Genomic DNA, 57,671 nt, shown 5'->3' on the forward strand with positions numbered 1-57,671 from the left:
CTGGAAATCCTAGAAAAGATACAATAGTTTTTATGTTTACTATCATTATACGTGGCGGATTTATGGCAATAATAAAGTGTATCAATATATGTTAGCAACCCGTAGATGCTTATAACCATGAGTTTGAACGACATTATTAGTTTACAGGGCAGATAAATAGTGATACAATTAGCTAAAAATAAACAGATAAATGTAATCTGTCACAAATTATGGTATTAAGGAGATTTCTATTGTATGAACGATCAGAAAGGAAAAAGTACTAATTCAATAGATGAATTTGACATATCAAATTCAAGACCCAAGTTCCCTAAACGTGCTATCGTAACTGCTGGAATGCCATATGGAAATAAAGAACTTCACCTGGGACATATCGGTGGGGTTTTTATACATGCCGACACCTATGCACGTTTTCTTAAAGACCGCATCGGGAAAGAAAATGTAATCTTTGTGTCGGGTACTGATTGCTATGGCTCTCCTATATTGGAATATTATCGTAAATTGGTTGATAGCGGGTCTTTTGATGGTACTATAGATGAATTTGTTACGTATAATCATAAAAAACAAAAGGAAGTACTTGATTCATATCAAATCGACATAAGTATTTTTGCAGCTTCGGCATTGGGACGTGCGGCCGAAATTCATCAAAAAGTTTCTTCTGATTTTATTAATAAGCTGTATTCAAACGGACATCTTAAAAAGATTACTACATCCCAGTTCTATGATACAGAGCTTGATGTTTTTCTTAATGGCCGTCAGGTTGTGGGACAATGTCCGATTGCCGGATGTTCATCAGAAAGAGGCTATGCAGATGAATGTTCACTGGGACATCAGTATATGCCTATAGATTTAATTAATCCTAAGAGTACTCTTTCGGGCAAAAAACCTGAAATGAGAGATGTAACCAACTGGTACTTTGAGCTTGACGAATTCCACGATTTTCTTACCCAGTGGGTAAGCCAATTGGAACTGGACAAAAGCTCCAGAAAATTTGTAATCAAAAGCATAGGAGAGTTTTTGGAACCACCTGCCATATATGTAAAGAGAGACCAAATGGACATAGTGGATTCTATCAAGGAGAAACTTCCTGAATACGAATTGAGCGACGAAAAGAACAAGTCATCAGTGCTTCTGGTTTTTAAAAATCTTGCACAGAGAGAAGCAGCGTGTCTGGTACTTGCTGAAAACGGTATTCGTTTCCGTACCGGAAAAACCCTAGTACCTTTCAGATTGACAGGTAATGTTTCGTGGGGAGTTCCTTCGCCTGTATTAGAGGATATGAAGGATTTAACCATATGGGTTTGGCCGGAATCTCTTTGGGCTCCTATATCGTTTACAATGACATATCTGGAGCAACAGAAGGAAGACTCAAATGCATGGAAGAATTGGTGGTGCTCTAAAGAGGCGCAGGTATATCAGTTTATAGGTGAAGATAATATCTATTTCTACGGGCCTGTAGAAATGGCTATGTTTATGGGAAGTCAGGGCAAAGAGGTGTCGGCTAATCCGCCGGAAGGTGAGCTGCAGCTGCCCAAACTGATATGTAATAACCATGTATTGTTTTTAAATAAAAAAGCCAGCAGCAGTAGTGAAATTAAGCCCCCAAAGGCTGATGAGCTACTTAATTACTATACATTTGAGCAATTAAGGGCTCATTTCCTTAGTCTTGGATTAGGAATAAAAAGTGTGGGTTTCCAGCCTAAACCCTTAAATCCTAATGCCAATGAAAAGGACAGCGACCCTGTACTAAAAGAAGGAAACCTGCTGGCAAATGTATTTAACAGGGCAGTAAGGTCGTGTTTCTATACCGCTCAGAAGTATTATGACGGTAAAGTGCCTGTTGCTGAAGTAAGCAGTGAGATTCTTGAGGAATCAAAAAACACCATAATTGAATATGAAAGATTAATGTACAAAACAGATTTTCATTTGGTTATGAGCCTCATGGACAGCTACATCAGAAATATTAATAAATATTGGTCAAAGTATATTAAGCAGTCAGAGCAGGATAATGATGATGAACTCAGAACAAAGGTATTGGCTGATTCTTTGCATATGGTAAGAACAGCAACTGTTCTTATGCATCCTATTGCACCTAAGGGAACAGAGATGATACTTGAGTATCTCAACCTTGGAGAAGAATTCTGGAATTGGGATCGTATATTTGATACCCTTTATGATTTTATGGAGGATCCCGAAAATCATAAACTCAAGTTCCTGGAACCAAGAGTAGATTTTTTTGAAAAGCATCCAAGCCAGATACAAGAAAAAAATTAACTTAAAAGAATAATTTTTTATGGAACCTGTCAGAATAAAAACTGAAATGAAATATAATTTTTGGGAGGCAAAGATAATGTCAAAAAAACAACAGCCTGATCAAAGAAAGGCAAGAGTTAAGACAAGTGCCGGACAGGTTCCAAATCCCGGTCAAAAGGCCAACACAGAAGTTACTACACCAAAGTAAAATTTAAATTACAAAAAGGCAAAACCAGCTAACCGCTGGTTTTGCCTTTTTTATTTCCCACAATATAGCTGAAATATTTACCACAAACTTTTTTATGTTTGAATCCATATTGAAACATAAAAAAGTTTATTTTAAAGAATACTGTAAATAAGCTTGATAATAGTAATAATTATGATACAATATTCCTGTATTTTTGACAATATTATTCAAAATTCGTCATAAAACTACTCTGTTTTTCAAAACATTGGTAATAACTTATGGCGACATGATTTCAGGAGGGGAAATAATGAGTTTTTTTGAAAGGCAATTCAAACTAAAGGAGAGCAGAACTAACGTTGCAACTGAAGCAATGGCTGGATTCACTACCTTTTTTACAATGGCCTATGTCATTTTCGTAAACCCTACTATTTTAGGGCAGACAGGTATTCCTAAAGGTGGAGTTTATGTTGCAACAATACTTGCAGCAGTTGTAGGAACACTTATCATGGGATTATTCGCCAATGTTCCATATGCACAGGCCCCGGGTATGGGATTGAACGCATTTTTTACTTTTACGGTTGTATTCGGACTGGGGTACACTTGGCAGCAAGCCATGGCAATGGTGTTTATCTGCGGTGTTATAAATATAATTATTACGGTAACTCAGGTAAGAAAGATGATTATTAAGGCGATACCTGAATCCCTTCAGTTAGCCATCGGAGGTGGTATTGGATTATTTATCGCTTATATAGGTTTCAAAAGTGCAGGATTTTTAAAATTTACATCTGAAGGTAAGGCTTGGGACCCCCTGAAAATCTTAGGAACTGATCCCAAATCTGCTACGGTTGTAGCAGACGGAGCAAACGTAGTTCCGGCTTTTGTTAATTTTACAAACCCTGTAGCACAGGTAGCGCTGATTGGACTTGTAATAACAGCTGTTTTAATGATTCTTAAATTGAAAAGTGCCATACTTATAGGTATAATTGCATCTACATTAATCGGTATTCCGTTACATGTAACAGATATTTCAATGTCCTCGTCATACAAGGTAGCTGACGTTGCCCAAACAGCATTTAAAATGGACTTTGTAGGTCTGTTCAGCGATCCGGGGAAATTGGCTCTTGTTTTGGTAACAATTCTTGCATTCAGTTTATCGGATACATTTGATACAATAGGAACTTTCATCGGGACAGGCCGTAAGAGCGGTATATTCGATGACAAGGATGAAGCAGAGCTGTTTGCGGGAAAAGGCTTTAAGTCTAAAATGGACAAGGCACTTTTTGCAGATGCTATTGCTACTTCCATTGGTGCGGTATTCGGTACATCAAACACAACAACATATGTTGAGAGTGCAGCCGGTATAGGCGCTGGAGGAAGAACCGGTCTTACATCCGTATTTACCGCCATACTTTTTGCTTTGTGTCTGCTGTTTGCACCTATTGCAGGAGTAATTCCGGCAGCTGCCACTGCACCTGCTTTGATAATAGTAGGTGTACTGATGATGGGAAGCTTTGCAAAAATTAAATGGGATGATTTTGATGAAGCATTGCCGGCATTCTTTACAGCCGCAATAATGCCGTTTGCATACAGTATATCAAGTGGTATCGCTTCCGGATTTATTATGTATGTGATTGTAAAGATATTCAAAGGAAAAGCAAAGTCCGTACACCCTGTCATGTACATTGTAACGGGACTCTTTGTACTAAATTATATAATAACTGCGTTGCTTAAACTTTAATTATATATATTCCCCCACTTTTACTTCCTTTGCATGAACGGTCATATAATAAGACTGTTCATACAAGGGTAGTTTTTTTGTAAGCTCTATTATAAAATATAAAAAGTTGAATACATATATTGAAAATGGAAAGGAATCATGCATATGCCGTTAATTGATATGCCATTGGCAGAATTGAAAAAGTATAATGGAATTAATCCGTGCCCACCGGATTTTGATGAATACTGGGCTAAGGCAAAAGAAGAACTTGAAGTCGTTGATCCAAAGGTTGAACTTGTTCCGTCTCACTTTCAGGTACCTTTTGCAGAATGCTTTGACCTGTACTTTACAGGGGTAAGGGGTGCAAGGGTGCATGCTAAATATTTACGTCCCAGAGGTGGGAATAAACCTCATCCTGCCATACTGCAATTCCATGGTTACACAGGCAACAGTGGTGACTGGAATGACAAACTTAATTTTGTTGCTATGGGGTACTCTGTTGCGGCACTTGATGTCCGTGGTCAGGGAGGCTACTCAGAGGATTCTGGATGCGTAAAGGGTGACACTGTCCACGGGCATATAATGAGGGGACTGGATGATAAGCCTGAAAATATGCTTTTCAGACACGTATTTCTGGATACTGCTCAACTGGCTAAAGTTGTAATGTCAATGCCGGAGGTTGATGAGAACAGAGTAGGGGCTATGGGATTTTCTCAGGGAGGAGCTTTGACGCTTGCATGTGCATCATTAGAACCTCGTATAAAGAAGCTTGCACCAGTCTATCCGTTCCTGTGTGACTACAAAAGGGTTTGGGAAATGGATCTGGCAAAGGATGCCTACAACGATATCAGGGATTATTTCCGATTCTTTGACCCACTTCATGAGAGGGAAGATGAAGTGTTCGAGAAGCTGGGGTATATAGATTTACAATACCTTGTCAAACATATAAAAGGGGAGGTCTTGATGGGTGTGGGACTGATGGATAATATATGTCCGCCTTCAACACAGTTCTCCGCTTATAATAAAATAACTTCCAAAAAACAAATGCTGATTTATCCTGATTACGGACATGAAAATATTCCTACAGTTTTGGATAAAATCTATCAGTTTTTGCTGGAACTTTAAAATAGAGGCACCCGGCCTGTGTAAGTGTGAAATATCAGCCGGGTGCCTTATCTATTATCTTATGCCATACTGAAAAAGTAATCGTCTATTTTAAGCCTTAAATCATGATTGATTTTATCAACTATGTCATAATCAATTGCATCTATGTATATGTTTTCAAGGTCATCGTTAAGATCTTTAGCTTTGGAAAGATAGTGCGTACCTTCGCGGATTATCCCTTTGTAGCCGGAGGCGATATCCTCAAGCTGTGTCTTAAACTCCTCATCAGTTCCTGGTTTAATGGCATAGGAGTACACATCAATGATTCTATCGGTATCCTTGGAAGGAAAATACTCATGAGGAGCAGTACTGTCAAATACAGCTGCGGACAATTCTCTGATAATAACCATATCAAGACTGTCAGGATCAAAGCCACAGTGATATATCTCTACATCAAATCCTCTGTCCTGAGCGGATTGGGCAATTTTTTTCAGCATCGTGGATTTTCCCGAGCCGGGTCTGCCCTTAATAAAATATCTGTTTGACATATCGGAGGTAAGATCCATAACGAAATCTACAGACCCTTTAGGGGTAGCACCTCCGAAGAATCTGTTCTTAACACTGGCCTGTTTGTCTTGAAAGTTATTACCGATTATTGTATTGATAGTCTCTTGAGTAATTTCATTCATTTTGTTAAAGTCAATATTTGAAATGTATATCTTTTCCCACTCATCGTGAACATTTAGGGCCTGTGAGAAGAGCTTATAGGCACTTTCATAACACATGGCTATTTGTTTATTAATTTTAAGAATCTCGTCTTTTAGAGGAATTAACTTTTTGCTGTCCCAAGCAGTTCCAAGGTTTATGTACTCTTCAATTGCCCCCGGGGCTCTAGGTTCTACCACGTGAGGAAATGTTCCGTCTACAACGCCTATTCCCAAGGAAGGAAGAATAATACCATCTACAGAGCTATTGTCGCAAGGGGAATGAATGTACTCTACGTCAAAACCTCTGTTGTACCACTCCTTGCCGAGCCTTTTCATAAGGGTAGATTTCCCGGTAGCAGGACCTCCTTTAAGAATAAAAAGTCTGTCCAGATAATTAATATTATCGTCCAAGTAATTTACAAATCCCTTCGATGAGTTTGCGCAGGCATAATAGTTAATAATTTTTGCACACAAAAAGCACTCCACCTTTCAATAACTTGGGTATTATATTTCAGAATATGCTAATACTAGCAATATTGCTAAACCTATTAACTAAAAATAACCACTTTAGCCAGGTGTGTCATGCAATATGTACAGTTGAAACACTTCGTTTTAGAAACCAGTAAATTACATTGTATGTAATTAAAAACATATATATATTAGCTGCAGGCCTTGAATTTACTGACGCAAAAACCAAAAAATATATAATTATACTTATGTATGAATATATATACATGAAGTATTTAAATTTAAAAGTTGCATATTTCCATGAAAAAATAAAAATGTGACAAAAACATATGTTGAAATTTATACTACTGTATGTTAAGATTGTTAGTGAAAAAATTATCAAATAATTTGCTTACCTGAAATACTGAATAGTACCGTGTTAATCACAAATACTACTCATTGATAGCAGTATATTTTTTATAAATTGAAGGGAGAATTATAATGACTACAAACAAGAAATTAGAAGCTTGGGTTAAAGAAATTGCCGACATGTGTCAACCAGACCAGATTTACTGGTGTGATGGTTCTCAGGAAGAAAACGATCGTCTTTTAAAAGAGATGGTGGATTCTGGATTGGCTAAACCTTTAAATCCTGAAAAACGTCCTGGATGTTACTCTTTCAACAGTGATCCTTCTGACGTTGCCCGTGTTGAGAACAGAACATATATTGCTTCAAAGTCAAAAGAAGAAGCTGGACCAACTAACAACTGGATTAATCCTGATGAATTGAAAGATACTATGAAGGAACTTTACAAAGGTTGCATGAAGGGAAGAACAATGTATGTAATTCCTTTCTCAATGGGACCTATAGGTTCACCAATATCAAAAATCGGTGTTGAACTTACTGACAGCCCATACGTTGTTGTTAACATGAGAATAATGACTCGTATAGGAACAAAAGTATTGGAAACACTCGGTAACGGAGAATTCGTACCTTGCTTGCACTCAGTAGGAGCTCCTTTAGCAGAAGGCGAAAAAGATACAAAATGGCCTTGCGCTCCAATCGAAAAGAAATACATCAGCCATTTCCCAGAAGAAAAGACTATCTGGTCCTTCGGTTCAGGATACGGCGGAAACGCTTTGCTTGGTAAGAAGTGTTTCGCTCTTCGTATAGCATCAGTTATTGCACGTGAAGAAGGCTGGCTGGCTGAGCATATGCTTATCCTCAAGCTTACTGATCCTAAGGGTAATGTTAAATATATCTGCGGTGCTTTCCCAAGTGCTTGCGGTAAGACTAACCTGGCTATGCTTGTTCCTACAATTCCAGGATGGAAAGTTGAAACAATCGGTGATGATATAGCTTGGATGAAGTTCGGAAAAGACGGAAGATTGTATGCTATCAATCCTGAAGCAGGCTTCTTCGGTGTTGCTCCTGGTACATCAATGGATTCAAATCCAAATGCTATGCACAGCATTGAAAAGAACACTATCTTCACTAACGTTGGTGTAACTGACGATGGAGATATTTGGTGGGAAGGTATGGGAGTAGATGCTCCTGCTCACTTAATTGATTGGCACGGAAAAGATTGGGCTCCAGGTTCAGAAACTCCAGCAGCTCATCCAAATGCTCGTTTCACAGCACCTGCAAATCAGTGCCCTGTTGTAGCTTCTGAGTGGGAAGATCCTGCAGGAGTGCCAATATCAGCTATATTGATAGGTGGACGTCGTCCAAGTACTATTCCATTGGTACACGAAAGCTTTAACTGGAACCATGGTGTATTCCTTGGTTCAATCATGGGTTCAGAAATCACTGCAGCAGCTATCTCCGACAAAATCGGACAGGTTCGTCGTGACCCATTCGCAATGCTTCCATTCATCGGCTACAATGTAAATGACTATTTACAACACTGGTTGGATGTTGGTGCAGCTAGCACAGAAGATAAGCTTCCAAAGATATTCTATGTTAACTGGTTCCGTAAAGATGAGAACGGAAAATGGTTGTGGCCAGGATATGGTGAAAACAGCCGTGTTCTCAAGTGGATTTGTGAAAGAGTATCAGGCGAAGGTAAGGCTGTTAAGACTGAAATCGGCTACATGCCTACTGAAGACGCTATCGATGTTGAAGGTCTGAACGTTTCAGCTGAAGACATGAAAGAACTTCTCAAGGTTAAGAAGGACGAATGGCTCAACGAAGTTGAGTCAATCAAAGCTCACTATGAGACTTATGACATAAATAAGGTTCCTGCTGAATTGAAGAAGCAGCTTGCTGATCTTGAAGCTAGATTGAAGGCTTAATTTATAAATTATTTATTTAATAAATAGATAAAAACCCGGAGGCGTAGGCCACCGGGTTTTTGTTTAGGACTAATTTAAATATTAAAATTTATTTTCTATTCATATTGACAATAAAATACTTCGGGGATAGAATAATAATATACTTCGTTGAAAGAAGTATATAGGAGACTTTTATGACAAGTAAAAAAGAATTGGGACTTGAGACAATAATTTTTGAATATATTGACGGACTGAAGTTTTTGTTTTTTCCCGATAAGTGGAGTAGCGTTTTTTTGGATTACTCGAAAAATGAGATACTTGCCCTGCTGCTTCTATATAGAAACAAAAAAGCTAACATGACTGAAATCGCTGAATATATAAGTGCACCACTCAATACTGCCACAGGTGTAATAGCCAGGCTTGAAAAAAAGCTCATGGTAGAGAGACTGCGGGACAAGGAGGACAGAAGAGTTGTCAATATCGTTCTTACAAAAGAGGCAGAGGATTTTATAGAGCAGGAAAAAAGAACGATATCTCACTATTTTGAAGAGGTAGTTAAAACACTGTCTGATGATGAAAAAAAAGCAGCATTGAGTATTTTCAGAAAGGTAGCTTCGGTATTGAAGAACGACAAATCACCTGCCGGGCATAATGATAAGACAGAAAAAAGAGTTAAACGAATAATAATTGAATAGTCAAAGCTTTTTATAAAGTTACTTGCGGAATCCTTATTGTTAAGGTGAACTGCAAGACTATTTTTTAAATAAATACTTCGCAATAAGAATAATTCATAATAAGAAATATAGGAGGTATGAATATGGGTAGAATAATTATTTTTACAGGCAAGGGAGGGGTTGGAAAAACAAGCACTGCAGCAGCACATGCGGTAAAGGCTGCGGGAGCCGGAAAGAAAACCCTTCTTGTGAGTACTGACATGGCACACAACCTCAGTGACATATTTATGACGGAAGTGAGAGAAGACCCGGTTGAAATCATGGAAAACCTCGATTGCTTGGAAATCGACTCAAATTATGAAATGAATAGGCACTATGAGCATATTTCGGCTACGTTTAAAAATATGATGACATTTAAGAGTGAGAAAGATACTGAGACTTTTGAGGATATTGTAGTATTTCCGGGCATCGAAGAGTTGTTTTCACTGCTTCGTATCAAGGAAGTGTATGACACCGGGGATTATGACTTGATTATAGTGGATTGTGCTCCAACCGGAGAAACCCTGTCACTTTTAAAATTCCCGGAACTGTTTTCGTGGTATATGGAAAAGCTGTTCCCGATAGGCAAGGTGGCAATGAAGGTTTTAAGACCTATTTCAAAGGCAGCATTCAAGCTTGATATGCCTGATTCGAAGGCCATGAATGATATTGAAAAGCTTTACGTAAAATTAGGAGAGTTACAGGGACTGCTGAAGGACCGGGATGTATGTAGTATCAGGCTCGTTACAATTCCTGAAAAAATGGTAGTAGAGGAAACAAAGAGAAATTATATGTACATGAACTTGTACAACTTTAATGTTGACGGCTTGTACGTTAACCGTATAATTCCTGAGGATATAGATAACAAATTCTTTGATAGATGGAAGCTAATTCAAGAAAATTATCTCAATGAGCTTGAGGCTGCTTTTTACAATATCCCAACCTATAAAATTAAATGGTATGAGGTAGACATAAATGGGATAGAGGGACTTAATAGGATAGTGAAGGATTCCCTGCAAGACAAAAACATATTTGAGGTCAGCAGGAAGGTAGAGAGCGAGACCTTTGAAAAAACCGACAAAGGCTATAGGTTAAAGGTTTATGTACCTTTTACAAGCAAACAGGATTTTGAACTTCTTGAATCAGGAACAGATATTATAATTAAAATCGGAAATTTTAAACGAAATATACCGATTCCCAATGTAATGAGGAAATATTCTGTGGGGGCAGCCAAGTTTGAATCGGAAGTTCTTTGTATAGATTTTGCCAGAAAGGAGTGATTTGTGTGAATAAAGAATTTATAAAAAACATGATAAAGTCTGAAATACTAAGGTATGAAGCTTTTAAAGAAATTCTCCCTAAAGATGTAAGAACCAAATTGGAAGGTTTTGAAAAGGAAGCTGTAAGTGTGATGAAGGATATTGCGATTGAAATAGTTACGGAGAACAGTAATAAGGATGAAGGAGCGGAAAGGAAAGAGGTCAGGAAGGTGTCTGTTGATTTTTCATAATTTTAATGGAGGTATAACAATATGAGGATTATTTTATATACCGGCAAGGGTGGAGTGGGTAAAACCAGCATAGCTGCTGCTACAGCATGTAAAATAGCTGAGGATGGTAAACGTGTTTTGATAATAAGTACCGATCAGGCCCATAGTCTTGGGGATTCTTTTGCTGCAAAGCTGTCCAATGACCCGGTTATGCTGGCAGAAAACCTTTTTGCCATGGAAATTGATTCTATTCTTGAAAATGAGAAAATGTGGGGTAATATAAAAGGATATATTGAAAGGCTTATGACCCTGAAGGCTGATAATAATATCGAAACTGAGGAGTTGCTGGTATTTCCGGGATTTGACGAACTCCTTTCTCTTATAAGAATCAAAGAAATTTACGATGAGGGTAAATATGATGTTTTAATTGTAGACTGCGCTCCTACTGGAGAGACAATGTCACTTCTGAAGTTTCCGGATTTGTTTAAGTGGTGGATGGAAAAATTGTTTCCCATTAAAAGAAAGGGAGCAAAGCTTGTAAAGCCTGTTATTGAGGCAACTATAAAGATTCCTGTTCCCGGTGATGAGACTTTCGATGAAATTGAAAGGCTGTATTTAAAAATCGATGAGCTGCATCAGCTTATGCTGGACAAAGAAAAGGTAAGCATCCGTATAGTAACGACACCGGAAAAGATTGTTATAAAGGAGGCGAAGAGAAGCTTTTCATATTTGCACCTTTTTGATTATAACGTTGATGGAATTATAATAAATAAGATATTTTCGAAGGAATCCCTGTCGGGATATTTTGAGAAGTGGGATGAAATTCAAACTAGTAGTATTCATGATATCCTTGAGAGCTTTAATGGAATTCCGGTATTCAAACTTGAGCTTATGGACAGCGAGCTTAGAGGATACGATGCCTTGAAGAAAGTGGGTGGATTATTGTATCAAAATACTGACCCGGAACAGGTACTTTTCAAAGATAAAATATTTGATGTGGTGAAAGAAGCCCAAGGATATACTTTTATAATTAGTATGCCCTTTATTGATAAAAATGAGCTGAAACTGCTTCAAAAGGGTGATGAAATTACCATCTCAATAAAGAATGAAAAAAGAAGCTTTATTTTACCTGTAAAACTGCAATCCAAGGAAATTACAGGAGCAAAGTATAATGAGGGGAAATTGAATATTCATTTTGCATAATTATTTTCCGTATGCTATATTTGGATGGGGGTGAATACATTTGATTAAAAAAATTCTTTGCATTTTAGGCGATTATTATCATGACCATGACATAGCACTTGAAGCACTTAAAAAAGCAGTCGATATGTTGAATAAATCAGGCTCTCACACATTTGAGCTTATTGATACTGATGTAGACGGCCTTGAGGAAGCACTATCGCAGAAATTTGACCTTGTTATATTGGGCAAGGAGAACAGAATTAATCCCACTGATGAAGTAGTAAACAATTGGATGACTTTTAACATTGAAAAGAAGATTGTGGATTATGTAAACAACGGTGGAAGCTGGATGGCATGGCACGCAGGTTTAGTGTTTTATGATGAAACAGGAGAATACACAAAAATGATGGGCGGGTATTTTTTGAGCCATCCAAATGAACACAAGGTTGTAAAGTATCTCCCTAAAGAAAATAGCAGCGGAATCAGACTGAATGAATCCTTTGAGGCCATAGATGAACATTATTTTATAAAATATAATCTTGACAGCAGCCTTGTATTCCTAGATAGCGAATCCCCATATGGTAAATCTGAAGCGGGTTGGGCTCGTGAATTCGGGGATGGGAGGATTTGTTGTTTTGCTCCTACCCATAGGGAAGAGGGACTTACAAATAAAGTAATGCTTGAGACTTTGGTTGATTGTATCTCTTGGTGCTGCAGACTGTGAACATAGTTTCTTTAAGTGCGACTAAATACGGGGGTGTAGTATTTGTTAAGCAATAATTTTATTTTAAATGGCAAAACAGCTAAATCTTTATATGAACGTTTTGCTAAAGATGCGCCGGTTTACGACTATCACTGTCATCTTTCCGCAAAAGAGATTTATGAAGATGAGACTTTTACGGATATATCATCAATCTGGTTGGGATATGATCATTATAAATGGAGAACAATGCGTTTTGCCGGAGTGCCTGAGGAATATATAACGGGAAATGGTGACGGACGTACCAAATTTAAAATGTGGGCAAAAACCTGTGAAAGGCTTATAGGAAGTCCCCTTTACCATTGGGCTAATATGGAGTTGGAGACTTACTTCGGAGTAAGTGAAGTTCTAAAGGAAAGCAATGCAGATAAAATATACGATCACTGCAATGCAAAAATAAAGGAGGATAAGCTTTCTCCTGTGAAAATGATAAGGTCTTCCAATGTAAAGCTCATTTGCACTACGGACGACCCGGTTGACTCCCTTGATTATCATTTACTGCTGGGAAAGAAAACTGACAAAGGATTTGCGGTTTTACCTACTTTCAGACCGGATAATGCACTAAAAATACTAAATGACAACTTCGTTGAATACATAAAAAGACTCGAGACTTCTTCAAATATAAAGATTATAGCTTATAAGGATTTATTAGCTGCTCTGAAAAACAGAATTGAATTTTTCAGACGGGCTGGCTGTGTTCTGTCAGATCACTCACTTGAAAGTCTTGTTTATTTGCCTACGGACTTTGATGAAGCTGGCAACATATTCGAAAAGAAACTTACTGGAGTGCCTGTATCCGTTGAGGAGGCAGAAAAATATAAGCTGTATACTCTTTGCGTTTTAGCAGAAGCATATAAGGAAGCCGGATGGGCAATGCAGCTGCATATTGGAGCTATCAGAAGTATCAATGATACCATGCTGAAAAAGGCTGGAGTTGATTCAGGGTTTGATATCATGAACGATTTCCAGATTGCTGAACCTTTGGCAAAGCTCCTCAATGACATGGATAAAAAGAATTCACTGCCTAAGACAATATTATATACACTAAATGCCAAGGATAATCTGGTTTTGTCATCCCTTCCACACTGCTTTACGGAGGATGGTGTTCCCGGAAAGGTTCAGTTCGGGGCAGCATGGTGGTTCAATGACCACAAGGAAGGCATAACGGCCCACCTTAAAGCTGTTGCAGACCAGGGCATGTTGGCATACTTTGTAGGAATGCTTACTGACTCCAGAAGCTTTCTGTCTTATGTAAGACACGATTACTTCAGAAGGATTCTGTGTTCATTTGTAGGTGACCTTGTTGACAAGAGAGAATTTGCTGATGATGATGCAATACTGGGAGAAATTGTTGAAGGAATATGCTATAAGAATATAGTACGGTATCTGGGTATATAAGGTTAGTTTAAAAAGTTAGAGGGTTATTTTATCCAAGATTGAGATAAAATAACCCTCTTTATATGTTGAAAGTTATATGCCTAAGATAAAACCTCAGCCAGCTTCTCTGCCTCTGTAATAGGCTCCATACAGGAAAAGTTCCGGCATACATAGGCTGCAGTCTTGCCATTCTGTGCCTTATAGTCTCCAACATAAGGAGCGATTTCAGTAAGCTCCGGTGATATATTTGAGATGGCTACAGCAAAGGGTAAATATTTGCGATTAATAGTATCTACCAATTCCTTGCCGTTTGCTCCTGCTATAACTACCTCAGAGGATACATCAGAAACAGAATACATGTAACTGCAAAGCATGTAACTGTGCCCGGTGGGGGCTACTTCAACCTGATTACTGAAGAAATCCATTATGGCTTTTGCTCTGTTTTCATATTCATGATGACCGGTTATTCTTGCTAATCGCAGCAGATTCATTGCTGCAACAGAGTTTCCGGAAGGAATTGCACCATCATAGCTTTCTCTTGGCCGCGATATAAGTTGTTCAGAATCGTGGCCGTATAAAAATAGTCCTGCAGAATTATTTTCTCCAAAGAGATTTAACATTGCATCTGTCAGTTTTAAGGCTCTTTTTAGATAAATGGTTGTAAACGTAGCCTCGTATAGTTCAAGCAATCCCCAGACAAGGAATGCATAATCTTCGAGGTAAGCAGGAAAAACTGCTTCTCCGTCACGGTAGCGTGCCAGCAAACGTCCGTCAGTTCTAATAAGTTTTTTATATATGAAATCAACGCACCTTTTAGCCGATTCAATGTACCTGTCTTCCCCGAAAATCCTGCCGCAATAAGCCATTGCTGCTGTCATAAGCCCGTTCCAAGATGTCAGAACCTTGTCATCTTTGTATGGGTGGATTCTTTTTTCTCTGTGGCTAAAGAGTTTTTTACGACAGTCCTCTGCAAAGCTCTTTTGCTGTTCGGTTAAAGTCCCTGAATTAATAAGGTTTGGTATGTTCAGACCTTCAAAGTTGCCTGAGGATGTTATATCGAATAATCTGCAATACTCCTCAGCGTCTTTTGACCCAAGAACGTCAATTGCTTCCTCTCGTGACCAAATATAAAACTTGCCTTCAACACCCTCTGAATCGGCATCTTCGGCAGAATAAAAAGCTCCGAATTGAGAGGTCATATCCCGTTGTACATAGTCAAGTATCTGTCTGGCAGTTTCTTCGTAGTTTTTGTTTCCGGTTGCAGAAAAAGCTTCTCCGTATGCTATAGCTAAAAGTGCATTGTCATACAGCATTTTTTCAAAATGGGGGACAAGCCACTTTTTGTCTGTTGAGTATCTGCTGAATCCAAAGCCAATGTGATCGAAAATTCCACCATTTTTCATTGATTCAAGAGTTTTCTCAACCATTTCAAGTGCAAAAGGCTCTTTTTCGGTGTACCAATATCTAAGCAAAAAGAGCAGCGTGTGGGGGGAGGGGAATTTGGGAGAGGTTCCGAAACCGCCGTATTTACTGTCAAAATTATATTTAAAATGTTTAAATGCCTCATGTATAATGTCTTTTGAAATTTTCGCTTCATCAGAGACTTTTTCCTGACTTACATGCTCTATGATGCTTTTGGCTGATTCTAGTAGTTTATCTCTTTTGTTGTCCCATGCTTCTTTTACTGACCCAAGCAGAGACATAAGCCCCATAAAGCCTCTACTGTCTTCTTTCGGAAAATACGTTCCGGCATAAAACGGCTGCCTGTCAGGGGTAAGAAATACTGTGAGAGGCCATCCGCCGTGGCCGGTTAATGCCTGACAGACAGACATGTAAATGCTGTCTATATCAGGTCTTTCTTCACGGTCAACCTTTATACATATGAAATCTCGGTTCAATATGTGTGCTACATCTTCATCCTCAAAGGATTCACGTTCCATTACATGACACCAATGACATGTGCTGTAGCCTATGCTTAGAAAAATAGGTTTGTCTTCTCCTGCGGCTCGTGAAAAAGCCTCCGGGCCCCACGGATACCAGTCAACAGGGTTATGTGCGTGTTGGAGGAGATATGGAGATTTTTCTTGAATTAGTTTGTTGGGCATTTTATTATTTGTTGGCATGGGCATCACTTCCTTTATAATTTTATAGTCTTGCTACTATATTTACCACAAAATTAGTATTTCAAATAAGGTAGTTATATATTCAGATTGAAAATGACAATAAAAAAGGGATACTATTTCATTTTTTAGTTATGACATTCATTTTGTAATAACTTTTTCCTTCTTTTAATGCGAGCATTACTATCTGTTTTTTTGCAAATGAGTAGACATTCCGGACTTTGTTTGTTAAAATATTCCTGTTAAAGGGGTACAAAAACATGGCGAAAAACGGAAATAGTTCACAAGTTAGAATGGATATATTCTTTCACATTTTCATGTATGAGTTGGAAAACCTAATAGGGCAATTTAATGAGAAGATGCTTGAAATAAGCTTCCAGATGGATGAAGCAAATACAGATAGACCTTTAAAGGAATATTTAAAGGGTTTCATATTGCAACATCTTACAAGAATACCAACAGGTAAGGATAATAACACTTTAGTTATTAGAGAAATTGATGAAGTAGGAAAAGAGCACACACAGTCATTCAGATATGGGGATTATTCTGATATTATAATTACTGATGTTTTGCTTCCAGAGGAAATAACTGATGATCTTAAAAGGATGATAACAGAGTCAAAAACATCTGTTTACACAAATCCGGATTTATACTTTATTATTAGAGATGGGCAAGGGAAAACATACTTCGAATCTGTAGAATTAAAATCTACAAAGAACAACTCAATCCCAGGTTCAAGTGTTCAGCAGGTCAATCCTTTAGAGTGGGTGATATTTGTAAAACATAATAACAGAGGGGTTAGTGTTACCACAGGTCAATACATAAATACTATTAACTCAAAAGTACAATTCCCAGATAGAAGTCCAAGACCACAGGTTTCATATAATGAATTGGAAGAATGGAATAGTGCAAACAGGACAATAAGAGAAAATAGTATAGTATATAATCTTTCCTATTCAGATTGTGTGGCAAAACATCAACTATTAGGTGATTGGCAGAATTATTTAGCTGATAGATGGGTAGAAGTTCTAAAAGCAAATACAACAAAAGCCAATGAACCTTGGTTTAACAATACTCTAAGAAAGTTTGCATTGAAGTTCATTGACTTTTATGAAAGTTTAAATCCACAACAAAAAGCAAATCTTAAGAACAGAATAGAGAGACTAACAAAAGACTAATTATTCTTTTATTAATGAGAGATATAATGCCCTTGCAATGTACCATCCAAGGACAGGAGGAACAGCATTTCCAATCTGCTTATATGTATATGTTGCAGCACCTTTAAATTCAAAATCATCAGGGAATGTTTGTATTCGTGCACATTCCCTGACAGATAATCTTCTCCAACCTGTAATATCATCTGGATTTTCTGGTTTTGTAGTTCTATAATGTCCTTCAATATTTCCATGATGCTCAGCTCTTATAGTTACAGAAGGCTTATCTGCTGAAATCCTGCAATTACCTTGTAGTTTCTTTCCTTCATAGAATTTGGCTCTAGATACATCCTTTAAAGTATGATTGAATATGTTAGGTGCATCCAATTTACCCCACAAATCATCGATAGCTTCCTTAGCAGTCATCCAAGGCCTATCTTTTGAAAACTGGTCTCTGTCAGGTTTAGGAAGATAAATAGTCTTATGTAAATCTTCTCTAATACCAATTATAAACACCCTTTTTCTTGTCTGTGGTACTCCATAATCTGTAGCATGAAAGAGGTTATAAGTAACATTGTAGCCACATTTAGCAAAGTCCTCTTTTATTAGTTCTATTGTCTCATTACTACCATTTATATTTGTAAGACCTTCAACATTTTCAGCAATAAAAGCCAAAGGTTGACAATGTTCAATTACTCTTTTCATTTCTAAATAAAGTTGACCTCTTTCAGAAGATAAACCCTTTCTCAACCCTGCAATACTAAAATCCTGGCAAGGAAATCCACCTATTACAATATCAGCTTTTGGAATTGTATTTATATCAACATTCTTTATATCATTACATACAATATCATGCTTGAAATTATGTTTATAAGTTTCACAGGCATGGCTTTCAATATCATTTGCCCATATAATGTTAAAATTATTCCTCTCATAATGTTTGCCAAATACTGCAAAATCGCCTCTAAAACCCAAGTCTTTGCCACCACAACCACTAAATAGGGATACTACAGTAAAGACTTTATCTGATGGAAGAGGTATTTTAACATCAATAAATTTAAAAGGAATAACTTTACATTCATTTATGTTTTTATCCTTATTTTTTATATCAGATAAATCTGGCAATATACTTAATTGGTCATTTAAAGCAGTACTTTTACCTGACAAATTATTACACCCCATTGCTTTTGTATTTTATAGATATAAGCATTTTACAAGAAAACAGTTTAAAAGTAAATTAAAACACTTGTTCATACTATATTATTATATAAAAGAACAGGTGTTCTTGTCAATGATTTAGTTAAAGATGGAAAACCAAAATTGTTCATTATTCTTTCATCAATAACCTTCAAATGCTGTGTAGCTGAATTCGAATAAAAATTGTAAAGTTTTCTGGTCCGTTATAGTCAAGCAGGAGAAAGGTTAGAAACTAAGAGCATGAGTAATATTTATTTAAATACCAAATAGTGATACTATATAACATATAATGGCTTGATAGAATACTTACGGGTAGGCTTAGTGTGGTAAAATCATAACGCTTATGCGACCATGGAGAAGAAGGTAAAGTCGTAGAGTAAATCTTAGGCTTTTCTGTTTAGAATTATTCTTGAAAGGATGATCAATATGATACTGGATTTACTTAAAAAGCGAAAAAGTGTAAGAAACTTTACAGGAGAAGAGGTTCCGGAAGAAGTTACTAATTATGTTCTTGAAGCCGGGAGGTTGTCACCATCTGGTGGAAACCAACAGCCGTGGAAATTCGGATTGATAACAAATAAGGGACTGATTAATGAAATAGCTGACATAGCTTATAATCAGAAGTGGATAAAAACGGCTAGCTTTCTGATTGTTCTATGTACGTACAATGTAGACAAATCACTTGGCGGCAGAGGTATTCAAAAAGCGCGTTTTCCGGGAATTGCTGAAATAATAGATAATATGGACGATGAGATTTATACAAAACTACATATGGAGGAACACCAAACAAAAATTCCTGGAACGCATATGGTCATGGCAGCATTAGAACATGGATTGGGGTCAACATGGATTTCTTATTTTGATGTTGATAAACTTACACAGTTTCTAAGCCTGCCTAAACCTTATATTGCTTCCGAGATTATTGCTTTCGGTTATCCGGTTAATAATGAAAAGGTAACAGATAAAAAGAGTTTTGATGAGGTTGTATTTTATAATAAGTTTGAATAATGAAGCAAATACTGGCGCATTGTAATTACTTTTCAATGGTTATCGAGTCTTCAATACCAATTTTCTAAATTTTCTTGTTTCTTTGTATCAAAAATAGTACTTGATTATTAAGAATTTATGTTATATATTTGTAACATGAAGTTATAAATATATAACATGGCTTTACCAAAATAGTATTTTGCGATACCGATTTTCCCTCAGCATGTGTGAGAAAAGCTTACAGTAAATTAGTTTAAGTTTAAATGAGGGATTAACAAATGTTTCCAGAATATAAGAGATTCTGCACCGATAGGGTATACAAAATACTGTGGGAAACTTGAGCATCTAAAATGAGTATAAAAAGAGAGGGGTTTTATATACGAAGAATAAGTTTGGGTATTTTGGATTATTAGGATTATTAGGCATATTGGGTTTTATTACAGATAACAAGGCTTTTCTGGGGTTTTTCGGATTTCTGATATATTTTAGATATTTCACTATTATACCTGATGAGTTATTTAAGGATAATGTAAAAAAAGCAGCAACTCCTGCTTTCTTTATATCTGTAACGGTAACAGCAATGACAATTGTCCTTACTGCAATAATCAAACTAAATTTGATATTATCAATGGGACTGATAATAAGTTTTATTGTTTCTATGATTGTTTTCACAATTCTTCTAATGACTTATGAATATATAGAAAGTAGACAAGATTAAATATGATAATCAAAACAAAAATTAAAGAATACAGAGCAAAAACAAATATGAAACAGGAAGAACTGGCGGCTTTAGTTGGTGTAAGAAGAGAAACAATAGGTCATCTTGAGAATGGTAAATATAATCCGTCTTTAAAATTGGCATTCGATATAGCGAAAGTGTTTAATACTACAGTTGATGATATGTTTCAAATAATTGATGATTAACTAACTATATTTTGGGGGTGACTCATTTGCATAAGTTTTTAATTATAATTGGCAGAATAAAATGGCTGGGGCTAATTGGGTTAATTGGAGTTATATTAGGTAATCCATATTTAAAGTTATTTTGGCTCGTTATGCTATTAGGGTTGATTGAAATATTTTATAATTTGCCAGTCACTTTTCAAAGTATTAAGCAAGTGTTTTCTATACCGGTTACATATATTTCTCATGACTTTTGCTTACCATCTCCAAATAATCACAATTGTAAAATCGAATATATTTTACCTTTTGAGAGGGAGTGTAGTGTAGTCAATGGTGGCCTTGATAAAAGTGTATCACATTCGTGGTATATTTTGCCCCAGAGATATGCATATGATTTTTCAGTTATAGACCAACACGGAAAGTCTCATACAGGGGATGGTAAATCAGTTGAGAATTACTATTGTTATGGAATGAACATCATTTCACCTGCTGATGGTGAAGTGGTTAGTGTGTGTGATAAATACGCTGACAGTAAGGTTTATGCAGATGGTACGGTGGACTGCAGTGCCAGAGATATCCGTGGAAACTATATAATGCTTAAACATGACGGAAATCAGTACAGCACTATTGCACATATCATGCCCAAAAGCATCCTTGTTGCAGCAGGCCAAAAAGTTAAACGGGGTGAAATTGTTGCCAGATGTGGTAATTCAGGTAATAGCAGCGAACCTCATATTCATTTTCAAATACAAGATGGTAAGAATTTTTTTGCATCTGCTGGGTTGCCAATTCATTTTAGTGATATTACAATTACTGAGAATGATAATTACAAATTATATGACTCCCGACCTCTCAATATTGAAGAAAGTAGAGTACCATTTGCAGATTTTAATAAGGCTGAAATAAGGAGTATTCACAGAGGCCAAACTGTTAAAAATCATAATTAAAATTTATTAGGCTGGTTATGAATTCACTTCCTTATTTTTTTGAATGTTACTTAAATATTGATGTGTAAAATTATAGCTTCTAGACTGTCAAAAACGTCGAGTAATGATACTCAGATTACTGTAAAATAAAATCACTTCCGGAAGTAATAATCAGAAGGAGGATAGAATTTGGATTATTTTATTGAAATATGCACAATTATAACTTTTATAGAGCAACGAATAAAGCAGAAGCTTGATTTTGCAGAACTCGAAAAAACCTTAAACTTCACTTATCGCCACATAAGAGGAATATTTAAGATACGAACCAACATGTCTTTGTCGCATTACATTATGATTCGAAAGATTGCTAATTGTGCTCTTGAAATAGTATCGACACCAAAAAGCCTGACAACAATAGCTTTCGAATATGGCTTTGATAACTATGATACTTTTACTCGGGCTTTTAAGCGTGAAACAGGTATCAGGCCATCAGAGTTTAAAAAGTCTGGACTTGTGTGTGGAAGAAAGCATATTTGTTTGGGTGTATATGCTCCGGCTATTTTAAATCTTGATCAAAAATCTGTCCTTCAAAATTTATCGGAGGTTGATTTTATGAGTAAAACTTTTAAAACGCAGGATAGTTGTATTCTTTATGGTGTACCTAAAGTGTATTATGGACGTAATATTGGCGGTGGTTGGCAAGGTACTCCATTTCCTATGTGCTTACAGGCTGTCTTGGATTATATGGGTCAAAATGTCCATTATTCATATATTATGGCAGCATCGGGTGCATCATTTAGATTAAGATGGAATGTAAATGGTTGGGATTTAAGTGCTGTTGATATTAGAAATATCTATGAAAAAAAGTTAATGCCATTTGAACTGGCATTTAAAGCAGTAGGGAGAAAGTTTAAAATTCTAAATAAAGATTCCTATTCATATAGCAGGAAAGATTTTATTAATCTCATTAAGTCAGAAATTGATGAGGGACGTCCGGTGATTGCCCTTGGAGTTGTTGGTCCACCTGAAGCCAGCATCATAACAGGTTACAAAGATAATTGTGAAACTATATTAGGGTGGAGTTTGTTTCAAGATAATATGGAGTTTTCAGAAAACGTTACTTTTGATGAATCGGGGTATTTTATCTGCAATAAATGGTGGGAAAATACAGAAGCAGTTATGTCAATTGGCGAAGAAATCTCCGTAATGTCTTCAATGAAAGAGTTGCTTGAAAATGCTTACTATTTGCTGACTACAGATACAATCCGGGTGGAGGAATGTGGTACATATTTCGGAGGACAAAAAGCATACTCTGCATGGGCCAGTGCTATGGCAGATGATTTAAATTTCTCAAAACAAACACAGCTTTCTTTATTAATAGAGCGTATGATGTGTTTTGGTGATGCTGTAACAATGGTTGGTGAAGGCCGCTCATATGCGGCAGGATATATAAACTGGATAGGAGAAACAAATCCGGAAGTGTCAAATGAATGCAGAAATTGTGCAGGGTACCTTAATGCAGTAGCTGATAGTGTAACAAAAATGTCAAATATACTAGGAGGCTTTGGCGGTGAGGATGCAGTGCAAAAATTTGCTGATAAAGAAATCAGAATGCAAATTGTTTCTTTAATTAAACTGGCACAGCGGAGTGAGGCCAAGGCTTGTGATGAATTAAAAACCTTAATTTGCAAGGTATAAGAACTTATTTCGTATAAGCATTAGTTCGTTGAAAGTGAGGGATGTATGAATATACATGAACGTATTGAAAAGTGGCAAGTAGAAGATGGGGTATACTTGTTTCATAAAATGAAATTACCGGATAACTCTGTATTTATTGATTTTGGGTGTGGTTATGGGGAATATACTATTTCTTTGGCACTTTCGAATAAGCATAGCACTATATACTCTGTTGACAAGAATAAAAAAATGTTGGAAATTGTACATAACAAAATAGAGACTCATTCCATAACAAACGTATACCTTGTCAAGGCAGATGGGTCTCTTTCGATTGATTTTCCTGATTGCTATTCTGATATGATATTAATGTATGACTTTATTCACGGCAACACACAGGAGAAGTTACCGATAAGATTTAAGATGTTTGAGGAAGCCAAAAGGGTATTAAAACCAAATGGGATTCTTTCTATAGCGCCGTTTGAATGTGAATATCTTAGGGATTCAAGTGGAAAAAGGAGAAAATACTCTCTTGGTAGGCTGATTACTGAAGTTGAGAATTATGGATTTCAGTATTACGAAAGTATTGATGGAGCAGTTCACTTCGACTATTATCACAGCCCGTATCATTGGAAGAAATTGAACGGTGAGATGCCGTTTGATTACCTGGAAGTTGGACCAGTTATAAATTTTTATAAGCAAAAGTAGTAAAATAAATATGCAATAAATAGAAACTAAAAGGTCTGATTTCGACAGAAAACCGGAACCAGACCTCTGTAACATTTTTTATAGCTCTTTATGTTATTTGTTCTGGAGTGCTGCAACGCCGGGAAGGGTTTTGCCTTCTACAAGTTCAAGTGAAGCACCTCCACCCGTGGAAATATGCGACATTTTATTAGCAAGTCCTGCCTTATTTACGGCAGAAACGCTATCGCCTCCGCCAATAACGGTACATGCATCGTTTAAGCCAGCAATAGTTTGAGCTAAAGCAAAGGTGCCTTTTGCAAAATTAGGCATTTCAAAAACTCCCACAGGACCGTTCCAAAAAACAGTTTTAGCTGTGGAGAGTACTTTGTTGAATAGCTCTATTGACTTCGGTCCTATATCAAAGCCTTTCCAATCACCCGAAATACTGACATCAGAAGTTATTTCCGTAGTAGCATCAGAACTCATTTTTTTGGCAACAACATGGTCTATAGGAAGGTATATCCCTGAACCTTTGGACTCTGCTTTAGCGATTATGATCTTAGCCGTATCAAGCATATCATCTTCTACCAGAGATGCCCCGGTAGCGATACCTTTGGCTTTTAGGAACGTATAAGCCATTGAACCGCCGATGATCAGTGCATCAGCTTTGTTTAGCAGGCTTTCGAGAACTGCAAGCTTGGATGAAACTTTAGCTCCCCCAATGATAGCGACGAAGGGTTTTGCCGCATCATTTACAACTTTCTCCTGAAGATATACCAGTTCTTTTTCCATCAGAAATCCTGCAACTGCCGGAAGATATTGTGCGATAGTCTCTGTTGAGGCATGAGCTCTGTGAGCAGTTCCGAATGCATCATTTACATAAATGTCAGCGTAGGACGCCAGCTCCTTTGCCATTTTTTCTCGTTCAGATGCTTCCTTACTGGTTTCTTCCTTGTAGAAACGGGTATTTTCCAGCATGAGAACTTCGCCATCCTTGAGTGAATCTGCTTTGGCTTTGGTTTCTTCTCCTAAACAGCTAGACGCAAACTGAACAGGTTTTCCCAACAATTTTGAAAAATAATCTGCTACAGGAGCTAATTTGTGTTTGCCAGCTAAATATGCCTCCTCATCAAAGGTCTTGCCCTCGGCTGCAGCTTTGTCACGGGCTTTCTGGCTATCTTTTTTTGGATCGCCGAGATGACTCATTAGGATAAGCCCGGTTACATTTCGGTCCAAAATATACTTGATTGTGGGCAGAGCCGCCTTGATTCGGGTATCGTCTTGAACAATACCATCTTTCATGGGTACGTTAAAGTCGACTCGCATAATAATTTTTTTACCCGTCAAGCTAATATCCTTGACTGTTTTTTTCGATATACTCATGTATAACCTCCTTAATTATTTATTAGTTTGCTCAAAAAACACAAACCGCTTTCGAGGCCTATGTTTCAAAATGTAAGCTATATGAATAGTATCAATAATTTTCCATATGGTCAAATATAGAAGGCTGTGTTTTATGTAGCTCTATAAATTTTGGGACGTAAAAAAAGAACTGGTTATAAATTTTTATAAGCAGAATTAGTTTTATATGTGGGTTTAATAGATAAAAATATTTTAATGTAAAGTGAACTTGACATACCAATAGAATTGTATTATATTAATAGTGTAAAGCTAACTTTACATACCTAAAGTAGAAAGGAGCATATATGATTGAAAAACAAAATAAAGGATTTAAGGGAGCAATGTGGTTTTACTCAGCAATATCTTGCAGACAAAGTAAATGTGTCAAGGCAAACAATTATATCTTTGGAAAATGGAAAATATAATCCATCCATTTTTCTAGCATATAAAATTGCAAAAGTTTTTAAATTGACAATTGAAGATATCTTTGTATTTGAGGAGGAGTTATTATGAGTATTGAAAAGTATATAAAGAAAGAACTTCTATTTTCACAGTTATTTATAATTATAGGACTAATAGCAGCAATAACGGGGTTTATATTTGGATACCAGAAAGAGCTTATGACTGGTTTAACAGCAGGGTTTCTTCCTACAGGAATAGGGGTAATGGTACTATATAAATATGCTAGGAAAAAGCCCGAAATGAAAAAGAATATTGAGCTCGAGAATGAGGAGAGAAATATTTTTATTAATACAAAGGCAGGTCATTCCGCATTCTGGGTTTCATATTGGTATATATTTGTAGCAGTCATTTTGTATAATATAATAAAAATAACCCTTCTTAAATTTCTAACTGTAACTTTATTCTTTATGGCTATTATGTATTTCACATTTGTTTTCATCTATCATAAAAAATATTGATTTCACTTGAAGTGCATATTTCTGCAATCCTGACACCTTGTCGTATACGTTAGTTTTATCCAGGGTTTCATTTTTTTAATAAATAAGACGTACTATAGCTTTAGTTAAAGCACTATTTGTTCAAAAACTTAAAAACTGTCCGACAATCAAAAAATCTCTGTTTATAAAAGGTATTTTGAGTGCAGGATGATAGTTTTACATATAAGCGGTCAAGCTCCAAAAACAGCTTATATGCTTGAGGAGACAGTAAATTTTACAGATTTTTTATATTCTCGGCATATTTATCGTAGAAGTCTTTATATTCAGTGGAGTCTTTATACTCATTGCTCAAACATGGATTCCGTTCATTATACACGATAATATAAAGCATTCCATATTGTTAGAATCATCGTTATTAGAAAATTAACAAGTGCGGACAGGTGTAACCCTACACGCACTTGTTTGATGCAAAAACAACAAAATTATATTTGTTATTTGAACTTAAATACTTCTTCAATGATATCTAAATTTTCATCTATAGTTCTCTTTCCATCTACAACCAATGTTGAATATCCGAGTTTCAATGCTTCTTTTAACACCGTGTCCGCAAACAGGTAATCCCTTTTCATCCAGTTTTCAAAAGCAAGTTCCTTGTTGCTGCATCCCTCTAAATATTGCATAACCCACGGCCTTTGTGAATACTTTTCATACTGAAATTCATTTGTCGGAACAATACATATGTAATTTGACTTTCCTACTCCACTTTTACTCATTAAATTCGGCAAAAATGCTGCACCTTCTGTTATGATTGGAACATCATTGTTCAGCTTATTTAAATCCTCCAGAATAAATTCAAACATTTCGTTATAAATATATTGTTCTTCAAGGTTTTGAACCTCCGGCTCCCTTAGCCATATTTTATCTAATGACATCTCTGATATTTTAGATAATAAAGGTTTTCCCAGCTTTGCACCTTTATTAATATAAACCTCTAATAAGTCGTCTACTTTGAAATATTGAAAGTTATATTTCTTGGCTATCAATTCCGCAACTGTACTTTTCCCACAGCAAGGGGAACCTCCGATATAATATATTTGTCTCATATACTTCTCCTAATTTTAATGCTTACTGTATCTATATTGTACTATTAATACAAATATAATAAAAACACAAGTTTTTTTGCTCTTGACACCTTATAGTGATGTGTATATACTGTATATGTAACAACAATAACAGTAGTAACAATAATAACATTTAGAGTCGCAAAAGTAATAAGCAGGAGGGAAAATTGAAAATCATAATTTCCAATACATCTGGGGTACCCATATACGAACAGATAAAAGAACAGATAAAAAGTTCAATCCTGTCGGGTGAAATTGAAGAAAACCAATTGTTGCCGTCATTGAGACAGCTTGCAAAGGAGCTGAAAATCAGCGTGCTTACGACGACCAGAGCATACACTGAGTTGGAGCAGGAGGGCTATGTCACCAACGTACAGGGCAAAGGGTGCTATGTGCTGGGGAGAGGCTCTGAACTGATTCGGGAACAGCTTTTAAGGGATATAGAGGAAAATCTGTCTGCTGCCATAAAGTCTGCCAGAAGGGCGGAAGTATCAGAAGAGGATCTTGTTAAAATGCTGAAAATTCTTATGGAGGATGAGGGATATGAATAATGATATAGAAATAAGAAATCTATGTAAAAACTTTGATAGTTTTAAACTAAGCAATATCAGCTTTTCTTTACCCCAAGGATATATTATGGGTCTGGTAGGGCCTAACGGTGCCGGGAAAACCACTACTATCAAGCTTATGCTCAACATGATACAAAAAACATCCGGAGATATAAAGATTCTGGGATTGGATAGTGTTGCTGAACAGTACAGGATTAAGGAAAGTATAGGTGCAGTATTTGACACGAACTATTTTGTTCAGGATTGGACTGTAAAAGAAGTTGAGCGCTATGTAGGTATGTTTTACAGTACTTGGGATTCATCTAAGTATAAATCCTTTATAAGCAAATTTGGACTTAGCCCTGATAAAAAGGTAAAAGACCTGTCAAGAGGAATGCAGATGAAGCTGATGATATCGTGTGCATTATCCCACGATGCAAGGCTTTTGATCCTCGACGAACCAACAAGCGGACTGGATCCGGTAGCAAGAGACGAGCTTCTTGATATAATGACAGAGTTCATAGAAGACGGCAAAAGAAGTATATTATTTTCCACACATATAACATCAGACCTTGATAAGATTGCTGATTACATTACTTTTATTAATCAGGGGTCCCTATTTTACACAGGAACCAAGGATGAATTTATTGACGGCTTCAGAATAGTAAAGGGCGGTAAAAATGATATTACCACTGAACAGGAAAGTAAAATGATTGGAATAAGGAAATATTCCACAGGTTTTGAGGGTTTAATTAAAACCGAGGACTTAAGGTTTTACGGAAACCTAGCCTGTGAACCTGTTTCCATTGACGATATAATTGTTTTTACAAACAGAGGGGGTAGAGGCAATGACTAACATTTTAAAGATTGCAAAACTGGATTTTGCATTAATAAAGCCTTATATAAAAATTATACTAATTGCACTGGTGTCTCCGTTAATAATAATGTTTACCATGAAGGATGTAATTTCAGGTACTCTATTCTGTATGTGTATGATGGCAATGACCTCGGGATATACCTTCTCAGTTGCCGAAAAGAATGACCTTGGGAGACTTTACGGTCTTCTTCCCATAAGCCGAAATGATATTGTTAGCGGCAAGTACTTTTTTATAATTATAGAAGGAATAATTTTGAATTTGATAGGAGTATCCGCAAACGCTATGATATTGACTATATTAAAGGTTAATTTTACATCCAGCGATATTTTAATCGGGATTAGCATAGGCCTTATAACTTACTCTTTCTTTACTTCAATACAGTTGCCGTTTTTCTTTAAATATGGAGGTATAAAGGGAAGATTCTTTTCATTTATTCCTTTTCTAGGGATTTTCTCAATAAGTGAAGTAGCAAAAAGAATGAGTCCTGATAAGCTGGCAGAACTGTCCTCTATAGCAATACTAAATAATCCGTATGGATTGCTTGTAATCAGTATTTTGTTTGGTATACTGGTGTACTGTATATCAGTAGGGATATCACAAAAAATATTCTGCAGGTTGGAATAAAATAAAACGCCGGGCTGCATCTACTTATAGAATAATTGTTACTGCAACCCGGGCAAAAGGATGTATAGCAAAAGTAGAAGCACAGGGCTCCGTCCAAAAGGGCGAGTCCGACTGATACACCTCTCTTATGCTTATGAATTAGCATAACTTAAAATTATGACTATTTTATTGAAATTTTGTGAAGAAATTATGTCAGGAAAAAAGCTTGAAACCATTTGGGTTTACGTGTACAATATTACATGTATTCCGTGGAGAAGTACCCAAGTGGTTGAAGGGTCCGCACTCGAAATGCGGTAGGCGGTTAATAGCCGTGCAAGAGTTCAAATCTCTTCTTCTCCGCCACAAAAGCACGCATAATTTTGTACAATACAAAAGGTGCGTGCTTTCTTTATGAAGAAATACACTGGCCTTGAAGTGAAACCCCAAATCATTAAACTTGCAAACTATTTGTAAAAAACATCATAAATTAATCATATATCATAAAAAAACTGAAATTTTGAGATTATTTTCCTTCATTTTTATTGACATATTTATCCTAATAGTATATTATTTTGTTGCGAACAATGGCGTTCACAAAACAGTATCGTTACTGTTTTGTGAACGTTTTTTGTTTCAAAACTTAATAAAAATATTTTACAAAGGGGTAGAATAATGAAAAAAGGTTTATTTGTTCTTTTGTCAGGTTTTATTTTAACTCTGTTTATGCCTTTTAGTGCTTTTGCAAGCGCCAACGAAGCAGTTGATGGCATAAGGCAGGTTCAGCAGTACAACTTTTCAATCAATATTTTAGCAATGTTATTGGTAGGTTTTGGATTTCTAATGGTATTTGTTAAAAAATACGGCTACAGTGCAACAACCGGAACATATTTGGTTGTTGGTGCCGGAATTCCTCTTTACCTGTTGCTAAGGTATACAGGAGCCCTTTCTTTAGAATCAGTTAATCCTCAAACAATCAAAGGTTTATTATTGGCGGAATTTGCAGTTGCAGCCGCACTTATTTCAATGGGTGCAGTGCTTGGAAGACTCCGTCTCTATCAATATGCCCTCATTTCGGTATTTCTTGTTCCTATTTATATGATTAATGAATGGCTGGTTCTGGATGGAGGCCTTGGAATAACAAAGGGCTTTGTGGATGCAGCAGGTTCTATAGTTATCCATGCGTTTGGTGCATATTTCGGATTGGGCCTTGCTATAGCACTGACGAAACAAAAACATATGGACCATCCTATTGAAAGCGATGCTTCCTCAGACAGGTTCTCCATGCTGGGCTCAATGGTGCTTTGGATATTTTGGCCCAGCTTCTGCAGTGCCATAGTACCTACGGAACAATTTGAGCAAACAGTAGTTAATACTGTTCTTGCCCTGTGTGGAGCAACAGTGATTACATATTTATTCAGTGCATTATTCAGAAAAGGAAAGCCTGCTATTGCTGATATTGCAAACGCCAGCCTTGCGGGAGGGGTAGCAATAGGAGCAACCTGTAATTTGGTAAGTGCACCGATTGCCTTTTTGATAGGACTTTTAGCCGGAGCAATATGTGTTGTAGGGTACACTGTAATACAGCCTAAACTGCAAAAGCTTTTAAAGATGGTAGATACATGTGGGGTTCACAATCTGCATGGTATGCCTGGTTTGCTGGGCGGAATAATTGCAATATTTATTGTGCCTGAGGCAGCTAAAGCACAGGTAGCCGGTATCGTATTTACTGTTGTACTGGCATTTGTGGGAGGTATCATATCCGGAAACATAATTCGCCTGACAGGTTCCAAGGAAGCAGTATACGAAGATGCGGATGAATTTGAAGAAGCTGCATAAGTAATCTTACAAAAAAAGAATATGCCATACGGTTATTTAACGTATGTCATATTCTTTTTGAAGTTTGCGCATGTAACGCATATGAAATTAAGACCTTCCTATCTGGACTATTTTGGGTGGTAAGCCAAATTAAAAAATATAGCAAACCTGACTAAATGATTTCTAAAATACACAATATTTAATACATTCACAAAGTTATATTAAAGTAGAATGAATAGTTTAAAATGAATTTACGTCGATCAAGTGAAAATAAAATCGGGATTATACAAAACTGAGGTATAAATTTTTATATTCTAACTTGAGTCTTTTTTCATCCAGCTTTGTCTAGATGTCATAACCAAGGATGCTTCAGCTGGATTATGCGACAGCTGCAAATGTTTCAACAACTGACCGCCCGACGATAATACACTCTGCAATATGGGGTTCTAATGATCACCTTATCCTTCTTTAATATTTTACTACAAAAGCTATGCCTACCTTGATGTGAAAAAAATAACATAGTTGATTACATATAAAATACGATTAATTCTTACCACCCAAAATAATCCAGATAAAGAAAATCATATATCATAGCTAATCTAAATACCTGCAAATGAGAAATTACAAATACAGTCCATAATTGTATGTCTTGTTTACAGTTTCCACTGATACACCATTTATCACAGCTTGATAAGTAGTAACCAACCTGTATGAGTATCCGTGATCTACAGCACATGTTCTGCTTAAAGCACCATAGTAAGTATAAGAGATTTCTGTAAATGTCTCCTGAGTAACCCAACTGTTATTTTGATATTTCTGAAGCTTTGCTTCAATAATTACTTCTGTTACGTTTGTAGTTGCTCTAACGGATGAAGAACAAGTTGCAATACCATCGGATATACTTACATTTTCCGATGTAGAACTTATATACAGACTTAAAGGCTGAGCTCCTATTTCCATGTCGTCTGATGCATATGCTGAACTAGCTGACAAAGGTATCACCAGACAAAATGCACAGAGCAACACAATAAAATATTTATGAAAACCGTATTTCATAAAACAACCCCCCTCTCTCATTTACATATATAACGAATAAAAGAGGGCATTTGTGACACATAAATGTAATTTTTTTAAAAAATTATTTTATTTTGACATTATGTACAATTTTTAATGCAACATCATAATCTATATTTCCTGTTAAGTTCCAAATTTGATGTCTTTTATTATCAAAAACTGCAATATTTACACCGGTACTTTTTTCTGAAATTACAGTTTTCAGGCCTTGTATTTTAGTTTCGGTTACTTTTGCATTTTCAGTATCCATTGAAAAATTTATTCCCTTTCTGTAATATTCCAGCGTAAAAGCAAAACTATGGCCTGAATTATCCTTATAGGCCTCTGTTTTTATATTTGCAGCTATCTGTGTATCTTCCAAAGTATAATTTTCGGGAACATAATTCAATCTAAAATCATTGGTGGTTACCTGAATTTCGTTGCTATCTGACCTTATAATGAAGTCGGTCATCTCATTATAAACGTTAACAATAAAGGTAATCACCGGTTCACGGATTGCAGGAACACTCATCGCACACGTTAAAATAGTAATGATGATAACTATGGGAATGAGAATCCGTTTTCTGAAACTATTAATAGGTAAAAACTCTTCATGTGACCTGAGGATCAGCTTTTTACGTTTTGTATAGCTTCTTGAGAACTTGTGCGAAGGGTACGTATATCGATCCAATTCAGATGATAAATTTTTTTGGGTATCTTTTGCAACAGATATCAAAACGTCCTGCAACGTCTTTGTTGAACTCATTTATTTTCCTCCTCAATTATTTTTCTGATGGCCTTTTTAGCCCGACTTAGACGTTGTCGTACAGCGTCGCCCGAAATACATAGGACATCTGCGATTTCATTGTTTGACAAATCATATAAATGCTTTAGCATAACAATGTCCAGATACTCCTTATTCAACTTATTAAGTTTCATCTTCAGTTCGTTAAAACTTTCGTCAGCAATAATATGATCTAGAGGTAATTCGCCTGTATCAGCCTCCTCGGGCAGCTCAGTCTTTTCATTTGTAAACTGTTTGTCTCGCTTGCGATAAATATCTATGGCCGTGCTTTTGATAATAATAACGATTAAAGCCCTTGTTTTGTGACATTTAATATCTGAAATATCAGGAATATAATTTATAATCTTTAACAGTGCATCATGTACAGCGTCCTCTGCAAGATAGCGATCCCTGAGAATACTGAATGCAACATTGTACATTGCACTCTCATAATATGTATAAAGAGCAGTAAATTTATTTCTCTCGTCTTCTGTCTCCAGAACTGATAGAAAGAATTCCAGCAAAATAATCCCTCCAATTTACTTGTTAAAATGTGAATAAGCATACTAAATTTACAATATTTTAGTAATTTTTACAATGTTAAAATTCATATATCTTTTATTGACATATTACATATTATGGTGTAATATGTAACGAGCTTTAAAAATGGGTGAAAATTACATTAAGGCATAACAATGAGGACAATTTATGAAAAGGAGTTTTTTATTATTTTTTGCTGCCGTTATCATTTCAGCACTATGTGCTTGCGAATCAGTATCAAATTCTAAAGACAATTCATTAGCATCATCATCCGCAATAACTACACATGACAGTTTAATAGACGATAACATACCAAGCGTAGATTCAGACATAAAAAAATCACATAAAACAAGCGTGGAAAACGAGGATTGGATAATAGTAGATAAAAGCGTAACCGTAAAAGGTTTGGATTATATTGTAAATGCATATAAAAAATGCGACAAATCAGAACTATTTGAAGCCGACGAAGGAAGAACTTTTTTGCTGATTGATATTACCGTAAAAAATAATTCAAAGAAAACAGCAGCTATAAGTTCAGAAACAATGTTCGATCTTACAGACAGGTTTGGAACATCCTATAATAATACGTCGCTGGGAGCTCTTTCTTGTCTTGATGATGAAAATATGGAACAACTGGACAGGCATTTAGCGGCATCTTCTGAGTTCAGGGGAGGCATTGCATTTGAAATACCAAAAGTCACAAAAGGCTTGAGACTGATTATTCAAGGGCCCGCAGGAGATGGTCGTTCTCCGGTAATACTCTACTAGATTTTAAGCATATTACCCCTAAAGCTATTTTAAATAGATGCTGGTATATAATTATAATATGATATATTATGGATTCTAAAAGGCATCTATATAGCAATCAAGGAGGGGTTTTTGTGCGTAAAACCAGATATAGGAACAGACGCAGAAAGTTTTTAACAATATTTATAGTAATTTTTATGGCAGCCTTAACAGTTGTGTCAGGGTATGCAGCTCTGCTTTACAGTCGTGATAACCACTACAACCGTGGGAGCGACGATAAAGATATGGGGGTAGATACCTCTTATCAAACCAATACTGCGACAACATCTACATCTACACCCGCTAATACTTCAGGGGAACCTGTTCAAGAAAGTGATAAACTTAAGGAACAGATTATGAGTATGAGCCTGGATGAAAAAATCGGTCAGATGGTGATAGTTGGTATAGATGGATATGTGGCAGATGAACATGCAAGGCAAATGATTGAAGAAAATAATGTGGGAGGATTTATCCTCTTTAAAAGTAATATACAGAATTCCAACCAGATGCTTGGATTGTTGAATTCGTTAAAAAGTATAAATCGGGCAAACAAGGTACCTTTATTTCTTTCAGTAGATGAAGAGGGAGGAAGAGTTTCCAGACTCCCCGACGAATTTCTTAAAATTCCTTCAAATAAAACCATCGGTAAACTCAATAACAGTTCTGTGTCACACCAAGTGGGCAGTATAATTGGTGAAGAACTTAAATCCTTTGGAATGAACATGGATTTTGCACCTGTCCTTGACATTAACAGCAATCCAAAGAATCCAGTTATAGGTGACAGATCTTTCGGAACAGCTCCGGATTTGGTGAGTAAACTTGGAATTCAGACCATGCAGGGCTTGCAGTCACAAAACATTATTCCCGTTGTAAAGCATTTTCCCGGTCATGGTGATACGTCGACGGATTCACATGTGGGACTTCCAAGGGTTAATAATGATTTAAAAAGGCTTAGAAACTTTGAGTTAAGACCTTTTGCTGATGCAATAGAAAATGGGGCGGAGGCAGTAATGGTAGCACATATACTGTTACCCAAAATAGATCCTGAAAACCCGGCGTCTTTCTCCAGAACCATCATTTCTGACATACTTAGAACAGAGATGAATTATGATGGGGTTGTTATTACAGATGATTTTACAATGGGGGCAATAGTAAAGAACTATAATATCGGTCAGGCGGCAGTAAAGTCTATACTTGCGGGAAGTGATATAGTCCTAGTGTGCCATGATTATGATAAACAGAAGGCAGTAATTTCTGCTCTGAAAAATGCCGCTCAGTCGGGACAGTTGCCTTTGGACCGGATTGACCAGAGTGTTACAAGGATACTGCGGCTAAAGCAGGAACACGAAATTACTGATGATCCTGCAAATGCAGTAGATCCTAAGTCCATAAATGACAAAATCAGAGCTTTGCTAAAATAGCATATTTTGTAATTTATTGTTTAAAAAAGTACTTTAAATGAATACCCCCGTCTGATATAATAACTATGCTTGTTTAACATATTAAAGGAGGAAAGTTGATGGGGGTTGAAACAACCAAAATATTTATTGCTATGTGCTCTTACATGGTATTGGTTATTGGTATTGGGATTTATTTTGCAAAGCGTGCTAATGAGAGCAGTGAGAACTATTTTATAGGTGGAAGGTCACTGGGGCCGTGGGTGGCTGCCATGAGTGCGGAAGCTTCGGATATGAGCGGATGGCTCTTGATGGGTCTGCCGGGAGTAGCATATTGGTGTGGACTGAGTGATGCCATATGGACGGCAATAGGTCTGGGAGTGGGAACGTACATAAACTGGCTGCTTGTAGCAAAAAGGCTCCGAAGATATTCAACCGTAGCAGGGGATTCGATTACAATTCCAGACTATTTCAGTAACAGATTTAAGGAAAAAAGAAAAGTACTTATGACTATAGCAGCGCTGTTTATACTGGTGTTCTTTACCGTTTATGCATCAAGCTGCTTTGTTACTGTTGGTAAACTTTTCAGTACCTTATTTGGACTAAAATATCAGTACATGATGATTGCGGGAGCGGCATTTGTTATTATATATACCTTTTTGGGGGGATTTCTTGCGGAAAGTGTATCAGACTTTATGCAGGGAGTAGTTATGATATTTGCCCTGTGCACTATTCTGGTAGTGGGAGTACGTGCCGCAGGCGGTATCTCGGGTGTTCTTGACAATGTAAGACAAATACCCGGCTTTTTAGATTTCTTTGGGATTGCTCAGCCTGAAACAGTCAATGGTATTCAGCAGTTGGGAAGTGCCGGAAATCCTTTGTTTGGTAATGCGGGGAAATACGGTTTCCTTACTATAATATCAACTCTGTCATGGGGATTGGGTTATTTCGGGGTACCTCAGGTATTGCTTAGATTTATGGCTATCAGAAAAGTTGATGAACTTGGAAAATCAAGAAGGATTGCCACTGTTTGGTGTGTAATATCTTTGTTTGCGGCAGTTGCAATAGGTATTATAGGTAGAAGCCTGTATCCTACAGAATTACTGACAAAGAGTGCATCCGAGAGTATATTCATAGTATTGTCCTCTAATTTGCTCCCTGCATTGATAGCAGGTATAGTTATGGCGGGTATTCTTGCAGCTACCATAAGTTCGTCAGATTCCTACCTGCTTATAGCAGCTTCGGCTTTCTCAAAAAATATTTACCAGGGAATTATGAAAAAGGAGGCCAACGACAAGCAGGTTATGCTGGTTTCACGTATCACACTTGTGTTGGTTGCACTCATAGGAGTAATCATTGCATTGGACGAAAACAGTATCATATTTAAGGTTGTTGCATTCGCATGGGCAGGGTTTGGTGCAACCTTTGGCCCAATTATGCTATTTTCACTGTTCTGGAAGAGAACAACAAGAGCAGGTGCCATCGCTGGAATGCTCACAGGCGGAGGAATGGTTTTTGTATGGTCACTGCTTATAAAGCCATTAGGCGGGATTTTTGGTATCTATGAACTGTTTCCGGCATTCGTTCTGTCCTGTATTGCCATCGTACTGTTTTCAGTTGTGTCAGGTGCACCCTCAAAAGAAATTCAGGATGATTTTGAACGTGCAAAGACATTGGAATGCTAAAAAACCTCAATTGATTTACTTATATTGTTGTTTACGTAAAAGAGACCGCTCTTATTCAAATAGACGGTCTTTTTTTATATAACTCACTCATTCGCATATACTCTTATTTTATGATATCCTGTTAGGGACAAATTAATTAATAGCCGGAGGAACTGTACATTGGACGGAAAAAGAGATGAGAACACAAATTGGTGTCAATCCGTAGGAGGAATCGTACTAAAGGGAAATGAAGTACTCCTGGTTCGACATACATATGGAGCAGGTAAGGGAAAACTTATTATTCCCGGCGGATATGTTAAAATCAACGAAACACCCCAGGAAGCATTATGCAGAGAGGTTTTAGAGGAAACTACCGTTGTCGCAAAACTATCTGGGCTGGTAGGTGTACGTTTTAACTTAAAAGACTGGTACGCAGTGTTCCTGATGGATTATGTTGAAGGAACGCCAAATTCAGATAATAGAGAAAACAGCGAGGCTTTATTTATGGATATAAACGAGGCGGTAAAATCTCCTGATGTACCCGACTTGACAAGAGTAATCCTGAAAGGGGTTATAGAAAACAAAGATAATGCATTTGAAAATAAGCCTTTTGTTTCTCGTGAAAAACATGGAGAATACTCATTTTATGGGATTTAATTAAATTTTACCGGAGATAGGAACGACGCACAGCAGCGTTGTTCTTTTTTTATCTTAATATTTTATGCCTAAATCTGTACAAACTACAGGGTAAAATTGTATAATTAAGAAAGTTAAGTAATATTTGTATTAATTTAAATCCTACTCTTAAACACTCTTCGTTTATCGATATAATTCCAGCCGGAAGCTCAAATTTTAAGAAAATTTAATTTGTAATGGAGGTATTATCATGAGGAAAAAATTCCTTAAAACAACCAGTTTCATGCTAATCACGTCACTGCTGTTGTCACTATTTGTTTATGCTCCGACAACTGCAGAAGCAGCGGCTTCGCCACGTGCGGGAGGCGCATTTTACAATTATGGCGAAGCTATGCAGAAGTCAATTCTTTTTTACAAGGCCAATCGTCTTGGTGATTTACCCGACAACTATGTTCTGCCCTACAGAGGTGATGCAGCAATGACGGACGGAAAGGATGTAGGTCTTGACCTGACCGGAGGATGGGCAGATGCCGGAGACGGAATAAAATTTACACATCCTATGTCATATGCAGCAGGACAATTGGAATGGGCTGTTTACGAATATCGTGATGCCTTTGAAAAGTCAGGGCAACTGGACGACATCCTCGATGAGATCAAGTGGGCTACGGACTTCTTTATTAAGGCACACCCAAGTCCGGATGTATTGTATTACATGTGCGGCTATGAAGAATCAGACCATTCTGTGTGGATACCCCACGAATTGCTGGATTATAAAACAGACAGAAAGTCATTCAAGGTTGACCCTACAACACCGGGTTCAGACGTAGCAGGCCAAACTGCGGCAGCATTGGCTATTGCTTCAATTATATTTGAGCCCACAGACCCCACATATGCAGAAACCTGTCTTACACATGCAAAGCAGCTGTTTAAATTTGCTGATACATATAGAGGTAAAAATCCTCTGAAAACACTGTATCCTTCAGGAAGTTATGTGGATGACCTGGCATGGGGTGCAATATGGCTGTATATTAAAACACAGGATGCAACTTATCTGGATAAGGCAAAGTCAATCCTTCCCGCTACCATTTTAGGTGGGCAACATACGCACTGCTGGGATGACGTAAGCTACGGTGCAGCTCTAAAGATAGCACAGGCAGGCCATGATGAGAGTTACGCTGCAATGGTTGAAAAGAATCTTGATTATTGGATGCCGGGGACAGGAATAAAATACACTCCCGGAGGACTTGCGTGGCTTTCACAATGGGGCTCCCTTCGTTATGCAACAACTGCGGCATTTTTAGCATTTGTTTGGTCTGATGATAAAACAATAGGAACTGCTTCCAAAAAGCAGACCTATCACGATTTTGCAGAAAGACAGGTAAACTATGCACTTGGAGATAATCCCCGCGGAGGCAGCTACGAAGTAGGATTTGGGGAAAATGCACCTGAGCATCCTCACCACAGAACTGCACATGGTTCATGGACAAGCATGCTTAACGTCCCAACTTTCCATAGACATATTCTCTACGGAGCATTGGTAGGAGGCCCTTCCTCAGACGACAGCTGGAAGGACGATATCAAAGATTATACATTGAATGAAGTAGCAACAGACTATAATGCCGGCTTTGTAGGCTGTCTGGCTAAAATGTACGGTATGTACGGAGGAAACCCACTGGTAAACTGGCCGAAGCCTGAGAATTTCAGATCACCTCAGGATAACCTGACAGAATATTTTACAAGGGGTTGGATTATATATGAGGGCTATGGCAAGCTGAAAGTTATGTTCCAGATAAATAATCGCTCAGCGTGGCCTGCAACCATGAAGGACAAGATGTCCACCCGTTATTTTATGGATTTATCAGAAATATTTGAAGCCGGGGGTACAGTAAATGACGTACAATTAACCCTTGAGGACAGTCAGGGTGCAAAACTTGTCGGACTCAAGCAATACAAGGATAATATATATTACTTTACAGTAGATTTTACAGGTACACAGATAATGCCCGCGGAGTGGGAAATGTGTGAAAAAGATGCAACCGTACAGATTGAATACAAAAATGCCGCAGGTTCCAATGAAAATGACTGGTCATACCAAAACCTAAGCGGTCCGCCGGACTTTGATGCAGTATCCTTTGCAGGAATGTCCAAATACATACCCGTATATGACAACGGTAAGCTTCTTTGGGGAGAAGAACCCGCAGGAGGAGCACCTGAGATAAAGTACGGAGACATAAACAATGATGGAAACATTGATGCAATAGATTTTGCCCTGCTCAAAAAAATACTTATGGGTGACACATCAGGCAACGTCAACTTGGCTGCCGCTGACTTCAACAAGGATGGCGATATAAATGCCATTGATTATGCGGCGTTAAAGAGCTATTTACAGCGCGGCTATTAATAATGAATAAAAGGGTTGTTGCGAATAGAAAGTTTTTCTATTTTAACACCGTACTCCCGTATAAAATTATATCAATGATTGCTTCCAAGATATTTGCAAGAATTTTTAGCGGCTCATCATAGGATATTTTACCGTCGCTCACATTCATCATCCATGATTCATTGTGTCGCTAATACCTACATCGTGTAGGTATTACGGTAAAATATCCATGTTCGCCGACAAACATCTTCAAATATCTTTAACCAAGCTTCCATTGATACAATTTATACTCGCGTACAGGTTTTGCGACAACCCATTATTCTATAAACCCTTTAATCAAATCAAAAGCCTTTCTTGCAGAATCCTTATGGTATTCCATAGAATAGGAATCGGCAAAGCCGTGATTTCCTTCCAACGTATGAACTTTAACGCCGGGTTTTTTTATACTGCTGACAAAATCCCTTACATTGAAGGCTTTCTCATGACTTGGAAAAAGAAGCAAGGCAGGGCAGGATGGAGAAATACCGGTATAATCTCGTATTCTTGAACCATAACAGCAGATAACGCCTGAAAAGAGTCCTGATTCACTGCAAAGCCATGCAGTAGTAGCGCCAATACTAAAGCCAATCAAAAAAATACGATTGTAGCTGCTCTCAAGTTGCTTTGCCAGGTTAATAACAATATCAGTTCCTTTGCAAAAACCTATATTGTCAGAGAAATACCTATAGGCAGCCTCCTGTTCACTATAATCAAATGGATGTCCCAAACCACACAAATCAGGACACACAACGTCACAGCCGTACAAAGCAAATCTATTGGCAGTATCTGTTATAAAGCGGTTGACTCCGTAAATTTCATGTATAAGAATTATTAAATCTTTCGAATTATTAATTATACTTAACATAATTCCTCGCCCGGTTTTATTTTTATACTAATATAATATTACTACAGAATTTATTGACACTCAAAAGAACAAAAAGTAAACTAAAGATAAAATACAAAATCTGGGAGAGATTACATGGGAAAAAATTCAGAAAAGGCCCAGCAGTTGTTTAAAGATGGATATAACTGTTCCCAGGCCGTCTTTGGAGCTTTTAGCGATGAAATCGGTATAGAATTGAAAAGTGCTTTGAGGATAGCATCATCCTTCGGGGGTGGAATGGGAAGGCTTAGGGAGGTCTGCGGTGCTGTAAGCGGTATGTTCATGGTTGCGGGTATAATCTACGGATATGATGAACCCAAGGATAATGAAGCAAAAAAAGAACATTACAAGCTCATACAGGAGCTTGCCCGAAGGTTTACAAACATCAACGGGACAATAGTGTGCAGGGAACTGCTTGGACTGGGAACGGGGCCTGACAACCCTACTCCTGAGACAAGAACAGAGAGCTATTATAAAAAACGTCCCTGTGCGGAATATGTAAAGTGTGCTGCTGAGATAATGGAACAATACATAAGTCAGAAAAAAGCAGAGGCTGTATCGGAATAGCGCCTCTGCTTTTCAACTTTACTATCTAAATGTATTATCTACTCTTAAAGCTCGTGCAGAGTTGAGAATTGCTATTACAGATACACCAACGTCTGCAAATACCGCCTCCCAAAGGTTTGATACGCCGAAGGCACCCATTACCAAAACAATAGCCTTAACCCCGAGAGCAAAAACTATATTCTGATTAACTATCCGAAGGGTTTTTTTAGAAATAGCAATAGCAGTGGCTATTTTGGAAGGCTCATCATTCATAATAACCACGTCAGCTGCTTCTATAGCAGCGTCAGAGCCAAGTCCCCCCATAGCAATACCTACATCGGCTCTTGAAAGCACAGGGGCATCATTTATACCGTCCCCTGCAAAAGCCAAATTGCCTTTTGGTGATTTTTCCGCAAGGAGCTTTTCGACCTTTTCAACCTTGTCAACGGGAAGAAGTTCAGTGTACACCTCATCAAGCCCTAGAGTTTCGGCAACTGCTTCACCAACATCCTTTGCGTCCCCCGTGAGCATTACGGTTTTATGTATTCCACATGCTTTAAGCTTTGCGATGGCAGATGCCGAGTCTTCCTTTATTTCATCTGATATAACTATATATCCTGCGTAAACCCCGTGTACCGTTACATGTACAACTGTTCCGACTGTTTTATTCTTTATATACTCAGCACCTATTTTTTCCATTAGCTTGGAATTACCCGCATATACTGTTTTCCCGTCAACAACTGCTTTAACACCGTGACCGGGTATTTCTTCAACATCTGTAATTCTGGAATTATCAATTTCCGATTCAAAAGCATTTTTCAAAGACTGAGAAATAGGGTGGTTTGAATAGCTTTCAGCATGGGCGGTAAGCTCCAATAATTCAGTATCTGAAATACCTACGGGATTAATCTCTGTAACCTTAAAAGTTCCTTTTGTAAGTGTTCCTGTTTTATCAAAAACAACCAGCTCTGTAGCTGCAAGAGCTTCCAGATAGTTGCCGCCCTTTATGAGAATCCCCAGTTTTGAGGCTCCGCCAATACCTCCGAAGAAGCCCAAAGGAATAGAAATTACAAGAGCGCAGGGACAGGAAACAACCAGAAAAGTTAATGCCCTGTATATCCAGTCACTGAAGGTTGCTTCCGGAACAAGGAGCGGTGGCAAAACTGCAAGAATGACTGCCACTATAACAACAACGGGAGTGTAATACCTTGCAAATCTGGTGATGAAATTCTCACGTTTTGCTTTTTTGCTGCTTGCATTTTCCACCAAGTCAAGAATTTTGGAAACAGTGGACTCACCAAACTCTTTAGCAACTTCAATTGTAAGAAGTCCGTTAAGATTTATACATCCGCTTAGAACCTCGCTGCCGATATTAATTTCCCTTGGAACAGATTCGCCTGTTAATGCAGAGGTATCAACCAATGAATGGCCTTCTATGACTTTACCGTCAAGTGGTATCTTTTCACCGGCTTTAACAACTATAATTTCATTTATTGCAACTTCCTCAGGGTCTACCGTAACAAGCTCTCCGTTACGCTTAACATTTGCATAATCAGGGCGGATATCCATTAATGAAGATATGGATTTCCTTGAACGGTTAACGGCATAATCCTGAAACATTTCTCCAACCTGATAAAAAAGCATTACGGAAACAGCTTCGGGGTACTCTCCCACAAAAAACGCACCGACTGTTGCAATACTCATTAAAAAATTCTCATCAAATATCTGGCCGTGCATAATATTCCTGATTGCTCTCCAGAGAACATCTCCGCCGATAATAAAGTAGGCTGCAAGAAAAAATGCAAGATTCATATAGGACGGAAATGATACCACCACCGCAATTATCAGAACCAAAGTTCCTGCACCTATACGGATAATTTCCTTTTTAGCTTTATTCATAAAAATCTCCTTGTAAATTAAAGTCACCTATATTACATCTTTACAGTACAATCAGGCTCAATTTTCTTTATGATTTTTTGTACTGAGGTCATGATATCGTCAAAACTTTCATCAACTGCATCTATAGTAAGTTTTTGCATCATAAAGTTAACAGTGGCACTATTAACACCCTCCAACTTACTGATCTCTCTTTCCATTTTTGAAGCACAGTTTGCACAGCCTAAATCGTTAAGTCTATAATTCTTTTTCATACTAAATATCCCCCTATTTGTTATTACTCAAATTATTCTTCAATATGTTCAAAACCCTGGTCAATTATTGTTCTTACATGTGAATCAGACAATGAATAAAAAATAGTCTTTCCGTCACGTCTTGATTTAACCAGTTTTGCCTGTTTTAATATACGCAACTGGTGAGAAATAGCTGACTGACTCATGTTCAGCAGTTGGGCAATATCACAAACACACATTTCTGCCTGAAAAAGAACATACAAAATTTTGATTCTTGTGGTATCACCGAAAATTTTAAATAGTTCCGCAAGATCATATAACTGGGTTTCTTCGGGCAAATGTGACAGTACCTGATCTATTACATCCTTATGAAGACATATATAGTCACAGTGTTCAATATCCTTTTCTATATTCATAAAACCTTCCTTTCTTAATACAAATTAAATGCATTACTTACATACGTTCATATGAATGATTGTTCATATATAATAATATACCTGGATATTTAGAAAGTCAACCAGAAATTTTCAAGAATAAACCAATTATTTTACATAAAAGTTTTTAGCAATTAAGCTGTACAAGCCCCAAATGAAATTTAGTTGCATATTATGCAATAAAAAGTTAATTTGGAGTGATTTTTTTGGCTAAATTTAATATCGGAGATATTGTTATCAGAAGGTCTTATGGAGGAGACATACTTTTTAGGGTAGTAAACATAAAAACAAACTTTAACGGATTAGAATCGTATGTACTAAGAGGTCTGTCATACAGAATCGAAGCTGATTCACAGGGAGATGACCTTGTTAAGCAGGATGCAAGGATAGCATATACCAGGGCAATAAATGAACTTGATCAGGTAAAAAAAAGCATTAATTGTTGCAGACCTGTATTCAAATCATTTCTATCGAGAATTAAGCACAGGCCGGGTAGAATACTGCATATAGATTCGGCCGAGGATTTTATGAACCAATGTTTGGACTTTTATAAGAAAAGTAAAATCAGCTGTTCCGGTAAATGGGTAAGTGAAAACAGGCAGCCTTCAGTAGTAAAGCAATATCTGGAGGCATACAATCCGGATATACTGGTGCTAACGGGACATGACGGTTTGAAAAAAGGTGCAAGTAATTATCAATCCTTGGATAGCTACGCCAATTCATCATACTTCATTGAATCAGTAAAAATTGCCAGAGCATATGAGCCCGATCCTGATAAGTTGTGTATCTTTGCAGGAGCATGTCAGTCATACTTTGAGGCAATTATGCAAGCGGGAGCCAATTTTGCCAGCTCACCCAAAAGAATTCTGATAAATGCATTAGATCCGGCAATTGTTGCACAGAAAGTATCTGTTACAGACAGTTCGGTTATACTTTCATCTAATTCGGTAATAGAACTGACAATAACAGGAAGTGCCGGTATAGGGGGAAAAGATACAAGAGGGCAGATGAGATAAATTGTCAAGCACAGTCCAATTATTATATATAGTAAAAAAGAGTTTGCATATTAATATCAGCAGACTCTTTTTCTATGCATAAAAAAAATGCCCGGCGCAAAGCCGGAGCATTTTTAGGGGGTTAAAATGTATTTTGTGGGGTCAGTTATAGTTATTGCCTTATTTACATTTTCTTATACATTTCTTTAAAAATAAAAAAGAATATATATATTCTAAAAAGTGTTCATGATATAATACTTAAAATAATACTAATTTTTACATGTAAATACATTTTAAAAATGTGAGGGATAGTTTGTGAAAAAAAGAATATTAGCCATACTGCTTATTTTTGCATTTGTTTCTGTTTCATTTATGGGAGTTGATGCAAAAGGTGCTCGTTCTTTCGGCAGAAGCAGCAAATCGTTTTCAAAATCTTTCAGCAGTCATAAGAGTTCTTCATCAAGGAGTTCTGGTATTTTTAGCTCGTCAAAGGCGAAAAGCAGCACTTCGAAAAGTAGCACTTCAAAAAGCAGCTCAAGAAGTGTACCGGGTTCAAAATCCTATACCGGGTCATCAAGTAAAAAAGCCAATACTTCTGGGTTTACTGCGAAAGCGTCGTCAAAAAAGAAATCCTATATGCAGGATACTTACAAGAGTCAGGTTTCGAGTAAAAATTACAAAACTTATAAGCAAAAACTCAATAGCCAACAGCAAAAGGTTTATAATGATTCCATGAAAAGAAGCTATGGCTCAAGTTCAAGGAAAATGAATTTTGAGGATGCAATGAGAACCCGGACATCCAGAATAAATGTTTTCAACAACAGGCCTATATTTATCAATGTAAACAGATCTATGTTCGGAAGTCCTTTTTCTTACGGATATGCGTATGTAGGCCCGTGGGATTTGTGGTTTTTGATGAGGGCATCGGATCTGTTCTGGTATCATCATTGGAATGAAATTTCACCTTATAGGAATTATTTTGACCAGAATCAGTATCAACAATTGGAAAACAGGGTAGACCAGTTGGAGAAACAGGGAGTACAGAGAGAACCTAATTATATGGAAGAAGGGGTTGACCCGGATTTACAGCTTTCACAGCAATATCAGGAGCAGAATCCTGATAACGTATACTACACAGACAAGTATCCTACAAATTCATCAAGAAATACCGGGGCGGTTGTAGTAGTAATCATAATAACATCGGTAGCACTGATAATCATAATAAGAAAGCTGTCAAAGCCAAAGTCTAAAAACTCACGCCACAGCAGAATATATTAGAATTTTTTAAACTTTAAATGGAATAGGACGTGATGGTCGATGTTCGGTTTCAAAAAAAAAGATGGTCAGGATATACTAAATCCATTGAATATCAATAAAAACTCAATGGTTGAATTTAAACTCAAGGAACTTGAAGAACAGGGATTTTTTACTTTCGGTAAAATTATACACATGGATGTAGGTCAAAGGCCTTTTACCAGATACCTTGTTTATTCCAGATCAGAAGAGACGGAGTATATTTTTGAGGTGTACAAGGGTGAAGAGGAAGGCCAGTTTGAAACATACCTTTACTTTCTGGATGATACAGTTCCGTTCTCAGAAGAATTTTTGGAAGTTGTGGGTCAGAAGTGTATAACCACTCCTGACGGTACAGAGTACGAAAGGTGTACAATGCCGGAAAATGATTATAGGATAGACGGGGTACAGGGCTCTATAAAGGTTTTTGACCTGAATTCGGAAAAAATTGAGTACGAATCGGAAGTTGAGGTATGGGACTATCAACGTGATGCCGAAGGGATTACAGAGTATCTTAACATAGAAATGCTTAAAACAAACGGGATGTTCAGAATTTTTATAGGACAGAGGTTTGAAGGGTCATTATACAAAATTTACCAAGGAATGGAAGAAAAATAGCTTTTAGGGGGATAATAGGATGTTTGAATACTTTAGTTTTTTCTTGAAAGACTTGTCATTTAGTTTTGTTATATTAACGGTAGGTTTTATATTGGGGTGGGTTATTTATAATAATCTGGTTCTTAGAGATGTCTCACTTAAAGATGCACTGTTTAATAAGGATAATTTTGCGGCATGGATAGAGTTTATCGGGGCTTTTGTATTTCCGGTGCTTTATCTGTCGTCACATGCCATAAAGGGGGCTGCCAGCGATAATGTATTTGTTGATTTGGCAGTTTGTATCGGATACACGGTTTTTTATGTAGTAATACTGACAATATTAAGACTTCTGTCCAAATCAATAGTAAGTCTGATAAATGCTGAAGACGGTCACGGCAAGGTGTGCCTGAATAAAGAAATATGCGAGCAGAAAAACATTGGTGCAGCCTTGTTTTCCGTTACTCTTTCAGTTATATTCGTATCTATTATAAAGTACATAGATTTTATAGATATAATTGAAGGGATTGGAGCATCCATACTAATAAAGGTTCTGCTGTTTATATTATTTGTTTTAGTTGCAATGGTGTGTTACAGCATGGTTTTGAGGAGAAAGACCACTCTGTTTAAGGAAATATTTATAGACAATAATGCAGCTGCCGGTATAGGACTTTTGGGGTTTGTTTTTGCGGTACAAACAATTATTACAGGAATAATTGATGCATATACAACTGACTTTGATTTAATTACAGTAGCCTTGGTAATTGCTGTTTGTCTTGTGATATACGGTATATTATCCGTATTGTTCAAAAAGATTTTTACAGCTATAGTAAAGGTGGATGTGTGGAATGAAATATACGAACAGAATAATGTGGGAGCAGCAATGGGACAGGCTGCACTTTACGTTGGAATTGCAATGATAATAGTAAATTTCATAATGTAAAAATAAACATTTTAGCAGGGGGACAAAGTAAGCAAAATACATTCACACATTGTTAATATTTGTTATACAATTTTAATAATCAGTTATAGAAATTAGTGGTATAATACTAAGTGTAAAGCCATTAAAAGCTTTTTCATTTTGTTCCTCCTTTAAACATATTGATTTTATTTTTTGTTACATAGGGCACCCATTTATCAGGAATTATTATAAATTATATACTGAGGTGCTTTTTTTCTGTCCTAAAATAAAATAGATTTGCTTGAAATTTACTTACAATAAATACATAAATTGTAAAAATAATATCTCTTGATATGGGACAGTATTTAAGTTATAATGTTAAAAGTGCACTGAACTTATTTGGTTTATGGGTTCGGGAACACATTAAAAAAGCCAGTTTTGGCCGTACTAGACGGGGAGGCAGCGGTGCCCTGTACCTGCAATCCGCTATAGCAGGGTTGAATTCCCGTTTGAGGTTTTAGTGTGTAGTGCCTGCCCTTTACAAGTGGCAATGACAATTGGGTCTTGCGCAATAGAATTCTGTGAACCTCGTCAGGTCCGGAAGGAAGCAGCGATAAGCAGCAAATTCTGTGTGCCGCTGGGTTACCTGATTAGAGCTAACTGTAAAGGTAACGGCTATATGCTTCTATCGATAATGGGTGTACGGCCATTCAATTTATAAAAAATCAAGCCTGTTCAAATGAACAGGCTTGTATTATATTGTAGGTAGAACACCGATGATCCTTGAATTGCAGTGTACATAAAAGGAGGAGGTAGGATATGTCCTATACGGCACTCTATAGAAAGTGGAGGCCTCTTGTATTTGAAGATATTGTTGAACAGGAGCATGTTGTCAGAACAATTAAAAATACCGTAAAATCTGAGAGGGTAGCTCATGCGTACCTTTTTTGCGGTACAAGAGGTACAGGCAAAACCACAATGGCAAAAATATTTGCCAGAGCCATTAACTGCCTTAGCCCCAAAGATGGGGACCCCTGCAATGAATGTGAGGTTTGCAGAGGAATTCTGGATGAATCAATTCTGGATGTTGTTGAAATAGATGCTGCATCAAACAATAGTGTTGACAACGTAAGGGAAATAAGGGATGAGGTTGTTTATGCTCCCTCACAGGCAAGATATAAGGTTTATATAATAGATGAGGTTCATATGCTTTCCTCCGGTGCATTCAATGCACTGCTGAAAACCCTTGAAGAACCACCGGGGCATGTTGTATTCATATTGGCAACAACAGACCCCCATAAATTGCCTGCAACAATTTTGTCAAGGTGTCAGAGATTTGATTTCAAGAAAATAACACCTGCCGGTATTGCCGAACGAGTAAAGGTAATTGCGCAGGCAAGCGGTATACAGATAGACGATGACGGTGCATTGTTAATTGCGAGACTGGCAGATGGTGCTTTAAGAGATGCTCTTAGTATTCTTGACCAGTGTATTGCAGAAGGCAGCAACACTATAACCCATCAAAATGTACTTGATGCAATAGGGATAGTAAGTGATGATTTTATATCGGAAATAGTGGATAATATAGAGAGTAAGAACGTTGAGGGACTTGTAGCAGATGTGGAAAAGCTTTCTGCCAGCGGAAGGGATATTCTGAGGTTTGCATCGGATTTGGTGCTGTATTTCAGGAATCTTTTGATTTGCAAGTTGAGTACAAATCCCGAAAACATTCTGGATATGGGAAAACAGTACCTCGACAAGATGAAAGCACAGTCAGAGGCCTTTTCAAAGGAGCAACTGATTGGGATAATAAAGGAGCTGTCTTCCTTTGAAACACAGCTTAAATATGCGTTAAACCAAAGAGTCTTCCTTGAAGTTATGCTTATTTCAATAAGTGTAGGAAGTTACGGCCAGAGCGGTGGCGATAATAATTTGGCAGATAGAATAGCTAATCTTGAAAGTGCAGTTAGGACAGGTGCTGTGGCTTTAGCACCGTCTGACAAAGACGGAAGCAGTGTGCCGGTTCAAACGAAGGCAGTGAATAGCAGCCCTGTTTCGACGGGAAAAAAGTTTGACAACGTGCCTCCTGTATCTGGCAGTTCAACTCCGAAAGCTTCAGCTAAAAGCAATTCTTATAATCAACTGGAGGAATGGGCAAATGTACTATCTGACCTAAAAGCGAACAGGAGGATGATGCTGTTATCGTATCTTACATCTACGAAAGCAGTGGCTGCTGATGAGTCTACGGTTCTCGTGGTATTCCCGCCTGCAGTAGTCTCACTGAAGGAAATCGTATCAAAGGCCGAGCATATTGACGTCCTTGAAAATGCTTTGGAGAGAAGACTCGGGAGACATATCCGTGTAAAGGTAGTAGATGAGGAATCACTGGAAAGCATGGTTCAAAGCGAACCTTCTTCTGCAAAGAATTCAGAAGAAAACCCATTGGTAAAGCTGACAAGGGAAATTTCAGACAGATTGAATGTCCCGCTTGATATAATAGACGAATAGGATATAATATAAATTGATAAATTTGTAAACTATTAAATTTAAAATAACAGGAGGAAGTACAGATGGCAAGAGGTGGATTCCCTGGAGGCGGTTTCGGAGGCGGTATGGGTGGAAACATGAACAACCTGATGAAACAAGCCCAAAAGATGCAGAAAGATATGGAGAAGGCACAACAGGACTTGGAAAATAAGACTATTGAGGTTTCTGTTGGAGGAGGAGCAATAAATATAGTTGCTACAGGTAAAAAGGAAATCAAGGAAATTACTATCAAGCCAGAGGTTGTTGACCCTGATGATGTTGAAATGCTTCAGGATTTGATACTGAGTGCTGTTAATGAGGCATTGAGAAAGGCCGATGAGCTGGCTAACTCCGAAATGAGTAAAATAACAGGTGGATTAGGCGGTTTACCGGGAATGTTTTAAAAAATGCTGTCATTCAGGGCATGCCCCTGTGGAGGTTAATAAATGGAATATTATGCAGTTCCCGTTGCAAAGTTGGTAGAGGAATTTCAGAAACTTCCGGGCATCGGACACAAGTCGGCACAGCGTCTGGCTTTTCATGTAATAAATATGCCAATGGAAAAGGTTCAAAAGCTGTCCGATTCAATACTGGAAGCAAAGCAGAAGACAAGGTACTGCTCGGTTTGCAGTAACCTTACCGATATTGACCCGTGCCCACTGTGCAGCGGAACTTCGAGAGATAAATCGGTTATATGTGTAGTTCAAGACCCTCGTGATGTTGTTGCTATGGAGAGGACACGTGAATTCAAAGGTCTGTATCACGTTTTGCATGGTGCAATTTCTCCAATGCAGGGAATCGGGCCTGAGGAAATCCGTATCAAGGAATTGATTTCTAGATTGGGCGGCGGAGAAGTAACAGAAGTAATTCTTGCAACCAACCCTAACGTTGAAGGGGAAGCAACTGCAATGTATATATCAAAGCTCATAAAGCCTTTAGGAGTAAAAGCAACAAGAATAGCACACGGCATACCTGTAGGCGGAGATTTGGAATACGCCGATGAGGTAACGCTTGCAAAGGCTCTGGAAGGCCGGAGAGAAATATAAATATTGTGTTAATCAAATAAATTCTGCTAACGAGCCACCCCCTGATTTCAACTTAAGGGGTGGTTTTTTATGAGCCAGTAAATATAATTTTTGAATTCCGGCGTGAGGTATCTTATGGCTGTTGAAAACAAAACAAATACAACTTTATAAAAGATATGGATTTGTCGAGGGAAGGATTCATCATACACAAAAATGTTTTAATAAAATCATGGTCAGATGGAGGATAAAAAACTCCTTCTGGACATGATTTTTTGTTGTCCAGTTACCGAAAGATTACAAACCTCTATTTTTTTACATAATTCAACAAAATCCTATTCTAATTAACATAACATGGTGATATAATAATTATGATATTTTTGATTACTTACTTTAATGGTTTAATCTGCACAAAATAAAATCTACATGGGGGATTACATATGTTGAATAAAGTTAAAATTGGCCTTAGGCTGACATTGGGATATGTAGTAATAATACTCATTTCTGTTACTTTGGTTATACTGTCGTTAATGGCACTTCAAAGGATGGACGAATTATCAGATAAAATTTACTTTAATTCCTTCGCAGCACGAGTAGCTGTATTAGAGGCAGAGGGAGATATTTTTGCAATTAACAGATCTATGAAGGATGTTGTATTATCTGATAATACAGAGCAGCTTGAAACGGCCATTAATGATATAGATAAATATACTGGAGAAATTAAACAAAATTTTGAAGATTTACAAAAAGCATTTACTGGAGACAAATCACTGGTAGATGGTCTTGTAAAGTCATTTAATGAATGGACTGCTATGCGTGAAGAAATAATTAAATTAACAAAGGAAGGAAACAAGGATCAAGCTGTTGAGAAAAGCAGGACAAACAATGAAGAACAAGTTAAAAAAATAGAAGAGTATGTTCACGCTTTGACTGAAGTTACAAAAAGTGATGCCGAAAGCTTTAACAATGAAATTTCTTATACAAACCAAGCTTCAAGAATTTTCATATTTATTTTATTAGCTGCGGTAGTAGTTGTGAGTATTTTGGTAGCAATTTTCCTTACTCTGAGCATTACTAAACCTATAAATCTGCTGAATGGGCTGATAAAACGTGTAGCTGATGGTGATTTGACAATCGAATATAATAAGGAACTTAAAGGAAGAGACGAAGTAACGAAATTGGCACTATCTTTCAAGACAATGTTGATTAATCTGAAAATGTTGGTTTCTCAGGCTTCAGAGAGTGCAACGACTATTGCATCTTCGTCCCAGCAGCTGATGGCAGGTACTCAGACAGCAACAGCCGCATCGGAAGAAATTGCAAATTCAATACAGGAAGTGGCAACAGGTGCAGAAAACCAGAATAACAGGTTAAAGGAAGTAGCCCACACAATGTCTGAACTTTCAAAAGGTGCTGAACAGACAGCTGTGAGTATGCAGAATATTGCTAATGAGGTAGGTACCGTTAACAAGCTGTCGGATGAGGGTAAACGTGACTTGGATTTGATAATAAACCAGATGAATATTATTAACAAAACATCTCAGGATTCTGTAGATAGTGTTAAAAATCTGGAGGAAAAATCAAAATCAATACAGGGAATAATTGAAGTAATAACAAACATTTCAGCACAAACAAATTTGTTGGCATTAAATGCTGCCATTGAGGCAGCACGTGCAGGAGAACAGGGAAAGGGATTTGCTGTTGTAGCCGATGAGATAAGGAAACTGGCAGAGCAGTCTGCAAACTCAACTAAGGATATTTCGGCTATTATAATTGAAATACAACAGGACATATTGGATGTTATTAAATCGATTGAAGAAGAAGAGAAGGATATAGAAGCTGGATTGGAAAGAGTAAGTTTGGCAAACCACTCCTTTGACAGGATTCTGACAGGTATAAGCGAAATTTCAAACAGAGTACAGGATGTTTCTGCAGTGGCACAGCAGATGTCAGCGGGAACTGAACAGATAGTAAACTCTATAAATTCCATATCGGATATTTCAGGAGAAAATGCGGCTATCTCGGAGGAAGTGTCAGCTTCTGTAGAGGAGCAAACCTCTACTATGGAAGAAATAACGGCATCTGCCGAGTCTCTTGCAGAATTATCGGGTAGCCTTCTGGAAACAGTATCAAAATTTAAAATGAAGTAAGGGTAATGAATCAAGGACATCCTTTTAATGGCATAATGATGTATAATTAGTATATTGTACTGTTTTGTTTAATGGAGGATGCATGTATAAAATTCTGATTGTTGATGACGAAGACGGAATACGGGCTATTATAAAAAAATACGCGGTTTTTGAGGGACATGAGGTTGTAGAAGCGACGGACGGAATGGAAGCAATTCAAGTATGCAGGGAAATGGAATTTGATATTATTGTGATGGATGTAATGATGCCTGAACTTGATGGCTTCTCCGCCTGTAAGGAAATCAGAAAGTTTAGTATGACCCCAGTCCTCATGCTTTCCGCCCGGGGAGAAGAGTATGACAAAATCCACGGCTTTGAACTTGGTATAGACGATTATGTAGTAAAGCCTTTTTCTCCAAAAGAACTTATGATGAGAATAAATGCGATTGTGAAAAGAAGCAGAGGTATATCTGAAACAGATAACAAAAAAGATATTTTTACTTTTGAAGGTTTGACAGTGGATTTTACGGGAAGGCTTGTATATATTGATAACGGAAAAATTGATATGTCGCCCAAGGAATATGATCTGTTTTTCTATATGGTTAAAAACAGGGGAATCGCACTCACCAGAGAGAGGCTTATAACAGATGTCTGGGGATATGATTTTTTCGGAGATGACCGTACACTGGACACTCATATAAAGCTGCTAAGAAAAAGTCTGGGTGATTACAGTAAAAATATAGTTACCCTAAGAGGGGTGGGCTATAGATTTGAGACATGACAAAATAAGCATAAAATACAAGATATTCCTTTACCTTACAGCCTTTGTCGCAGTAATGCTCATATTACTATGGCTGTTTCAGATAGTTTTTCTTGATGATTTCTACAAGCAGATAAAAATTCATAGCATTAAGTCAATGGCTGAGACTATCGAGAATAACGTAGACTCCGAGAATTTTCAGGAACTTCTTGATTCATTATCCCAAGAGGAAGACGCCTGCATAAAAATATTGGACGACAGCGGAAAAACAAAGTATTCAGTAGAATCCCGGCCGGATTGTATTATACACAAGCTGCCGCCCTCTGAATTATTCAGGCTTTACAGCAGTGCAGAACAAAATGGCGGCACATATCTGGAAGTATTCCCAATGGATAAGGTAATGGAAAGGCGTGTCCCTGCAGGCTATCCATTTACCAATGGCTTTGCACCTCCGGGAAACCTACCGGGTAATATGATTTACGTTAAAATAGTAAACTCAGGAAACGGGGCACATATCATTGTAATGTTGAATTCAACTATAACTCCCGTAAATGCCACAGTAAATACATTGAGAATCCAGTTAGTATGGGTTACCGGAATAACCTTGCTGCTAGCTTTGTTAATGGGGCTTTTTATTTCTAAAAAAGTTTCTGACCCTATAATCAAAATTAACAGCTCTGCAAAGGAACTTGCAAAGGGAAACTATGAAACTACATTTCATGGTCGGGGATATCTGGAAATAACTGAGCTTAACGACACTCTTAATTACGCTGCAAAAGAACTCTCAAAGGTGGAGGGTTTGCGCAGAGAGCTAATTGCGAATATTTCCCATGATTTGAGAACTCCTCTTACTATGATTACGGGGTATGGTGAGGTTATGCGGGATCTTCCCGGAGAAAATACACCTGAAAATGTTCAGATAATAATTGATGAAGCAATAAGGCTAACCACACTTGTAAATGATATTCTGGATATATCCCAGCTTCAATCAGGTACCCGTAAAATCAATGTTGAGACATTCAATATTACGGAAAGTATTAGAAGAATACTTCAAAGGTATAATAAACTTATTGAACAGGAAGGCTACAGGATAGAATTTAGAAGTGATAAGGATATATGGGTAAATGCTGATCCGGTTAAAATTTCACAGGTAATATACAACTTGATTAATAATGCCATAACATACACCGGGGCAGATAAGACGGTTACAATTATTCAAAGTAGCACTCCCGACGGTGTGAAGGTTGAAATTTCAGATACAGGAGAAGGTATATCCGAAGAAATGCTTCCCCTCATTTGGGACAGATACTACAAGATTGACAAGGCACATAAGAGAGCAACAATCGGAACAGGCCTGGGACTTTCGATAGTAAAGTCAATACTGGATATGCACGGAGCCGAATACGGAGTGGAAAGCAAGTTAGGTAAGGGAAGCACTTTTTGGTTTGAATTGACATTAAATAAAAACATTGAGTTATGAGATTACATAAGTTTATTGCAGTCAAAATTCTATTAGTGTAAAATAAAACTGCAAATAACGGTAATTTGGAGGAATGCTATAATTGAAAGATATAATATATATTACCGGACACAAAAATCCGGACACAGACTCAATATGTTCAGCTATTGCTTACGCAGAATTAAAAAAAAGACATGCTGCCCATGCAGTTCCCATTAGAATAGGAGATATAAACAAGGAAACAGAATTTGTACTAAAATATTTTGGAGTAGAGGTACCGGAATACCGTGAAACAGTCAGAACACAGATTTCAGATCTAGATATTGACGTAATAAGTCCTGTTTCGGAGGATATATCCATTAAGGCAGCTTGGAGCATAATGGTCAAGAATAACGTAAAAGTTCTCCCTGTAGCAGATGTTAAGGGGAAGCTTACCGGTATAATTACACTGTCCGATATTACCGGAAGCTATCTGGATGCACTTGAAAACAATATTCTATGCGCCAGCGGAACACCTTGCAGAAATATAATGGATACACTTGCTGCAAAGCTGGTTTGCGGAAATGAAGAAGAATTTAAATCCGCGGGTAAGGTTGTGATAGCGGCTATGGCACCTGAGGATATGATTCCTTTCGTTGATAAAGGAGATATTGTTCTGGTGGGAAGCAGAAAGGACAGCCAGCTAAAAGCCATAGAGATTGGTGCAAGCAGTCTGATAATTACCTGTGGCGCAACGGCGGACGAGGAAGTAATACGGTATGCCGAGGAAAAAGGCTGCATAGTAATGGATACCTACTACGATACCTTTACTACTGCAAGGCTTATCAACCAAAGTATTCCTGTCAGTCATATCATGACCAAGGAACAACTAATCAGTTTCAATATCAATGACTATATAGATAATATCAAGGATAAAATGCTTAAAACCAGATACCGTAGTTATCCTGTGGTTGACGATAATGGTATTATCAAGGGTTTTATTTCAAGATATCATCTTATTACACAACGTCGAAAAAAGGTAATTCTACTTGATCATAATGAAAGAGCACAGACCATTGACGGTATAGATCAGGCGGACATACTTGAAATCATAGATCACCACAGAATAGGCGATATTCAGACCGGATACCCTATATTCTTCAAAAATGATGCAGTAGGAAGTACTTCTACATTGATTGCAAATATGTATTTTGAAAACGGAATGAATCCGTCCAAAAGTGTAGCAGGTCTTTTATGCGCAGCCATTATATCCGATACTATGAAATTTAAATCCCCCACAAGCACATATGCAGACGAGTTGGCTGCAAGCAGGCTTGCAAAAATAGCGGACATTAATATAGACGAATTTGCAACATCTTTGTTTAAAGCAAACGCATCCCTTCAGGGAATGACTCCCCAGACAATCCTTGATTACGACTTTAAGGATTTTGTATTCAACAAATATAAAATCGGAATAGGGCAAATAAATTCCAGCGACTCTGAGGGTCTTCACAAGATAAAGGATGAATTGCTGAAGCATATGAGAACTGTTCTGGAAAACAAGGATTACAACCTGATTTTGCTATTGGTTACAAACATAATAAAAGAAGGCTCAGAACTTC

At 37.3% G+C, this 57,671-nt stretch carries 52 protein-coding genes, 1 tRNA gene, 1 other RNA gene and 1 pseudogene (2 of these 55 running past the window's edge); 43 read left to right on the plus strand and 12 right to left on the minus strand.

Features of this window, described 5'->3' with window-relative positions; all coding sequences use genetic code 11:
* From loaP to CLO1100_RS01065, 4 genes are all read left to right on the plus strand, one after another.
* Positions 1 to 27, plus strand: the end of a protein-coding gene (gene loaP / locus CLO1100_RS01050; protein ID WP_014311910.1) for an antiterminator LoaP. 498 nt of this gene lie to the left of the window's left edge; the window shows 27 of its 525 coding nt (coding positions 499–525); the start codon falls outside the window, past its left edge; it ends in the stop codon at positions 25 to 27.
* A 207-nt stretch (positions 28 to 234) separates the two neighbouring features.
* Entirely contained in the window at positions 235 to 2,271 is a 2,037-nt protein-coding gene (locus CLO1100_RS01055; RefSeq protein ID WP_014311911.1) for a class I tRNA ligase family protein, read from the plus strand.
* Between the two features lie 473 nt (positions 2,272 to 2,744).
* Entirely contained in the window at positions 2,745 to 4,175 is a 1,431-nt protein-coding gene (locus CLO1100_RS01060) for an NCS2 family permease (RefSeq protein ID WP_014311913.1), read from the plus strand.
* Between the two features lie 144 nt (positions 4,176 to 4,319).
* Entirely contained in the window at positions 4,320 to 5,279 is a 960-nt protein-coding gene (locus tag CLO1100_RS01065) for an acetylxylan esterase (RefSeq protein WP_014311914.1), read from the plus strand.
* A 59-nt stretch (positions 5,280 to 5,338) separates the two neighbouring features.
* Here CLO1100_RS01065 and CLO1100_RS01070 read toward each other — a convergent pair whose 3' ends face one another.
* Entirely contained in the window at positions 5,339 to 6,439 is a 1,101-nt protein-coding gene (locus tag CLO1100_RS01070; RefSeq protein ID WP_014311915.1) for a PRK06851 family protein, read from the minus strand.
* A gap of 474 nt (positions 6,440 to 6,913) precedes the next feature.
* On the opposite strand from CLO1100_RS01070, the gene CLO1100_RS01075 reads away from it, so the two are divergent.
* From CLO1100_RS01075 to uxaC, 7 genes are all read left to right on the plus strand, one after another.
* On the plus strand, positions 6,914 to 8,707 hold the full coding sequence (locus CLO1100_RS01075; RefSeq protein WP_014311916.1) for a phosphoenolpyruvate carboxykinase (GTP): 1,794 nt from the start codon (positions 6,914 to 6,916) through the stop codon (positions 8,705 to 8,707).
* 173 nt (positions 8,708 to 8,880) lie between these two features.
* On the plus strand, positions 8,881 to 9,381 hold the full coding sequence (locus CLO1100_RS01080; protein WP_014311917.1) for a MarR family transcriptional regulator: 501 nt from the start codon (positions 8,881 to 8,883) through the stop codon (positions 9,379 to 9,381).
* Between the two features lie 122 nt (positions 9,382 to 9,503).
* The gene (locus CLO1100_RS01085) at positions 9,504 to 10,679 is read left to right on the plus strand and encodes an ArsA family ATPase (protein ID WP_014311918.1); all 1,176 of its coding nucleotides are present in this window, start codon (positions 9,504 to 9,506) and stop codon (positions 10,677 to 10,679) included.
* A 5-nt stretch (positions 10,680 to 10,684) separates the two neighbouring features.
* Entirely contained in the window at positions 10,685 to 10,909 is a 225-nt protein-coding gene (locus tag CLO1100_RS01090) for a hypothetical protein (protein WP_014311919.1), read from the plus strand.
* A 21-nt stretch (positions 10,910 to 10,930) separates the two neighbouring features.
* The gene (locus tag CLO1100_RS01095) at positions 10,931 to 12,091 is read left to right on the plus strand and encodes an ArsA family ATPase (protein ID WP_014311920.1); all 1,161 of its coding nucleotides are present in this window, start codon (positions 10,931 to 10,933) and stop codon (positions 12,089 to 12,091) included.
* Positions 12,092 to 12,131: 40 nt separating this feature from the next.
* Complete coding sequence (locus CLO1100_RS01100) at positions 12,132 to 12,794, plus strand: ThuA domain-containing protein (RefSeq protein WP_014311921.1); 663 nt, start codon at positions 12,132 to 12,134, stop codon at positions 12,792 to 12,794.
* A gap of 42 nt (positions 12,795 to 12,836) precedes the next feature.
* Positions 12,837 to 14,228, plus strand: a complete 1,392-nt coding sequence (gene uxaC, locus CLO1100_RS01105; protein WP_014311922.1) for a glucuronate isomerase — start codon at positions 12,837 to 12,839, stop codon at positions 14,226 to 14,228.
* 80 nt (positions 14,229 to 14,308) lie between these two features.
* Here the strand turns inward: uxaC and CLO1100_RS01110 are convergent, their stop codons facing one another.
* Positions 14,309 to 16,330: a thioredoxin domain-containing protein gene (locus tag CLO1100_RS01110; protein WP_014311923.1), complete on the minus strand. Its 2,022-nt coding sequence runs from the start codon at positions 16,328 to 16,330 to the stop codon at positions 14,309 to 14,311.
* 257 nt (positions 16,331 to 16,587) lie between these two features.
* On the opposite strand from CLO1100_RS01110, the gene CLO1100_RS01115 reads away from it, so the two are divergent.
* The gene (locus CLO1100_RS01115; RefSeq protein WP_014311924.1) at positions 16,588 to 17,505 is read left to right on the plus strand and encodes a hypothetical protein; all 918 of its coding nucleotides are present in this window, start codon (positions 16,588 to 16,590) and stop codon (positions 17,503 to 17,505) included.
* On the opposite strand, the gene CLO1100_RS01120 is transcribed toward CLO1100_RS01115, so the two are convergent.
* Positions 17,506 to 18,648: a DNA cytosine methyltransferase gene (locus tag CLO1100_RS01120; RefSeq protein ID WP_242836653.1), complete on the minus strand. Its 1,143-nt coding sequence runs from the start codon at positions 18,646 to 18,648 to the stop codon at positions 17,506 to 17,508.
* Between the two features lie 456 nt (positions 18,649 to 19,104).
* Between CLO1100_RS01120 and CLO1100_RS01125 the strand changes: the two genes are divergently transcribed.
* The 6 genes and pseudogenes from CLO1100_RS01125 to CLO1100_RS01150 all read left to right on the plus strand — a co-directional run bounded on the left by CLO1100_RS01125 (position 19,105) and on the right by CLO1100_RS01150 (position 23,876).
* Positions 19,105 to 19,686, plus strand: a complete 582-nt coding sequence (locus tag CLO1100_RS01125) for a nitroreductase family protein (protein WP_014311926.1) — start codon at positions 19,105 to 19,107, stop codon at positions 19,684 to 19,686.
* A gap of 379 nt (positions 19,687 to 20,065) precedes the next feature.
* Positions 20,066 to 20,383: pseudogene (locus CLO1100_RS01130) on the plus strand (DUF3796 domain-containing protein); the annotation flags it as partial.
* A gap of 2 nt (positions 20,384 to 20,385) precedes the next feature.
* Positions 20,386 to 20,589, plus strand: coding sequence for a helix-turn-helix transcriptional regulator (locus CLO1100_RS01135; RefSeq protein WP_014311928.1), 204 nt, complete (start codon positions 20,386 to 20,388; stop codon positions 20,587 to 20,589).
* A 26-nt stretch (positions 20,590 to 20,615) separates the two neighbouring features.
* Positions 20,616 to 21,515, plus strand: coding sequence for a M23 family metallopeptidase (locus tag CLO1100_RS01140; RefSeq protein WP_014311929.1), 900 nt, complete (start codon positions 20,616 to 20,618; stop codon positions 21,513 to 21,515).
* A 168-nt stretch (positions 21,516 to 21,683) separates the two neighbouring features.
* Positions 21,684 to 23,192, plus strand: coding sequence for an AraC family transcriptional regulator (locus tag CLO1100_RS01145; RefSeq protein WP_014311930.1), 1,509 nt, complete (start codon positions 21,684 to 21,686; stop codon positions 23,190 to 23,192).
* 45 nt (positions 23,193 to 23,237) lie between these two features.
* Complete coding sequence (locus tag CLO1100_RS01150) at positions 23,238 to 23,876, plus strand: class I SAM-dependent methyltransferase (RefSeq protein WP_014311931.1); 639 nt, start codon at positions 23,238 to 23,240, stop codon at positions 23,874 to 23,876.
* 93 nt (positions 23,877 to 23,969) lie between these two features.
* On the opposite strand, the gene CLO1100_RS01155 is transcribed toward CLO1100_RS01150, so the two are convergent.
* The gene (locus CLO1100_RS01155) at positions 23,970 to 25,238 is read right to left on the minus strand and encodes a phosphoglycerate kinase (RefSeq protein ID WP_014311932.1); all 1,269 of its coding nucleotides are present in this window, start codon (positions 25,236 to 25,238) and stop codon (positions 23,970 to 23,972) included.
* 327 nt (positions 25,239 to 25,565) lie between these two features.
* On the opposite strand from CLO1100_RS01155, the gene CLO1100_RS01160 reads away from it, so the two are divergent.
* Together CLO1100_RS01160 and CLO1100_RS01165 are read left to right on the plus strand one after the other, a co-directional pair.
* Complete coding sequence (locus CLO1100_RS01160; protein ID WP_014311933.1) at positions 25,566 to 25,769, plus strand: helix-turn-helix transcriptional regulator; 204 nt, start codon at positions 25,566 to 25,568, stop codon at positions 25,767 to 25,769.
* On the plus strand, positions 25,766 to 26,176 hold the full coding sequence (locus tag CLO1100_RS01165; RefSeq protein WP_014311934.1) for a hypothetical protein: 411 nt from the start codon (positions 25,766 to 25,768) through the stop codon (positions 26,174 to 26,176). The genes CLO1100_RS01160 and CLO1100_RS01165 overlap by 4 nt, the downstream gene beginning before the upstream one ends.
* Positions 26,177 to 26,646: 470 nt before the next feature.
* On the opposite strand, the gene CLO1100_RS01170 is transcribed toward CLO1100_RS01165, so the two are convergent.
* Entirely contained in the window at positions 26,647 to 27,258 is a 612-nt protein-coding gene (locus CLO1100_RS01170; protein ID WP_014311935.1) for an AAA family ATPase, read from the minus strand.
* A 185-nt stretch (positions 27,259 to 27,443) separates the two neighbouring features.
* On the opposite strand from CLO1100_RS01170, the gene CLO1100_RS01175 reads away from it, so the two are divergent.
* From CLO1100_RS01175 to CLO1100_RS01195, 5 genes are all read left to right on the plus strand, one after another.
* A complete protein-coding gene (locus tag CLO1100_RS01175; RefSeq protein WP_014311936.1) occupies positions 27,444 to 27,827 on the plus strand; it encodes a GntR family transcriptional regulator in 384 nt (127 codons plus the stop codon).
* Positions 27,820 to 28,680, plus strand: a complete 861-nt coding sequence (locus CLO1100_RS01180; protein WP_014311937.1) for an ABC transporter ATP-binding protein — start codon at positions 27,820 to 27,822, stop codon at positions 28,678 to 28,680. Before CLO1100_RS01175 ends, CLO1100_RS01180 begins: the two co-directional genes overlap by 8 nt.
* Entirely contained in the window at positions 28,673 to 29,326 is a 654-nt protein-coding gene (locus tag CLO1100_RS01185) for an ABC-2 transporter permease (protein WP_014311938.1), read from the plus strand. The genes CLO1100_RS01180 and CLO1100_RS01185 overlap by 8 nt, the downstream gene beginning before the upstream one ends.
* Positions 29,327 to 29,576: 250 nt before the next feature.
* Positions 29,577 to 29,668 (plus strand) — tRNA-Ser (locus tag CLO1100_RS01190).
* 309 nt (positions 29,669 to 29,977) lie between these two features.
* Positions 29,978 to 31,141: an ammonium transporter gene (locus CLO1100_RS01195; RefSeq protein WP_014311939.1), complete on the plus strand. Its 1,164-nt coding sequence runs from the start codon at positions 29,978 to 29,980 to the stop codon at positions 31,139 to 31,141.
* A gap of 600 nt (positions 31,142 to 31,741) precedes the next feature.
* On the opposite strand, the gene CLO1100_RS01200 is transcribed toward CLO1100_RS01195, so the two are convergent.
* From CLO1100_RS01200 to CLO1100_RS01210, 3 genes are all read right to left on the minus strand, one after another.
* Positions 31,742 to 32,176, minus strand: coding sequence for a hypothetical protein (locus CLO1100_RS01200; RefSeq protein ID WP_014311940.1), 435 nt, complete (start codon positions 32,174 to 32,176; stop codon positions 31,742 to 31,744).
* Positions 32,177 to 32,258: 82 nt separating this feature from the next.
* Positions 32,259 to 32,939: a DUF4367 domain-containing protein gene (locus CLO1100_RS01205; protein ID WP_014311941.1), complete on the minus strand. Its 681-nt coding sequence runs from the start codon at positions 32,937 to 32,939 to the stop codon at positions 32,259 to 32,261.
* Entirely contained in the window at positions 32,936 to 33,481 is a 546-nt protein-coding gene (locus CLO1100_RS01210) for an RNA polymerase sigma factor (protein WP_014311942.1), read from the minus strand. Before CLO1100_RS01210 ends, CLO1100_RS01205 begins: the two co-directional genes overlap by 4 nt.
* Positions 33,482 to 33,665: 184 nt before the next feature.
* Between CLO1100_RS01210 and CLO1100_RS01215 the strand changes: the two genes are divergently transcribed.
* The 5 genes from CLO1100_RS01215 to CLO1100_RS01235 all read left to right on the plus strand — a co-directional run bounded on the left by CLO1100_RS01215 (position 33,666) and on the right by CLO1100_RS01235 (position 40,381).
* Positions 33,666 to 34,265 (plus strand): DUF4352 domain-containing protein, encoded by a 600-nt coding sequence (locus tag CLO1100_RS01215; RefSeq protein ID WP_014311943.1) that lies wholly within the window; start codon positions 33,666 to 33,668, stop codon positions 34,263 to 34,265.
* A gap of 113 nt (positions 34,266 to 34,378) precedes the next feature.
* Positions 34,379 to 35,704, plus strand: coding sequence for a beta-N-acetylhexosaminidase (gene nagZ / locus CLO1100_RS01220; RefSeq protein ID WP_014311944.1), 1,326 nt, complete (start codon positions 34,379 to 34,381; stop codon positions 35,702 to 35,704).
* 98 nt (positions 35,705 to 35,802) lie between these two features.
* Positions 35,803 to 37,365, plus strand: coding sequence for a sodium/proline symporter PutP (gene putP, locus CLO1100_RS01225; RefSeq protein WP_014311945.1), 1,563 nt, complete (start codon positions 35,803 to 35,805; stop codon positions 37,363 to 37,365).
* A 159-nt stretch (positions 37,366 to 37,524) separates the two neighbouring features.
* The gene (locus CLO1100_RS01230) at positions 37,525 to 38,001 is read left to right on the plus strand and encodes an NUDIX hydrolase (RefSeq protein ID WP_014311946.1); all 477 of its coding nucleotides are present in this window, start codon (positions 37,525 to 37,527) and stop codon (positions 37,999 to 38,001) included.
* Positions 38,002 to 38,230: 229 nt separating this feature from the next.
* Positions 38,231 to 40,381: a glycoside hydrolase family 9 protein gene (locus CLO1100_RS01235; RefSeq protein ID WP_014311947.1), complete on the plus strand. Its 2,151-nt coding sequence runs from the start codon at positions 38,231 to 38,233 to the stop codon at positions 40,379 to 40,381.
* Between the two features lie 295 nt (positions 40,382 to 40,676).
* On the opposite strand, the gene CLO1100_RS01240 is transcribed toward CLO1100_RS01235, so the two are convergent.
* On the minus strand, positions 40,677 to 41,264 hold the full coding sequence (locus CLO1100_RS01240; protein ID WP_014311948.1) for a dienelactone hydrolase family protein: 588 nt from the start codon (positions 41,262 to 41,264) through the stop codon (positions 40,677 to 40,679).
* Between the two features lie 114 nt (positions 41,265 to 41,378).
* On the opposite strand from CLO1100_RS01240, the gene CLO1100_RS01245 reads away from it, so the two are divergent.
* Positions 41,379 to 41,849: a C-GCAxxG-C-C family protein gene (locus tag CLO1100_RS01245; protein ID WP_014311949.1), complete on the plus strand. Its 471-nt coding sequence runs from the start codon at positions 41,379 to 41,381 to the stop codon at positions 41,847 to 41,849.
* A 21-nt stretch (positions 41,850 to 41,870) separates the two neighbouring features.
* Here the strand turns inward: CLO1100_RS01245 and CLO1100_RS01250 are convergent, their stop codons facing one another.
* From CLO1100_RS01250 to CLO1100_RS01260, 3 genes are read right to left on the minus strand one after another with little or no spacing between them, the layout of a single operon-like run.
* Positions 41,871 to 43,727, minus strand: a complete 1,857-nt coding sequence (locus CLO1100_RS01250) for a heavy metal translocating P-type ATPase (protein ID WP_014311950.1) — start codon at positions 43,725 to 43,727, stop codon at positions 41,871 to 41,873.
* Between the two features lie 32 nt (positions 43,728 to 43,759).
* Positions 43,760 to 43,978, minus strand: a complete 219-nt coding sequence (locus CLO1100_RS01255) for a heavy metal-associated domain-containing protein (RefSeq protein WP_014311951.1) — start codon at positions 43,976 to 43,978, stop codon at positions 43,760 to 43,762.
* Between the two features lie 32 nt (positions 43,979 to 44,010).
* A complete protein-coding gene (locus CLO1100_RS01260) occupies positions 44,011 to 44,373 on the minus strand; it encodes a metalloregulator ArsR/SmtB family transcription factor (RefSeq protein WP_014311952.1) in 363 nt (120 codons plus the stop codon).
* A gap of 224 nt (positions 44,374 to 44,597) precedes the next feature.
* Between CLO1100_RS01260 and yabG the strand changes: the two genes are divergently transcribed.
* The 12 genes from yabG to CLO1100_RS01315 form a co-directional block, all read left to right on the plus strand.
* Positions 44,598 to 45,407 carry a sporulation peptidase YabG gene (yabG, locus tag CLO1100_RS01265; RefSeq protein ID WP_014311953.1) on the plus strand — a complete coding sequence of 270 codons (810 nt, stop codon included), beginning with the start codon at positions 44,598 to 44,600 and terminating at the stop codon, positions 45,405 to 45,407.
* 294 nt (positions 45,408 to 45,701) lie between these two features.
* A complete protein-coding gene (locus CLO1100_RS01270) occupies positions 45,702 to 46,664 on the plus strand; it encodes a hypothetical protein (RefSeq protein WP_014311954.1) in 963 nt (320 codons plus the stop codon).
* 39 nt (positions 46,665 to 46,703) lie between these two features.
* A complete protein-coding gene (locus tag CLO1100_RS01275; protein WP_014311955.1) occupies positions 46,704 to 47,297 on the plus strand; it encodes a hypothetical protein in 594 nt (197 codons plus the stop codon).
* A gap of 19 nt (positions 47,298 to 47,316) precedes the next feature.
* Positions 47,317 to 48,216 carry a DUF350 domain-containing protein gene (locus CLO1100_RS01280; RefSeq protein ID WP_014311956.1) on the plus strand — a complete coding sequence of 300 codons (900 nt, stop codon included), beginning with the start codon at positions 47,317 to 47,319 and terminating at the stop codon, positions 48,214 to 48,216.
* Between the two features lie 400 nt (positions 48,217 to 48,616).
* An RNA gene (gene ffs / locus CLO1100_RS20125) (signal recognition particle sRNA large type) lies at positions 48,617 to 48,880 on the plus strand.
* Positions 48,881 to 48,993: 113 nt separating this feature from the next.
* Positions 48,994 to 50,682 carry a DNA polymerase III subunit gamma/tau gene (gene dnaX, locus CLO1100_RS01285; protein ID WP_014311957.1) on the plus strand — a complete coding sequence of 563 codons (1,689 nt, stop codon included), beginning with the start codon at positions 48,994 to 48,996 and terminating at the stop codon, positions 50,680 to 50,682.
* A 62-nt stretch (positions 50,683 to 50,744) separates the two neighbouring features.
* Positions 50,745 to 51,104 (plus strand): YbaB/EbfC family nucleoid-associated protein, encoded by a 360-nt coding sequence (locus CLO1100_RS01290; protein ID WP_014311958.1) that lies wholly within the window; start codon positions 50,745 to 50,747, stop codon positions 51,102 to 51,104.
* A gap of 42 nt (positions 51,105 to 51,146) precedes the next feature.
* Positions 51,147 to 51,746 carry a recombination mediator RecR gene (recR, locus tag CLO1100_RS01295; protein WP_014311959.1) on the plus strand — a complete coding sequence of 200 codons (600 nt, stop codon included), beginning with the start codon at positions 51,147 to 51,149 and terminating at the stop codon, positions 51,744 to 51,746.
* A gap of 416 nt (positions 51,747 to 52,162) precedes the next feature.
* Positions 52,163 to 53,872 carry a HAMP domain-containing methyl-accepting chemotaxis protein gene (locus tag CLO1100_RS01300; protein WP_014311960.1) on the plus strand — a complete coding sequence of 570 codons (1,710 nt, stop codon included), beginning with the start codon at positions 52,163 to 52,165 and terminating at the stop codon, positions 53,870 to 53,872.
* A gap of 82 nt (positions 53,873 to 53,954) precedes the next feature.
* Entirely contained in the window at positions 53,955 to 54,632 is a 678-nt protein-coding gene (locus tag CLO1100_RS01305; RefSeq protein ID WP_014311961.1) for a response regulator transcription factor, read from the plus strand.
* Positions 54,622 to 56,091, plus strand: a complete 1,470-nt coding sequence (locus CLO1100_RS01310; protein ID WP_014311962.1) for a HAMP domain-containing sensor histidine kinase — start codon at positions 54,622 to 54,624, stop codon at positions 56,089 to 56,091. Before CLO1100_RS01305 ends, CLO1100_RS01310 begins: the two co-directional genes overlap by 11 nt.
* An 82-nt stretch (positions 56,092 to 56,173) precedes the next feature.
* Positions 56,174 to 57,671, plus strand: partial view of a putative manganese-dependent inorganic diphosphatase gene (locus tag CLO1100_RS01315; RefSeq protein WP_014311963.1) — the 5' portion only. Its footprint extends 149 nt past the window's final position; 1,498 of the gene's 1,647 nt are visible here — the first part of the coding sequence; its start codon is at positions 56,174 to 56,176; its stop codon lies beyond the right edge, outside the window.

This window comes from Clostridium sp. BNL1100 (assembly GCF_000244875.1).
In the GTDB taxonomy this organism is placed as follows: domain Bacteria; phylum Bacillota; class Clostridia; order Acetivibrionales; family DSM-1351; genus Ruminiclostridium.

Coding starts and splice junctions, on each gene's coding strand:
- CLO1100_RS01080 (WP_014311917.1), top strand. CDS start 8,881: ATGACAAGTAAAAAAGAATTGGGACTTGAGACAATAATTTTTGAATAT.
- CLO1100_RS01195 (WP_014311939.1), top strand. CDS start 29,978: ATGAAAAAAGGTTTATTTGTTCTTTTGTCAGGTTTTATTTTAACTCTG.
- putP (WP_014311945.1), top strand. CDS start 35,803: ATGGGGGTTGAAACAACCAAAATATTTATTGCTATGTGCTCTTACATG.
- CLO1100_RS01185 (WP_014311938.1), top strand. CDS start 28,673: ATGACTAACATTTTAAAGATTGCAAAACTGGATTTTGCATTAATAAAG.
- CLO1100_RS01260 (WP_014311952.1), bottom strand. CDS start 44,373: ATGAATATAGAAAAGGATATTGAACACTGTGACTATATATGTCTTCAT.
- CLO1100_RS01075 (WP_014311916.1), top strand. CDS start 6,914: ATGACTACAAACAAGAAATTAGAAGCTTGGGTTAAAGAAATTGCCGAC.
- CLO1100_RS01200 (WP_014311940.1), bottom strand. CDS start 32,176: ATGAAATACGGTTTTCATAAATATTTTATTGTGTTGCTCTGTGCATTT.
- CLO1100_RS01215 (WP_014311943.1), top strand. CDS start 33,666: ATGAAAAGGAGTTTTTTATTATTTTTTGCTGCCGTTATCATTTCAGCA.
- CLO1100_RS01115 (WP_014311924.1), top strand. CDS start 16,588: ATGGCGAAAAACGGAAATAGTTCACAAGTTAGAATGGATATATTCTTT.
- CLO1100_RS01250 (WP_014311950.1), bottom strand. CDS start 43,727: ATGAATAAAGCTAAAAAGGAAATTATCCGTATAGGTGCAGGAACTTTG.
- CLO1100_RS01255 (WP_014311951.1), bottom strand. CDS start 43,978: ATGAAAAAGAATTATAGACTTAACGATTTAGGCTGTGCAAACTGTGCT.
- CLO1100_RS01205 (WP_014311941.1), bottom strand. CDS start 32,939: ATGAGTTCAACAAAGACGTTGCAGGACGTTTTGATATCTGTTGCAAAA.
- CLO1100_RS01085 (WP_014311918.1), top strand. CDS start 9,504: ATGGGTAGAATAATTATTTTTACAGGCAAGGGAGGGGTTGGAAAAACA.
- CLO1100_RS01290 (WP_014311958.1), top strand. CDS start 50,745: ATGGCAAGAGGTGGATTCCCTGGAGGCGGTTTCGGAGGCGGTATGGGT.
- CLO1100_RS01135 (WP_014311928.1), top strand. CDS start 20,386: ATGATAATCAAAACAAAAATTAAAGAATACAGAGCAAAAACAAATATG.
- CLO1100_RS01095 (WP_014311920.1), top strand. CDS start 10,931: ATGAGGATTATTTTATATACCGGCAAGGGTGGAGTGGGTAAAACCAGC.
- CLO1100_RS01110 (WP_014311923.1), bottom strand. CDS start 16,330: ATGCCAACAAATAATAAAATGCCCAACAAACTAATTCAAGAAAAATCT.
- CLO1100_RS01305 (WP_014311961.1), top strand. CDS start 53,955: ATGTATAAAATTCTGATTGTTGATGACGAAGACGGAATACGGGCTATT.
- CLO1100_RS01165 (WP_014311934.1), top strand. CDS start 25,766: ATGAGTATTGAAAAGTATATAAAGAAAGAACTTCTATTTTCACAGTTA.
- CLO1100_RS01170 (WP_014311935.1), bottom strand. CDS start 27,258: ATGAGACAAATATATTATATCGGAGGTTCCCCTTGCTGTGGGAAAAGT.
- CLO1100_RS01235 (WP_014311947.1), top strand. CDS start 38,231: ATGAGGAAAAAATTCCTTAAAACAACCAGTTTCATGCTAATCACGTCA.
- CLO1100_RS01240 (WP_014311948.1), bottom strand. CDS start 41,264: ATGTTAAGTATAATTAATAATTCGAAAGATTTAATAATTCTTATACAT.
- CLO1100_RS01060 (WP_014311913.1), top strand. CDS start 2,745: ATGAGTTTTTTTGAAAGGCAATTCAAACTAAAGGAGAGCAGAACTAAC.
- CLO1100_RS01275 (WP_014311955.1), top strand. CDS start 46,704: ATGTTCGGTTTCAAAAAAAAAGATGGTCAGGATATACTAAATCCATTG.
- recR (WP_014311959.1), top strand. CDS start 51,147: ATGGAATATTATGCAGTTCCCGTTGCAAAGTTGGTAGAGGAATTTCAG.
- CLO1100_RS01055 (WP_014311911.1), top strand. CDS start 235: ATGAACGATCAGAAAGGAAAAAGTACTAATTCAATAGATGAATTTGAC.
- CLO1100_RS01065 (WP_014311914.1), top strand. CDS start 4,320: ATGCCGTTAATTGATATGCCATTGGCAGAATTGAAAAAGTATAATGGA.
- CLO1100_RS01155 (WP_014311932.1), bottom strand. CDS start 25,238: ATGAGTATATCGAAAAAAACAGTCAAGGATATTAGCTTGACGGGTAAA.
- CLO1100_RS01125 (WP_014311926.1), top strand. CDS start 19,105: ATGATACTGGATTTACTTAAAAAGCGAAAAAGTGTAAGAAACTTTACA.
- CLO1100_RS01150 (WP_014311931.1), top strand. CDS start 23,238: ATGAATATACATGAACGTATTGAAAAGTGGCAAGTAGAAGATGGGGTA.
- CLO1100_RS01280 (WP_014311956.1), top strand. CDS start 47,317: ATGTTTGAATACTTTAGTTTTTTCTTGAAAGACTTGTCATTTAGTTTT.
- dnaX (WP_014311957.1), top strand. CDS start 48,994: ATGTCCTATACGGCACTCTATAGAAAGTGGAGGCCTCTTGTATTTGAA.
- CLO1100_RS01300 (WP_014311960.1), top strand. CDS start 52,163: ATGTTGAATAAAGTTAAAATTGGCCTTAGGCTGACATTGGGATATGTA.
- CLO1100_RS01245 (WP_014311949.1), top strand. CDS start 41,379: ATGGGAAAAAATTCAGAAAAGGCCCAGCAGTTGTTTAAAGATGGATAT.
- CLO1100_RS01180 (WP_014311937.1), top strand. CDS start 27,820: ATGAATAATGATATAGAAATAAGAAATCTATGTAAAAACTTTGATAGT.